The organism is Chloroflexus sp., from assembly GCF_034434295.1.
Lineage (GTDB): Bacteria > Chloroflexota > Chloroflexia > Chloroflexales > Chloroflexaceae > Chloroflexus.
Genome location: NZ_DAOTZQ010000046.1, coordinates 1 through 50,464 on the forward strand (window position 1 = coordinate 1; position 50,464 = coordinate 50,464).

The 50,464-nt window shown below is 54.7% G+C and carries 43 protein-coding genes and 2 pseudogenes; 15 read left to right on the forward strand and 30 right to left on the reverse strand.

Annotation, left to right across the window (positions count from 1 at the left end; all coding sequences use genetic code 11):
• Nucleotides 1-1,027, forward strand: a pseudogene (locus tag VAE57_RS06600) (hypothetical protein); the annotation flags it as partial.
• 14 nt (nucleotides 1,028-1,041) lie between these two features.
• Complete coding sequence (locus tag VAE57_RS06605; RefSeq protein ID WP_322821093.1) at nucleotides 1,042-4,245, forward strand: tetratricopeptide repeat protein; 3,204 nt, start codon at nucleotides 1,042-1,044, stop codon at nucleotides 4,243-4,245.
• A 25-nt stretch (nucleotides 4,246-4,270) separates the two neighbouring features.
• Here VAE57_RS06605 and VAE57_RS06610 read toward each other — a convergent pair whose 3' ends face one another.
• Nucleotides 4,271-5,782 (reverse strand): radical SAM/SPASM domain-containing protein, encoded by a 1,512-nt coding sequence (locus VAE57_RS06610; RefSeq protein ID WP_322821094.1) that lies wholly within the window; start codon nucleotides 5,780-5,782, stop codon nucleotides 4,271-4,273.
• Between the two features lie 340 nt (nucleotides 5,783-6,122).
• Here VAE57_RS06610 and VAE57_RS06615 point away from each other — a divergent pair, with 340 nt between their 5' ends.
• On the forward strand, nucleotides 6,123-6,299 hold the full coding sequence (locus VAE57_RS06615; RefSeq protein ID WP_322821095.1) for a hypothetical protein: 177 nt from the start codon (nucleotides 6,123-6,125) through the stop codon (nucleotides 6,297-6,299).
• A 269-nt stretch (nucleotides 6,300-6,568) separates the two neighbouring features.
• On the opposite strand, the gene VAE57_RS06620 is transcribed toward VAE57_RS06615, so the two are convergent.
• The 8 genes and pseudogenes from VAE57_RS06620 to phnD all read right to left on the reverse strand — a co-directional run bounded on the left by VAE57_RS06620 (nucleotide 6,569) and on the right by phnD (nucleotide 16,483).
• Entirely contained in the window at nucleotides 6,569-7,198 is a 630-nt protein-coding gene (locus VAE57_RS06620) for an FmdE family protein (protein WP_322821096.1), read from the reverse strand.
• Nucleotides 7,199-7,211: 13 nt separating this feature from the next.
• Nucleotides 7,212-7,541 carry a carboxymuconolactone decarboxylase family protein gene (locus tag VAE57_RS06625; RefSeq protein ID WP_322821097.1) on the reverse strand — a complete coding sequence of 110 codons (330 nt, stop codon included), beginning with the start codon at nucleotides 7,539-7,541 and terminating at the stop codon, nucleotides 7,212-7,214.
• A gap of 347 nt (nucleotides 7,542-7,888) precedes the next feature.
• Nucleotides 7,889-11,149, reverse strand: coding sequence for a molybdopterin-dependent oxidoreductase (locus VAE57_RS06630; RefSeq protein ID WP_322821098.1), 3,261 nt, complete (start codon nucleotides 11,147-11,149; stop codon nucleotides 7,889-7,891).
• Nucleotides 11,150-11,201: 52 nt separating this feature from the next.
• On the reverse strand, nucleotides 11,202-12,347 hold the full coding sequence (gene nrfD, locus VAE57_RS06635; protein WP_322821099.1) for an NrfD/PsrC family molybdoenzyme membrane anchor subunit: 1,146 nt from the start codon (nucleotides 12,345-12,347) through the stop codon (nucleotides 11,202-11,204).
• Nucleotides 12,348-12,358: 11 nt separating this feature from the next.
• Nucleotides 12,359-13,316 (reverse strand): annotated as a pseudogene (locus VAE57_RS18785) (4Fe-4S dicluster domain-containing protein).
• 158 nt (nucleotides 13,317-13,474) lie between these two features.
• On the reverse strand, nucleotides 13,475-14,116 hold the full coding sequence (locus VAE57_RS06650; RefSeq protein ID WP_322821101.1) for a response regulator transcription factor: 642 nt from the start codon (nucleotides 14,114-14,116) through the stop codon (nucleotides 13,475-13,477).
• A complete protein-coding gene (locus VAE57_RS06655) occupies nucleotides 14,094-15,569 on the reverse strand; it encodes an ATP-binding protein (protein ID WP_322821102.1) in 1,476 nt (491 codons plus the stop codon). Before VAE57_RS06655 ends, VAE57_RS06650 begins: the two co-directional genes overlap by 23 nt.
• Nucleotides 15,566-16,483 (reverse strand): phosphate/phosphite/phosphonate ABC transporter substrate-binding protein, encoded by a 918-nt coding sequence (gene phnD / locus VAE57_RS06660; protein ID WP_322821103.1) that lies wholly within the window; start codon nucleotides 16,481-16,483, stop codon nucleotides 15,566-15,568. The genes VAE57_RS06655 and phnD overlap by 4 nt, the downstream gene beginning before the upstream one ends.
• 569 nt (nucleotides 16,484-17,052) lie before the next feature.
• On the opposite strand from phnD, the gene VAE57_RS06665 reads away from it, so the two are divergent.
• The gene (locus VAE57_RS06665; RefSeq protein WP_322821104.1) at nucleotides 17,053-17,433 is read left to right on the forward strand and encodes a hypothetical protein; all 381 of its coding nucleotides are present in this window, start codon (nucleotides 17,053-17,055) and stop codon (nucleotides 17,431-17,433) included.
• 44 nt (nucleotides 17,434-17,477) lie between these two features.
• Here VAE57_RS06665 and VAE57_RS06670 read toward each other — a convergent pair whose 3' ends face one another.
• From VAE57_RS06670 to VAE57_RS06680, 3 genes are all read right to left on the reverse strand, one after another.
• Nucleotides 17,478-18,530 (reverse strand): permease, encoded by a 1,053-nt coding sequence (locus VAE57_RS06670; protein WP_322821105.1) that lies wholly within the window; start codon nucleotides 18,528-18,530, stop codon nucleotides 17,478-17,480.
• A gap of 92 nt (nucleotides 18,531-18,622) precedes the next feature.
• Entirely contained in the window at nucleotides 18,623-18,856 is a 234-nt protein-coding gene (locus VAE57_RS06675) for a thioredoxin family protein (RefSeq protein WP_322821106.1), read from the reverse strand.
• A gap of 22 nt (nucleotides 18,857-18,878) precedes the next feature.
• A complete protein-coding gene (locus VAE57_RS06680) occupies nucleotides 18,879-19,223 on the reverse strand; it encodes a metalloregulator ArsR/SmtB family transcription factor (RefSeq protein WP_322821107.1) in 345 nt (114 codons plus the stop codon).
• A gap of 1,058 nt (nucleotides 19,224-20,281) precedes the next feature.
• Here VAE57_RS06680 and VAE57_RS06685 point away from each other — a divergent pair.
• Nucleotides 20,282-20,683, forward strand: a complete 402-nt coding sequence (locus VAE57_RS06685; protein WP_322821108.1) for a heavy metal-responsive transcriptional regulator — start codon at nucleotides 20,282-20,284, stop codon at nucleotides 20,681-20,683.
• Between the two features lie 12 nt (nucleotides 20,684-20,695).
• On the opposite strand, the gene arsJ is transcribed toward VAE57_RS06685, so the two are convergent.
• Both arsJ and VAE57_RS06695 read right to left on the reverse strand, forming a co-directional pair.
• On the reverse strand, nucleotides 20,696-21,994 hold the full coding sequence (arsJ, locus tag VAE57_RS06690; RefSeq protein ID WP_322821109.1) for an organoarsenical effux MFS transporter ArsJ: 1,299 nt from the start codon (nucleotides 21,992-21,994) through the stop codon (nucleotides 20,696-20,698).
• Nucleotides 21,991-22,998 carry an ArsJ-associated glyceraldehyde-3-phosphate dehydrogenase gene (locus tag VAE57_RS06695; RefSeq protein WP_322821110.1) on the reverse strand — a complete coding sequence of 336 codons (1,008 nt, stop codon included), beginning with the start codon at nucleotides 22,996-22,998 and terminating at the stop codon, nucleotides 21,991-21,993. The genes arsJ and VAE57_RS06695 overlap by 4 nt, the downstream gene beginning before the upstream one ends.
• A 486-nt stretch (nucleotides 22,999-23,484) precedes the next feature.
• Here VAE57_RS06695 and minC point away from each other — a divergent pair, with 486 nt between their 5' ends.
• The 6 genes from minC (at nucleotide 23,485) to VAE57_RS06725 (ending at nucleotide 29,562) form a co-directional block, all read left to right on the forward strand.
• Nucleotides 23,485-24,147, forward strand: a complete 663-nt coding sequence (gene minC, locus VAE57_RS06700; RefSeq protein WP_322821111.1) for a septum site-determining protein MinC — start codon at nucleotides 23,485-23,487, stop codon at nucleotides 24,145-24,147.
• A gap of 9 nt (nucleotides 24,148-24,156) precedes the next feature.
• Nucleotides 24,157-24,957 carry a septum site-determining protein MinD gene (minD, locus tag VAE57_RS06705; RefSeq protein ID WP_322821112.1) on the forward strand — a complete coding sequence of 267 codons (801 nt, stop codon included), beginning with the start codon at nucleotides 24,157-24,159 and terminating at the stop codon, nucleotides 24,955-24,957.
• A gap of 15 nt (nucleotides 24,958-24,972) precedes the next feature.
• Nucleotides 24,973-25,248, forward strand: a complete 276-nt coding sequence (gene minE / locus VAE57_RS06710; RefSeq protein WP_322821113.1) for a cell division topological specificity factor MinE — start codon at nucleotides 24,973-24,975, stop codon at nucleotides 25,246-25,248.
• A 98-nt stretch (nucleotides 25,249-25,346) separates the two neighbouring features.
• Nucleotides 25,347-26,507, forward strand: a complete 1,161-nt coding sequence (locus VAE57_RS06715; RefSeq protein ID WP_322821114.1) for an AI-2E family transporter — start codon at nucleotides 25,347-25,349, stop codon at nucleotides 26,505-26,507.
• Between the two features lie 4 nt (nucleotides 26,508-26,511).
• Nucleotides 26,512-27,921: a GTPase Era gene (gene era, locus VAE57_RS06720; protein ID WP_322821115.1), complete on the forward strand. Its 1,410-nt coding sequence runs from the start codon at nucleotides 26,512-26,514 to the stop codon at nucleotides 27,919-27,921.
• A gap of 114 nt (nucleotides 27,922-28,035) precedes the next feature.
• Nucleotides 28,036-29,562 (forward strand): serine/threonine-protein kinase, encoded by a 1,527-nt coding sequence (locus tag VAE57_RS06725; protein ID WP_322821116.1) that lies wholly within the window; start codon nucleotides 28,036-28,038, stop codon nucleotides 29,560-29,562.
• 176 nt (nucleotides 29,563-29,738) lie between these two features.
• Here the strand turns inward: VAE57_RS06725 and acs (VAE57_RS06730) are convergent, their stop codons facing one another.
• The 4 genes from acs (VAE57_RS06730) to scpB form a co-directional block, all read right to left on the reverse strand.
• Complete coding sequence (acs, locus tag VAE57_RS06730; protein WP_322821117.1) at nucleotides 29,739-31,673, reverse strand: acetate--CoA ligase; 1,935 nt, start codon at nucleotides 31,671-31,673, stop codon at nucleotides 29,739-29,741.
• A 220-nt stretch (nucleotides 31,674-31,893) separates the two neighbouring features.
• The gene (prpE, locus tag VAE57_RS06735) at nucleotides 31,894-33,795 is read right to left on the reverse strand and encodes a propionate--CoA ligase (protein ID WP_322821118.1); all 1,902 of its coding nucleotides are present in this window, start codon (nucleotides 33,793-33,795) and stop codon (nucleotides 31,894-31,896) included.
• A gap of 165 nt (nucleotides 33,796-33,960) precedes the next feature.
• Nucleotides 33,961-35,394, reverse strand: coding sequence for a chromosomal replication initiator protein DnaA (gene dnaA / locus VAE57_RS06740; RefSeq protein WP_322821119.1), 1,434 nt, complete (start codon nucleotides 35,392-35,394; stop codon nucleotides 33,961-33,963).
• 889 nt (nucleotides 35,395-36,283) lie between these two features.
• Nucleotides 36,284-36,913 carry an SMC-Scp complex subunit ScpB gene (gene scpB, locus VAE57_RS06745; RefSeq protein WP_322821120.1) on the reverse strand — a complete coding sequence of 210 codons (630 nt, stop codon included), beginning with the start codon at nucleotides 36,911-36,913 and terminating at the stop codon, nucleotides 36,284-36,286.
• A gap of 121 nt (nucleotides 36,914-37,034) precedes the next feature.
• On the opposite strand from scpB, the gene VAE57_RS06750 reads away from it, so the two are divergent.
• Nucleotides 37,035-38,312, forward strand: a complete 1,278-nt coding sequence (locus VAE57_RS06750) for an ABC transporter permease (protein WP_322821121.1) — start codon at nucleotides 37,035-37,037, stop codon at nucleotides 38,310-38,312.
• A gap of 72 nt (nucleotides 38,313-38,384) precedes the next feature.
• Here VAE57_RS06750 and VAE57_RS06755 read toward each other — a convergent pair whose 3' ends face one another.
• Nucleotides 38,385-38,639, reverse strand: a complete 255-nt coding sequence (locus tag VAE57_RS06755) for a UPF0158 family protein (RefSeq protein ID WP_322821122.1) — start codon at nucleotides 38,637-38,639, stop codon at nucleotides 38,385-38,387.
• 274 nt (nucleotides 38,640-38,913) lie between these two features.
• Here VAE57_RS06755 and VAE57_RS06760 point away from each other — a divergent pair, with 274 nt between their 5' ends.
• From VAE57_RS06760 to VAE57_RS06770, 3 genes are read left to right on the forward strand one after another with little or no spacing between them, the layout of a single operon-like run.
• Complete coding sequence (locus tag VAE57_RS06760) at nucleotides 38,914-39,495, forward strand: RNA polymerase sigma factor (RefSeq protein WP_322821123.1); 582 nt, start codon at nucleotides 38,914-38,916, stop codon at nucleotides 39,493-39,495.
• Entirely contained in the window at nucleotides 39,468-39,911 is a 444-nt protein-coding gene (locus VAE57_RS06765) for a hypothetical protein (RefSeq protein ID WP_322821124.1), read from the forward strand. The genes VAE57_RS06760 and VAE57_RS06765 overlap by 28 nt, the downstream gene beginning before the upstream one ends.
• Nucleotides 39,912-40,838: a polymer-forming cytoskeletal protein gene (locus VAE57_RS06770; protein WP_322821125.1), complete on the forward strand. Its 927-nt coding sequence runs from the start codon at nucleotides 39,912-39,914 to the stop codon at nucleotides 40,836-40,838.
• A gap of 162 nt (nucleotides 40,839-41,000) precedes the next feature.
• Here the strand turns inward: VAE57_RS06770 and VAE57_RS06775 are convergent, their stop codons facing one another.
• From VAE57_RS06775 to VAE57_RS06825, 11 genes are all read right to left on the reverse strand, one after another.
• Nucleotides 41,001-41,747 (reverse strand): Yip1 family protein, encoded by a 747-nt coding sequence (locus tag VAE57_RS06775; RefSeq protein WP_322821126.1) that lies wholly within the window; start codon nucleotides 41,745-41,747, stop codon nucleotides 41,001-41,003.
• A gap of 1 nt (nucleotide 41,748) precedes the next feature.
• Nucleotides 41,749-42,447: a Yip1 family protein gene (locus VAE57_RS06780; protein WP_322821127.1), complete on the reverse strand. Its 699-nt coding sequence runs from the start codon at nucleotides 42,445-42,447 to the stop codon at nucleotides 41,749-41,751.
• Nucleotides 42,448-42,589: 142 nt separating this feature from the next.
• A complete protein-coding gene (locus VAE57_RS06785) occupies nucleotides 42,590-43,249 on the reverse strand; it encodes a phosphoribosyltransferase family protein (RefSeq protein WP_322821128.1) in 660 nt (219 codons plus the stop codon).
• Nucleotides 43,250-43,258: 9 nt separating this feature from the next.
• A complete protein-coding gene (gene pyrF / locus VAE57_RS06790; protein WP_322821129.1) occupies nucleotides 43,259-43,987 on the reverse strand; it encodes an orotidine-5'-phosphate decarboxylase in 729 nt (242 codons plus the stop codon).
• A gap of 40 nt (nucleotides 43,988-44,027) precedes the next feature.
• On the reverse strand, nucleotides 44,028-44,465 hold the full coding sequence (locus VAE57_RS06795; protein ID WP_322821130.1) for a hypothetical protein: 438 nt from the start codon (nucleotides 44,463-44,465) through the stop codon (nucleotides 44,028-44,030).
• Nucleotides 44,462-45,553 carry a quinone-dependent dihydroorotate dehydrogenase gene (locus tag VAE57_RS06800; protein ID WP_322821131.1) on the reverse strand — a complete coding sequence of 364 codons (1,092 nt, stop codon included), beginning with the start codon at nucleotides 45,551-45,553 and terminating at the stop codon, nucleotides 44,462-44,464. Before VAE57_RS06800 ends, VAE57_RS06795 begins: the two co-directional genes overlap by 4 nt.
• Nucleotides 45,540-45,890: a hypothetical protein gene (locus VAE57_RS06805; RefSeq protein ID WP_322821132.1), complete on the reverse strand. Its 351-nt coding sequence runs from the start codon at nucleotides 45,888-45,890 to the stop codon at nucleotides 45,540-45,542. The genes VAE57_RS06800 and VAE57_RS06805 overlap by 14 nt, the downstream gene beginning before the upstream one ends.
• A gap of 8 nt (nucleotides 45,891-45,898) precedes the next feature.
• Entirely contained in the window at nucleotides 45,899-46,969 is a 1,071-nt protein-coding gene (locus VAE57_RS06810; RefSeq protein ID WP_322821133.1) for a phosphotransacetylase family protein, read from the reverse strand.
• An 11-nt stretch (nucleotides 46,970-46,980) separates the two neighbouring features.
• Nucleotides 46,981-49,071: an acetate--CoA ligase alpha subunit gene (gene acs, locus VAE57_RS06815; RefSeq protein WP_322821134.1), complete on the reverse strand. Its 2,091-nt coding sequence runs from the start codon at nucleotides 49,069-49,071 to the stop codon at nucleotides 46,981-46,983.
• A gap of 146 nt (nucleotides 49,072-49,217) precedes the next feature.
• Nucleotides 49,218-49,982, reverse strand: a complete 765-nt coding sequence (puhE, locus tag VAE57_RS06820) for a putative photosynthetic complex assembly protein PuhE (RefSeq protein WP_322821135.1) — start codon at nucleotides 49,980-49,982, stop codon at nucleotides 49,218-49,220.
• Nucleotides 49,983-50,269: 287 nt separating this feature from the next.
• A partial coding sequence (locus VAE57_RS06825) for a hypothetical protein (protein WP_322821136.1) occupies nucleotides 50,270-50,464 on the reverse strand: 195 nt, incomplete at its 5' end.

Consider the following 50,464-nt stretch of genomic DNA (forward strand, 5'->3'; position numbering starts at 1 on the left):
CCATGCACCGATTCCCCGGGCGCGCAAAGATGCGGTTGCGCTTCGGTCGCGGCGAGTTCATCTTCTTCCCAAGACCATGGCTGATTTGGCAATCACAATCCCGCAGCACGTTGCGCAGCACCGCGCGCGCGAGACTGCCAACGGTATTCCTCCGACAGCGGCAACCCGGTTTCGGCTCCGGAATATTGCCCGGGAATACGTCGCAGAGTTCAAGCTTGTCGCTCCCGTCATGTCTAGTCGCGGGCGACCGTATCTTTGGAAGTCACCCTACCTGCGTGCTGAACGTGAAGAACAATCTCTCACTCCCTTTACTGATGAGCAGGTTGTAGCGCAAATCAGACAATCACTCACGGACACATTCGCTACCTCCTCTGCGGTTAATCTTCTATCTGACGAAGCATTTATCCGGCTGGCCCGTCGGGTGATCAGCTTAGGTGGGGGGTATCCGCTCACCAACGAACTACTGGCGAATGCGATTGTGTGTCAGGTGCTGGATAGATTATCATCAGATCAGCGCAGGTTAGTTGAATACATCGAACAGTCTCTGGATCAGGAGGTAGTCGATACTGCCGTTCTACAGGCAGTCATAGATCGTTTACTGGAAGTTATACCGGCAGATCAGCGTTCCTCTCTACGCAATGCATTTAATGCGTTGTGCGTGCTTAAGCATGGGTTTCGCGATAATGAGATGCCTGTTATGCTCGCAGCCTTACATAATACCCAGCCAGAAGGTGAAGGTGATCGTTACTCAATTGCAGCAATGCGGATGTTGCGAGACCGTCTGCAGGAGACGAACCTCATGCGCTGGCAGAACAGACGGTACATTCTCGACGAGGCAGTGCGCACGCTACTTGAGCAAAACTTAAAACGGAGTCGGCCTGCTGATTGGCAACGTTTGCACAAGGCTGCGGCAACAATGTACGAAGAATGGGCAAACAAATATCCACATAGCCGTGAGTATTCCGAACCACTCGCTGCGTACCATCGCCAGGTCTTGCAAGAAAACAATGGTCATGCTGACGCCTGAACAGGGAGGTTCCAATGAGAGAAGAAGAACGCTACACCGGTGCCTGGGCAACCCCCGATCTGATTGGGCGTACTGCTATTCTCGATCAGATTGACAGAGAACTATCCAATCGTTCACAACCGTCTATTATCGCATTGTATGGCCCTGGGGGTATCGGTAAAACTCGCATCCTAAATGATACACTCAAGCGAAGTAAAGCGGGAGTCGTCCTGGCGCGGCAGGCCGTTGATCTCTACGATATACAGTATCACAGTAGTCTTGCCCTTGCTACTGCAATATATGAGTCGCTACCTCTGACTGCTGATGATGCATTCCGCACGTTTAAGAGAGAACGTGAACGGCAATCAAAAGCGCAGAATTCAGGCGATGTGCGGCAAATTGCGGCGGCAACACAAGAGGCATTACAGTCATTCATCAGTGATTTCAATCGCTTTTCGCAGTCGCAGCATGTTGTGATTGCACTCGACACACTTGAACGAGTTGCCTATGGCGCGAGTGAGCAACGTCCACCGTTTCAGGTAGCTACATCGTGGCAGTGGCTGGTCGACACACTTCCTGCCTGGGGTAACGTTACCGTACTTGTCGCCGGGCGTAACCAGATTCGGCATCTCTTCAATGAACTTGTGCAGCATCAGCAGCTTCACCTGGCTAAAATAGAAGTTGGCCCATTCACCCGTGCGGAGACTGATGACTATCTGGATGCAGTCGCGAGAGTAGCCGAACAGGCAGGCGAGCAGGCCGTCGCGGACACGCTACGCAGTCTGACACCGCAGCGTAGAGAGCAGATATACCGTTGTTCTGGCGGAGCGCCGATCCTGTTAGCGTTACTGGCAGATTACATCAGCATTGCCGGGTTTGGGCAATTGCCCGGTATTCTCGATATTGAAACTGATCCTGAACAGGCTCGTGAACGGCTTGAGCAGCAAATTGTCGACCGTATGATGAATGCGGCGAGTATCCGTGATACGTTGCTAATGTTAGGGCGGGCACCGAAAGGGGTTAATGAATCATTGCTGGAGCATGTCCTCAAGATACAGCTTGATGAAGCGCACAGGCATCTTGACGCGATCAAGCGCCTGTCATTTATCAAGGTACGTGGTGATCGCTATTTTCTGCACGATGAGATGTATGCCATCCTCAACCGGCAGATCTACAACGCACCGGAGGATGCGCCTGAGGCAGATCGCGTCAGCAAAGCGATAATTGAATGGTACCAGAGTCAAATTAATAAATGTAGTGAACAACTGAAAGCGTTATATACCGTTTTTGAGCAGGAAGAGCGTTCTGCTTCGGGAGAACCAGAGTTCGATTATGTGCGTGTCGACGAAGTTCGCCGGGAAGTTCATCGTTTACAATCTGATCAGATGTTTTACAGGTTGTGCTCTAATCAACTAGAAGGAATTCGGCAATTCTTCCAACTTATGTTCAGCGATATTTTTGTTAAAAATACTGAGTTTATGGTCCATGCTCAGGCAGAACTGGTCTTGTTTTTCAATGAAAAAGAGGTTGCTGGTAAATTAAATGATGATTCACTCAGTGATACATCCGATGTTCTTGTTACAATTTTTGATAATGAAGAATTGTTACAGGGTATAATAACGATCTTCAGGTTAGTTAACCAACATGTAGATAAGAACACTGCTGAATTGTTGCAGGGTATGCTAGTTATTTATATGCTGATCAACTTATATACAAGAGATAAATATACCGAGGTTATTGAGTATGCCCAAAGACTTCGCCGGGAAGGACAAAACTTGCTACAAACCGGTTATGGTTCAACTGTGGCAGCACTTAATATTTGGGAGGCACTGGCACGCCTTGGACGTGCTAGTAAGGAAGAGAAGGATTTGGAATATGCAGATCAACTCCTGGATGCTGCTGAACGGTACCTTGATGCAATTATGAAATCAAATAACAGGTCAGAAGCATTATACTGGCGTGCTCAAAGTTTGCAGGCACCGGCATATCATGCACGTGGTTTCGGTTTACGGATACGCGGGCTATTTGTTCCCGCTATTACTGCATATCGCCGCGCTGTGAAAATTGAACGGCAGATTGATGTGCCGGTTTTACTGGCGTGGACTCTCAATAATCTTGGGTTTGTTGAGAGTGAAAATGGTAATTTTTCTAATGGCCGATCACTCGTTGAAGAAAGTCTTGAGATACGCAAGAGACTCGGAGTACCATCACATGTTGGCCTCAGTTATGCTACGCTGTCGCTCATTCTCGCTCAAGCTGGTGAGTATGAACAGGCTGAGCGTAACGCTAAACGGGCATTACGGTTGTGCAGTGCTGTTGGTTATCGTCTGGGGCAGGGTTTAGCGCTACGTAATCTCTCTACGACTCTGCGACGTTCAATTACGTATGATGATGATCCTTACAGACGTAAAGCGATCCTGGAGCGGGCTATCGAGCATGCTCGTGCAGCGCATCAAATCTTTGAAGAAATAGGTGATCGTCCACGTCAGATGGAGGCACTGGGAGAGATAGGACGTGCGTTACGCGATATGATCGCGGTGAAACAGGAACTCTCTTTTGAAAAAAGTGAACTCGATCGGGTCTTGCAAGAATGTTTGCAAACACAGAAACAGGTAGTAGACCTTGCACGTCAGACGAATAATGTCTTCTATCAGGTAGATGCCTGGGTCAATATCGCCTATGTTGGCTCTAGTGGAGACCAATCAGACCTTATTGAAGAAGGTCTGATTGCTGCGCGAAGAGAGATTCATGACGACTATCTGATTAAACGGCATAGTTTACCTGACCTTAATAATCCGAACATCCAGAATCGCCAGCTATTCACTCAAATTGCCCGTATTCACATGTTGATTGGTAACCGTCTATTCGCACATTACGTTCGTCTGACTCAGCAAGCCAATAAGAAAGCCAATAAGAACGCGAATGAGGTATTTCAGGAGTATAAAAGATTTGCTGTCTCGTTTGTTGATGAACCGTCTACAGGTTTTCGAGGGAGTGAGGATTGCTTGCATTATGCAGTCTATCACTATGCGCTGGCATTTGAGAATGATCGCCTGTACAATCGGAATCACCCCGCTGGTGCACGTGCCCAAAATAGCGTATATAATCGTCTTAAAACCCTAAACGCAAAAGAGCTAGAAACAGTTGCGCAGGCAATACGCTCCTTCGAGTCTGAATACTCAATAGGCGAATCGGCGATGCGCAACCTGCTTGAAAGCCGGGCGCTGTTGATTGAGTAGCGGGGTGCTGCTCGCTACTTACGTTCTATACGTAGGATGGTGTGACGCTCCTTTGTTCAAATGCGTATTTCAGTAAGCGTAACCCTTCCAGGCGAAGAACTTCGGGGAATAGTGTCTGGTAAATACGACAGTTCGGTGATTTAATATCGAAACGTCCTGTCATTCGGTAGGTTAACGCCGGACAGCCACCAGCACACCAGTAGCGCCACGTACATGTCCGGCATCCCTCTTTGGTGTCAACCGGAATGTACTGAATGCCGCTGGTGTGATTGCGTATCAGAGCTAGGGGATCGGGCGTGTCAATGTCGGCTACAACACGCTCGATCTCCATATGACACTTTGCGACTCTGCCATAATGGTCAATGACCATGTATGAATGACCAGCACCGCAGGTGTGGTCGTGTGGGGCGGTAAAGCGTACCAGGTCAAGCAACGAGTCAAGACGGTATGGCGGTAGACGCTGTTCGATAACTGCAAATGCTGCCTTCATCGCGGCAATGATCTCTGCTTCGCTGAATGCAAGGTCTATGTGACCGGTAGCATAGTCATTCTCACGATAAAAATTCAGCGAGAATGGTAATCCTCGTTCCAGTACGTATGCGACTGTTTCCGAAAGACCTTTCAGATTACGGTGAGACAGGGTAATGGAGAGTGATGGTGTTACGCCATGCTGTGCCAGGCGGTCGAGTGTGCGTGCCACGTGGCTAAATGAACCTTGACCGTTAGCAAAGCGTCGCTGTGCATCGTGCATCTCGCCGATCCCGTCAAGTGAGATCATAATACGCAGTCCATTATCGCGGATCTGGCAGATCTGGCGATTGCCGAGAGCCACGCCATTGCTGAGTACAACACCATCAAGCGTGAGACCATGTCGTGCTGTACAATCACGTGCATACTGATGGAGGGCAATGACGAGTGGCAGGTTGAGTGTAGCTTCGCCACCAGCATACTTTATTTTAACCCGCCGAAATTGATGGGCTACGGCAGAGCGGATGACCGCATCAATGGCTTTCCGGCCACGTACCTCATCGATTGCTTCAGGTGTCTTCCTCAGGTAGCAGTAATCGCAACGCAGATTGCACGCATTTGTCATGTGCAGCCAGGCAGTTAATGTCTGAGACGTCCTGGGTTGGGTGACTGCTGGCCGATCAATCCGCTGGAGCAACCCTAACCTCGCAAGCTGCATTGCTCCATGCTGAACCATCCAGACCTCATCACCCTCTTCGACAGCCTCATTCAACCGTCGCGGTTGGCAAAACCGGTTAAGGATTGTCCAGGCCGTCTGATCGAGCACCACGACGCCGGCATTGCCCTGTGGATTAAATGCCAGCATCCATCTTTCCGCCAGGCTATCGGTGTGAAGGTCTGGAAGCACATACGCAACTGCTAAGTCGATGTCAGTAATGGGGGTTACATCAGGGTAGTCATCCGGGCATGCACAGTCAGTCTCTGCTACCTTTGCCGTGTGCGCCTGCACATCCATCGCGCACAGGATTGTGGGTACGGATCGAATGGGTGCAGCGGCAGGGTCGTTCATCACCGGTCTCCTTCTTTCAAACCCGCTCCAAACCTGCTTTGTGGTTGCCAGATACCTGGCTAAACCGCAAAGGTGTTGATGAAGCGGTTTGCAGTCGCATATATGGCTACTATACACCATTTTTGGTGACTGTCTACATTTCTTGCAGCATTCAGAATGTGTAATTCAATGTGAGGATAATTGGTGAGTTTTGGGTGAGCTTTAGACAACCTTTACCTGAACAATGCGAAGTCAGGATGGGAGTGACCCCAAATCTATACAGTAGATAACGTGGCAGGCGCTTTGCTATCCTTCTATCAGGATAACAACTGCAAGGAGTGATACAGAGAGGAGCACACTAATGGACTCGAACACATTGATGAACATTATTCTGTTTATCGTCCTGATTGTAGTAGCGCGTCCGCTTATCACAGCCCTGATTCAGACTATCGTGAACCTGATTAATGCGCTTGTACGAGCTGTTGGTACGGTTGTGTTGATCTTCGCTCTGTTCTGGCTGTTGCAGAATTTGCGATGAGATTCAACACCCGACTTCCTGTGTACAATCAGGAATTGAAGCCAGTCCCAGTTCAGTAGCGTCAGATCCTCGTTTCCCACACGTTTGGGGCATCTGCGTGATGGTGAAAGTACCATAGCACAGGTCTGGGCCTGTGCTATGGTAGGAGGTAACTAACCATTATTGGTGGTCATTCTTTCCTTTGCGAACCGAACACCAGATCGTTGAGCTGTTGGTCACACGACACTGGTTCTGCATGTGAGCTGAAGATTGGCTCTCCTCCAATGGCTTCATTCCGTTGCAATATAATACCCTTCCCCTGTGCAAGTGCGACACAGGGTTTGACCATCGCGGATTACTTCGCGGGCGTTGATGATCTCTTCGCCGCAATGATCGCAGGAAGTCCGTAAACCGTTGCGGCTGATGATCGCCTTGAGATCGACAGTCAACCTTACCGGTTGGGCGATGAGGAGATCGGTTAATGGCATCAATTGATAGGCGATCAGATACGCATGCCAGCGGCTGCGAGCGTTGGGTGCGTACTGTCGGGCTAGCTCGCGCACATTGGATCGCGGCGCAATGCGGAATGCCTGCCCTGTTTGAGTATCTACAAAGGTTGCCGCGACTTTGCCTTCGTCCATCAGCCGCATCGTGCGGCGCCCCAACCAGCAACCCGTCGTTACGCTTACACCGTCGGCAAAACAGCCATCGGTTTCGACAAAGGTATAGAGGCGTTTGTTCTTTTGGGGCAGGGTTAGACCCAGTAGGTCACCGGCGTACATGCCCATGCGAGCGCCAAGCACCTGACGTGGGCAGAGATGACGGTGCATTGCCGATGACTGGCGAAGAAAGTCGGCTAACGGGGCGGGGGCAACGAGCAGTTCCAGCGATGTGGTATCGATCAGTTCATCAACCGACACGGTTGTTCCTCCTCTAGCTTTGCGGCGGTGTAGCCTGGTGTAGCGCAGCACGTACCCAACGCAGTGCCATCATCATTGTTGGGAAGCCAAGTGTGGTTACGCCCAGGATCAGGGTGTGTTCAATCTCTGCCGCGGTTGCGCCTGCTGCCAGCGCACGATGCACGTGGGAATGGACAGCACCCTCTGAGCCGAGTGCGGCTGCCATTGCCAGTTTGACCAGTTCGCGGGTTTTGGCGTCGAGTGGGCCGGCCTCGGCTGCTGCTGCACCCAGTTGTTCGTACACGCCGGCTACCGTTGGGTAGTCTTGCAAAAAGGTACGGTACGCTTCGGGCAGTTGACTCATGATAGCCTCCCAGGTGTATGTTTCAGTCTGAAGTTCTATGTCAGTTGCAAATACTAGTGATGCAGAACGGGCATAGATACTGCATTGCGCCGTCCGGTGTCGCGCATCCTTGTGATGGTATATGCAATGTCTTCTCGTTCCTCGCGCAGTACAATGCGCTTCACCTGTTGTCTGAATGAGCGAGCAGGCAACCTGTTCTGAGTTGTTGAATGTGGATGTATGATACCAGATTTACCTTGTAGTGAGTGCCCGTCTGCAAACTGATCGGGGTAGACGAAAGCAACACCTTCGCCTACCCCGCTGCCTGACCGACTGTTATCGCGCTCCAGGTATGCCTTATTTGGCTTTCAGCCAACTCGCTCCAGCTTCACCTTGGTGTCGTAGAAGACGGCACTGCCGCCAACCAGATCACTCAGGGTTACATTGCCCAGCACCGGATCAACGCGCATGGCAGCATTGGCGTGAATGCCGGCAGCCCGGCGGGGGTCGGCGGGGATGGTGACGCCGTCAATAACGATGGCGCTGGCACCGCTGGCGAAGTGGCCCCAACCGAGCGGGAAGGAGATGACACCGGGGCGGATGCCCTCGATCACTTTCACTTTGCCGATCATCGGTTTGCGCGTACCGTTTTGCAAATCCCAGACCCCATCGGGGTTACTGGCCGAGCTGATGCGTACCCGATCACCGTTGCGTAACCCGAGACGTTCGGCATCGAGGCGATTGATCAGGATGGTGTTTTCGGGCATCAGGGCGAGGAGCCAGTAGTCGGCGATGCCACGCGCCTTCGCCATCATTGCCTCTTTGTAGGTAACCAGGTGCAGGTCGTAACCTTCATCAACGATTGGTGTGCCGTCGGCAGCCAAACCAGCCGGGATGTAGGTCGGGTAGCCGATCAGGTGATCGCCGGTCATGGAGTTGATGGTGGTTGCCGTCTTCTCTTGATACAGGTTGATCTGTTTGGCGTATGGGTTGCCGGCCAGATCACCCTTCCAGCCCTTCTCATAAGCCTGATAGCGACCACCACGGTTGAGAACGTAGACCGTTTGTCGCCAGAGCTGTTCGTCGTTGCCGACAGCGGCACGCCATTTGGCTTCATCAAACACGCTCGGCGGCAGGAAGCGCCGTGCCCGGCGGAAGACCTCTAATTCGGCATCGTCGGCTGGAGGTACGCCATCACTGCCGTCTTCCTTCTCTCCAAAGGCGATGTTGGCTACCAGTTTCAGGTAGAGGTGTTCGGGTCGGGTGAAGGGGATGCCTTCGCCAAAACCGTTCGGGCCGAAGCCGGGTAGTTCGAGCCGCTCGGCAATCGCGAGCACCAGCGCCTCGAAGCTGAGCGGAATCTCTTCGCCAAAGACCCTGACGGTTGGCCAGTTCGGTAAGCTGATTGCAGGCTGGCGAATGTTTTCCACTTTCCACGGGACGCTGGGGTGTGAACCGTGGAATTCCCAGCGCTCAAGGAAGCTCAGGTCGGGAAAGATGTAGTCAGCGTAGGTACTGGTTTCGCCAACCATGACGTCGCTGGTGATGATCAGCGGGATTTTCTTCGGGTCGGCCAGTATCTCGATGGTCGTCTGCGCCGCCGGCAGGGCGTAATTGATAGCCGACATGTAGAACATAGCGACTTTGATCTGGTACGGATAGGCATCACCCATCGAAGGGATGTCTTCCTGATAGACATCGGTCGCCAGCGGGAACCATGGTCGGTGCGCCGGATAGCCGTTGAATAGCGTTGATTTTTCGTAGGCGGTATTGGTGCGCAGCAGGTCGATGCCAAACGGGACGTTGGCGCCGTTCGTCATCTTCTCAACCTCAAATGGTCCCTTTGCCTTGGTGCCCAGTCGGTCGTAGGTGGTGGCCTTGATCAACCCGCCGCGGTGGTCGAAGTTGCCGATCAGGGCATTAAGGGTGTAGAAGGCGAAATTGGTGTAGAAGCCGTTGGTGTGTTGCGATGGGCCACGGTGAATGTCGGCCACCGCACGCGTTCCATGGCTGGTAAATTCGTAGGCGATCTCGATGATGTCTTCCGCTTTCACATCGGCAATCGCCGCCCATTCCTCGATTGTATGCGTGCTGGCTGCCTCGTAGATCACCTGCAAGCCACTCTTCACCGTGATGCCATTCAGTTCGGTATCGACGAGGAGATCACCCATCACCGGTGCGGCTTCGGGATCGTTCGGATCGATGGGGGTCGGTACGCCGTTGACCAGTGCGACGAAAGGATCGAAGCTGAAGCGCGTGCCGTCAGACGTCACATATACTTTCGTCTTCTTCCCTTCGGCATCGGTCTCTTCAACGGCGGTCGTCAATCCAATCTCACTGGCGCGGAGGAACTTACCCGGTACGCCACCTTTGACCTTCACCAGCCAGGTAGCGTTTGTCCAGCTCGGTTCGCCGTTGGCGGCAGCGGCGGCTTTGTTGGCAGCGGCGAGGAAGCGGGTGTTGTAGCGCTGCTGCTCGATGATCCAGCGGATCATTGCCATCGCAAAGGCGGCGTCGGTGCCCGGTTTGATGGGTAGCCATTTCCAGGCTTTACTGGCCAGTTTGCTCAAACGTGGATCGAGCACGACATACCGCAGACGACTGTTGATCACGCCTTGCGTAATGCGTGGTGATTGTGGTGTGGGGCCGTAATTGGCTTCAAAGTGGTTGGTACCGACAAAGATGATGAATTCGGCGTTGCCCAAATCGGCCTGCCAGTAGAATTTCTGGCCGCCACTGAATTTGCCGGTCTTGGGATCGAACTGCTCGCTCATCGCTTTGCCGGTGAAATAGAGCGATCCCTGGCAAACGGTGGTGTGGCCGTTGGCATTTACCGAACCGAAGCCTTTCTTGACAAAGCGTTGTACGAGGTCGCCACGACCGTTCTTCAACCGTCCCCAGATGAAGGCGAATTGATTGTTCTTTGGCCCCAGATCGGGATGGTCAGGATCGATCAGCACATCGAGATGGTCGGCGAAGTCGCGTTTGAATTGCGCAACGAGGGCCGGTTTCTCTTCCGGTTTGGCGGCCAAAATCGCATTGACGGCGTTTGCCATCTCTTTGGCCAGGTTGGCGTCCTTGAGGGCATAAAGCGCACGCAGTCCTTCTACCGGTCCTTCGCCGAACAGATCGCCACCTTCCACAATCTCAGTAACTGCCTGGTCGAAGTCAATGGTGATCCATTGGCCGCCACCGCGCGGTGTGCCCGGTTTGCGTTTGAGCACCTGCATCAGCCGGTATGGGTCGTAGGCGGTCTGGATGCCGGCCTGGCCTTTCGGGCAGAGCGCGCCGTCAATAGGGCCGCTGGCGCTAATTGGGGTGCTGAAAGGTAATGGTGGTTCCATTGTCCACGGGCTGTACGGATTACCTTCCAGCTTGGCTGCGACGCCATCGATCAGCTTGACTTTGAGACCACAGCCGGTATTGCATTGTAGACAGACCGTCTGGATGGAGTTGGCCGCATCGACGAGCGGCAGTTCGAGTGCCGGTGCTTCGCCGCGAGCCAGGCCGGCCAGCGGGCCAAAGCCGAGGAGCGCAGCGCCGCCACCGAGCAGAGCCGAAGTCTTGAGAAAGTCGCGTCGACTCATGCTTTGGTCGGTGCGAGTGGATGTTTCAGGTTGCCGTTTCATATCAACACTCCTGTCGTTGGGGCAGGGGATAACGACCAATGATACGTGTCATCTAATCGGCAGCGCTACTGGCTTCCGTTGGCAGACGATTGAAGAGCGGTAATCGATCCGTGCCGATCAGGAACCCGATGGTTGCAGCACCGACGATACCCGCCGTAACCGCCCATTCCATCAAACTGGGGCTGTAGGTGAAGCTCAGATGTGGGCCGTGGAACGCTTCACCCAGACCTTGCAGTTCGGGCAGGCTGAGGGCCGGGAAGATGATGTTGGCACGCGCCACCGCCAGGCCGATCAGCACACATACCCCCATCAAACCGGCAGCAAAGCCGCTCTGTCCAACCGGCATGGTCAGCACGATGAGCGGGATCAGCATGCCGAGACCGAGCTGCAACAGCCAGAATGCCCAGCCGTAAGGGCCAAACAGGACAAGATTGATCGCTGCTGCGCCGTGGCTGCTATTCTGGTAAAGGGCTTGTGAAACATCGCTCCAGAGGTAGTAGCCTTTCACCAGCAAAAGTACGACCATCGCCAGGCTGAGAATGCGTAACTGTTGCGAGCGGCGCGGATCGCGGTGTGGGCCGAACCAGCCGATGGCAATCAGCATCAGCGCCACACCAGAGGTGAGGTTGAAGACGGGGAACTGCGCCGGTAAGTTGCTGACGTGCCAGCTAATCCGGTTTTGGTTGACACCGAGCAGGGCGCCGATCCCACCACTGAGGAAGATGGCAAGAATAAGCCCAATCGCCATCACCGGCTTCAACCAGCGTGAGGGTTGTGGTCGTAAACTGAGCCAGAGGCTGATCACGACGATACCTAGAAAGATGGTGTAGCCCCAAACCAGTTGTGCCATGACCGAACCGAAATTGGGCTGGAGATAGACTTTCCAGATGCGCGTCATGTGACCGAGGTCAAGGCCGATTGCCGCCAGTCCTGCCGGCATTGTTACCAGCGATCCCCAGAGTGCCAGGCGTCCGCTCCCACGGAAGATCGGCAGCTCGAAGAGCAGATCGAGGGTTGCCAGCATAAAGGCGCCGGTGGCTACCCCGGCAAAGAACATATACAGCGCTACCCACAGTCCCCAGACAACGTATGAGCCGTAATTGGCATGCATGTGACCGTAGACAAGGCGGTCGTACAATCCCCACAGGCCGACGAGCAGGCCAAGGGTGCCGGCGAGATAGAGGAGTCGCTTAAGCATAGGTCTGCTCCTCACTGCAAATAGTAGACACGCGGCTCAGTGCCGAGGTCTTCTTTCAATCGCATGACATTGGGTTTGGCAATCAGTTCGCTGACCAGACTATCGGGATCGTTGGCATCACCGAAGAAGGTGGCGCGTCCAATGCAGGTAGTGACGCAGGCCAGCAGTTGACCGTTGAGTACCCGGTGCATGCAGAAGTGGCATTTACGTACATTCCCAACCGGCGAGTCGTGGAGATTGCGCCGTGCATGTACTTTGCCGTACTCGAAGGTGGTAACAGTCTCGTAGGTTGCTGCCTGATCGGCGCCAAACATGACGCCAGGGCTGGTGGTGTCGGCGGTGTAGGTGTATCCGAAATCGAAGGTACGCGCACCATACGGACACGCAGCGATACAGGCACGGCAGCCAATGCACTGCTCGTAGTCTACTTCAACAACACCATGCTCGTTGGTGAATGTAGCCGAGACCGGGCAAACCCCGGTGCAGGGTGGATTGTCGCACTGCATACATGGCCGGGGAATGAAGCGGCGCGTGACATTGGGGTAGCGACCGATCTCTTCGTCGATTACCGGTCGGTAGACCACACCGGGAGGCAGTTTGTTTTCGGCTACACAGGCGATGGTACAAGGCCTGACAGCCAACGCATGCACGGAGATCGATCACCATCACCCAGCGACGTTCGGCGACCGGTTTGGCTAGTGCACGAAGTAGATCGGCCCGCATCCGCTCCAGATGATCGAGGGGCGTACCGCTCACTTTGGTTGCACGGAGGCGTGCAATCTCGGCTTCGTAAGCGGCCAGGGCTTCTTCGGGCGACAGCACATCGATAGTGTCGGCCGATTTCCCGATGCTGGCAGGGAGACCTGCCTGTACCGAAGCCGCAGCGAGGGCACCGGCGCCGGCTACCAGTGCACCGAGCAAACCTCTGCGGCTTACCGGGGTTAAGGGGATGGTTGGTTGCCGGGTCATAGTCCAGGCTCCTTGTACTAATGCGGATTGCTAATCTACGGCATTCCCGCTAATCTCACTTTACATCTGTGTCGGCACCGTCGGTAGCAGGAAAAGTCAGGTTGTTGATCGGCTGGTGTCAGGATTTTCCCGACAGCCATTGTCCGCTTGCAACCGGATCAGGTCGGTGTCAACAGGTTATGGTTGAGTGCGTACTGCACCAGCGCGGCGCACGAGCGCAGGCCAAGCTTCTCCATGCCACGGGTGCGATAGGTTTCGACCGTTTTAGGACTGAGGCTCAGTTGTTCGGCAATCTCGGCGGCGGTGTAGCCACGGGCGACCAGCAAGAGAACTTCGCGTTCGCGCTCGCTCAGACTTTCCCAGGGATTCAGAGCCGGTGTCTGCGGGAGCAAGTTCTCTAGCAACTGGCGGGTCAGCGCTGGATGGATGTAAAGTTCCCCGCGCAGAACTGCCCGAATCGCCGCAATCAGCTCGGCGTCAGCAGCCCGCTTCAGAACATAGCCATTTGCACCGGCCGCCAGAGCCTGTCGCACGTACCCTTCATCATCGTGCATGGTCAGCACCAGGATGCGACTGTGCGGGGCTACTGTGTGCAAGGCTGGAATGGCTGCCAGACCACTGCTCCCGGTCAGGCTGAGATCGAGCAGGATCAGGTCGGGCTGGAGAATAGTGGCCTGGGCTACGGCTGTGCGTACATCTTCCGCCTCACCGATAACGCGCAGATCGGGTTGTCCATCGAGCAGAAGCCGTAAACCGGCACGCAGCACAGCGTGATCATCAACTAAGAGAATGCTGCTCATAGTACTCCTCATGCCTGGTCGTTAAGGGAATTTCCACGTACAACGTGGTGCCACCACCGGGGGCCGACTCGATGATGAGCTGGCCGTTCAAAAGCGCTGCCCGTTCACGGATGCCGTTCAATCCCAGATGACCGTCACCGTGCAGGGCATTTGGATCAAAACCACATCCGTCATCCTCAATGATCGCACGCACCCGATCAGCACGACGTTCAATCACGACGCTGGCCGTGGTCGCATGCGCATGCCGGATGGCGTTCGTTAATCCCTCTTGTACAATCCGGTACAGAGCCGTCTCTACCACCGGATCGAGCCGGAAATCATCTAACCCCGGTAGTGCCAGATCAATGATCAAACCACTGCGAGTACGACACTCGGCTACATACCGTTGCAAGGCGGCTGCCAATCCCAGATCGTCAAGCACGCTTGGCCGTAGTTGTCGGGCCAGTGCATGGAGATCGTTGAGAATATGCCCGACGATGCTCCGCAGATCATCTACCTGTTGCGCAATCTCCGGCGAGCGTTGGCGGTCGGCGAGCGAGCGTAAGCCGACCAGCAGTGAGGTCAGGGCCTGACTGGTGCTATCGTGCAGTTCACGGGCGATCCGCTTGCGTTCCTCTTCCTGAGCGGTAATGATTTGCGTGACATACTGAGCACGTAGATGTTCACGTTCGACCCGTTCACGCTCAGCCTGGGCCAGCGCCTCACTCATCGCGTTAAACGCATCGGTGAGCTGCCCAATTTCATCGTTGGCCCAACGTTGGGCACGTTGACTGAAATCACCGAGCGCAACGGCCTTAGTAAGTGCTACCAGTTGTAGGATGGGTTTGGTCAGGAGCCAGGTCAGAAACGCTGCGGCAGTAATACCGATTGCGGCCACCATGATGGTGGTGATCAACAACTGGCCGGTGACGGCAGCGACCGTCTGTTCACGGGCAGCCAGTGAGAGGCCGACTCGGGCGATACCGGCACGACCGTCGAACATGGGTACCGCCGTATCCCAAATGTCACCCTCATTCGTTGCCAGCAGCACACTGCGATGATGTTCTTGCGCTGTTACCGTGTTGGCATCGCGCAAACCGACCGGAAAGCCGCTGCCAAAGGTGTGCGCGATAATCGTGCCCTCTGAGTCAATAATGAAAGCGTAGCGTACATCAGGGTTATTCTCCTGGGTGTCGCGTAACAGGCGGAATAACCCGTAATAATCGCGCATGAGCACCAGGTCGGTAGAACGGGCGGCAACGTCGCGGGCAATGGCAATCGACCGTTCGTGCGTTTGTTCAGTGAGAGTATGCTCTAGCAGTGTGCGTATCTCGATGGTAGCAGCCAACCCCATCAAGACCACCAGTCCTAGCACAATACCCAGGATTTTGGCGCGAATATTCACTGAGCCAACAACTTGCCATAGTGTTGTTGCCCAATGTGTAACCTGATGTTGCAAGAACCCTGCGTTCATGGCGATATCGATCCTACTTGTGAGCGTAGCAGCCGGGCACTGGCGTAGGCTGCATCGTCAATCATGACAAAGCGATCAATACCCAACGATGCCAATGCGGTTTGGGCCAGTGGTGAAGGATCATCGGCCATGCCTAGCAGAATATTTTGCAGTTCAGCACGCAACTGAGGCCGGACTCCCGGTCCAACCACAACCGGTGGAATGCCGAACGGTGGTGAGGTGTGGATCACTTTGACCTTCTCACGTAGTTCGGGATGCCGGGATAGGGCAAAGTGGAACACCAGACTATCAACGGCGGCACCATCGGCGAGGCCGTTGGCCACTGCTTCGATAGCCGCATCGTGACTGTAGGTGAAGAACGTATCCTGGAAAAAGCTCTCTGGCCTATCACCCAGCTCTTGCACCAGGGCCGTTGGGTAGACGCGCCCGCTAAACGACGTGGGATCGGTAAAGGCAAAGACCTTACCACGCAGATCGGCCATAGAACGGGCCGGGCTATCCGTCGGTACAATCAAGAGCGAATGGTATGTTGTTTCACCGTTGACCTGAGGGGCAACCAGCAGACTCATCCCGTAGCGGTCACGTCCATCAATGTAGGCACTGGTGCAGACAAACGCAACATCAACTTCATTGCGTCCGATCAATTCATTCGTTTCCGTGTAGGTGCGGCGCTGGATCAAGGTGACTTCGCGACCAAGCCTGGCACTCAGATAATTGAGCAATGGTTGGTAGCTCTGCACCGTCCCCTGGGCTGAAATGACCGATGCCACCGATACCCGCAGGGGTGGTGACGTTACCGGTGTGGGCATTGGCAGTGGTTGCAGATTGTCAAGCTGGATGAGAGAGGTTGTCGTGCGTTGGCAACCACCGATCCCAAGCAGTGTGATAAAAATGATGAACAGATAATATTTCATAACTTGTCACTATTCCATTCTTTGTGACAAAGCGATCATATCATCTGCCCCTTGCCTGATGTAGAAAGAGATCGTAACTGCTGGTGGATATTCGTCACATGCATGGTTAATAAACTTCGAGAAGACCTGTCTGAATGATAGTAGACGCGATGCTGAAACATGCCCTATCTGTGCCGTTCTGTCCGCCAGCGAGTGGGGGAATGCTAATACCACAGATGCTGTGTGATCGAACCTGGTGCTCGTGGGCGCGAGTGGCAATATCAAATCTGGAAGCGGTGGTAATGCGCACCGCCGGCTGGCTCATCTGGAAGCGCTGGGAACGCGAGCCGCCAGCTTGCTCTTACCTGCTACCGCCCGCCGTACCTGCTGCAAACGGAGTCGTGCAATCTTGAATCAACACCCGACAGCGGGTGTAGTCCGGCACTGGAGTCCTCGACCTCAGCGGGGGTGGGCAAGGGTGGGCGTGTCGCAAACCTCTGGGAATGCGAGCTGCATGGGTCTTGATATAGGGTATGCTGTGAATATAATAACAACCAAATGCTCGTAATCAAACTATACCAGGAGGGCGTATGTCGGGTAGCCAGTTTGGCCGACGGCAGATACTGTCAATTATTGCCGGTGGTTACGGTGGCCTGCTTTGCGCATTTGGTGCGTTACTCATCTTTTTTGGCTTAGTCAACTATTCGGCAGTTGGATTAGGTGGATTGGCGGCATTTCTGGCGATCATCTTTAGTCTGCCGATCATCCTGTTCGCGGTTGTGTTGATCATTGCGGCTATCGGCTTGTGGAACAACCGACCCTGGACACGGATTTTGCCGATGGTGTTAGCTGCTATCCATCTTGCGATAGCCGTGAGCATGATTTCGCTTGGCGATCTCTGGCCGATTTCACTGCTCGGTATTGCCCTGTCGGTAGGGATATTCTGGTTTGTACGAGGTCTTCAGGATTGAACAGAGGGGCGTGACGGCCACGCCTCTCTATTGCTATATCGCGATTACATTAGTAGATTAAACAGATAGCCGACCAGGATGATCCCGCTGGCCACGACACCGACAAATGTCGCGATCAGCGGTAGCTTGAGCACACGTCGCAAAATGATCATCTCCGGCAGGCTTAGCGCTACCACAGCCATCATAAAGGCCAGCACTGTGCCAAGCGCGGCCCCTTTCGCCATCAGGGCTTGGACGACCGGAATGACACCGGCGGCGTTCGAGTATAGCGGAACGCCAAGCAAAACTCCCATCGGCACCGACCACCACGCCTCACGGCCCAGGATGCCGGCCAGCGCATCTTCGGGAACATAACCGTGAATGCCGGCTCCAACCGCAATCCCAAGCACCACGAAGAGCCAGACCTTCCCGACAATCTCACGTGTGTTCTCCCAGGCCATGGCAAACCGCTCTGGCCATGTTGGCGTCGTCAGCGCAACCGTGCCGTTGCCCCCTTTAATGTTCCAGACAAAGTCTTCGACATACCGTTCGAGATGCAAACGCCCAATCACAATCCCGGCCAGAATAGCGATACTCATCCCGGCTACCAGATAGAGGAGAGCGACCTGCCAGCCAAACAAGCCGAAGAGCATGACCAGCGCAACCTCGTTCACCATTGGCGCGGCAATCAGAAAGGAAAAGGTGACACCGAGGGGAATACCAGCCTCCACAAAACCGATGAAGAGCGGTACTGCCGAACATGAACAAAATGGAGTCAGTACACCCAGACCGGCTGCTAGGATATTACCAACCCCTTCCCGTTTGCCCCCCAGTAACTCGCGGGTGCGTTCCGGGCTGAAGAATGAGCGGATCGTGCTGATCAGAAAGATCATACCGCTCAGGAGCAAAAGGATTTTCGGCACATCGTATAGAAAGAAGGCAACTGCCTCACCCAGATGGGAACCCTCTTGCAAACCAATGACCCGGAAGGTGAGCCAGTTTGCCAGCGGTTGTATCAGGTTGTACGCGATCAGCCAGGCTACAGCTCCTCCGACTACCAGCAGCCATATCTGCCAGGTAGGACGACGATCAGCAGTTGGTGAAATAGTTTGCTCCATGATGCTATTCTCCGTAAGATATGCAATTTTTTGCATATATCAGGTTGAAAGAGAGCGGGTTGTGGTATCACCCGCTCGTGCTTGATGAACGTTTATTTCAACCAGCCCGCAATCTCCTCTTCAGAGGGAATGCGTCCGGCGGCTACCAGAACATCATTTACCACCAGTCCCGGTGTACGCATTACGTTCCAGCGCATAATCTGTGCGTAATCAGTGACCTTTTCGATCTCGGCTTCCAGTTGATGCTGGCGAATGACATTCCGTACACGCTCTTCCAGCTTGCGACAATTGGCGCAGCCCGGTCCTAAAACTTTGACGTTGACCATAGATTGTGCTCCTGTAACAGTTCTACACGATTGATGTCGTGCAACGCGGACATGAACAACATACCGTCATCGGCGTCACCAATTCAGTCTCGCCTACCAGGGTGCGGGCCACATCGAGAATGGTGAATACATCGCGATGCCCGATGCGATAGTAGATGTTCGACCCTTCGCGCCGATCTCGGATCAGACCCGCTTTACGTAACACGGCCAGTTGCTGCGATACATACGCCTGTCGCAGCCCAAGCACGGCTTCAATGTGGCAGACACATGCCTCGCCCTCGCGCAGAATGTCGAGGATCTGAATACGAACCGGATGCATGAGAGCCTTGAACAGGCGTACCTGTTTGACGGTCGTTGTTGCTGTCATAGCTCTTATCATATTCAATTTCTTGAATGTTTAAGTTGCAAAACCGCAATCTTATTCACGCTTCAGACAACTATTGGCATGGCTTACGTGCATTCAGACACTCTTCGTAACAGTCAGTATGCGTTAGTGTTAGCCGTGTTCGGCGTTTTTGAACATATTTCACAAAAGCGGTGCGCTCGTGCCACCCGACCATCGCGCAGGATTATGAATGCTTGCCTATCACTAGAGACAGTATATCCTGTTCCCAGTCTGCCCGTATGGCAGCGAGGATGGCTGACGACCATCGCCAGTGCCATCACGCGCTAGATTGGTTACCTTTCCCGCTCGTTATGCGCGTGTCGTGGCGTTTGGAGTGCGGCAGTCATACTGCCGCATCAGCCGTACTCACGATCAGGCGCGTGTCATGCCGTTGCCCCTGCTGGTCATGAGGATGCGGTGTGTGTTCGTCACGATCACGGAGGCGGCCAGTCGTTAATGAGATAACCCAGGTTGCTACCTATGCTGTGAGCAGGCCATGGAGATTGACTGCCGGGATGAACAGCACGACATTGCGCGTAACGCCGTGCGGCGTACTTGCAGAACGATGTGGGGAGCATCCAGTTCCCATCGACGCGCTACGTTACGTCTCACGGCAGCATCTCAGATCATACCCATCCTCTGTGTCCTCCGTGCCTCTGTGGTGAAAAAGGTAGCAACTTGGGTTAATGAGATAACTTCTGTCATTCGGTTTCCTATTCCGACCTCGTAAGATGTGCTATAGTGTGCGTATTATTGCTCTCTTATGCGCTGGTAACGAGATGGCAAGGCTAACGTCGGATACCGTCTCCCGCACAGCGCACGTTGCGAACAGAGATGCTCACCGGTCGGCACAGCGTGGATGGCGTGATGTGAAGTGGGGAAGTCATGCTTCTACATCACCGTGCTTGATACCAGATGCGGGTCGCACCGGTCATCTGCCGGTCACTGGTACTACGTGTGGTCCCGTCACAATCATCCGGCTTATCAATGATGAATGAGATGACCACTCCTGACAAGTCAATGCTTTTTTGAGGTGCGTGATGATGCGTATCGGTGAACTTGCCCGTCAAACCGGTGTATCGGTCAAAACCATTCGTTTTTACGAACAGGTCGGGTTGCTACCACCTCCGCCGCGGATGGAAAACAATTATCGACTCTACTCATCAGACATAGTTGATCGCTTGCGCTTCATTACCCATGCGCGTAGTTTGGGCCTCTCTTTGCGCGAGATTACTGCTATTCTTGCGATAAGTGATCGCGGTGAACCGCCGTGCGGTGAGGTGCTCGCCACCCTGGATCGACAAATTGCGACTATCGATCAGCGCATTGCCAATCTTCAGGAGCTTCGTACTGCTCTCATCGATCTTCGTCAACGTGGCAATCAGGCTGCGACACCTTGGATCGATTGTATCTGTGCGCTGGTGCGTGATCACCAGCTATGATCGATCCCGCCTCTATTCCTCTACCTTCCACGTGCCGACGACTGTGTGAGTTGGCGTTGGTAAGCGGATCGACAACAAACCGGCGATTAAAATGAAACCAGCCGATGCCCACAGACATGCGATCAGGCCACCAAATGGATTGCTCTGCATTCCCCACTGGTAGAGTGCACCAGAGAGAACTGTACCGGTAAGGCGCCCCAGGGCGTTTGCCATATAGTAGAAACCAACGTTCATCGCTACTTTGGCATCGTCGGCGTAAGCCAGGATTAGATAGCTGTGTACAGCCGAATTCAGGGCAAAGATGATACCAAAGGCGAGCAGACCGCCAACTACACTCAGTGTTGGGGCCAGACCCGCATTTAGTGCGATGGCAATACCTGCCGGAAAGGCTGCCAGTGCGAAGGCCAGCCACATAGCGGTACGTCCGTCCGGAGCCTGCGCATTGGCGATACGCCGCCGGATGAGGGTCGGCGTGGAAGCCTGCACAAAGCCGTAGCCGATAGTCCAGGCTGCCATAAAGCCGCCTGCCAGCCAGAAATCCCAGCCCAGAACGGTGATGAAGAAGACCGGCAATCCGACCACGAACCAGACATCGCGTGCACCGAAGAGAAAAATGCGAGCCGCTGCCAGCAGATTGACCGCCCGGTTCGGCGAGAAGATCTGCTTGAATCTGGCTTTCTTGTTGGCAACACCCAGGTCGCCACTGATTGTACTAACCGCACCAACCAGGGCCGTCAGCACCAGTGCTGCCAGCATGATCAGAGCAGTCTGGAAGCCGAATAGACTGAGTAACAATGCACCGACGAAGAAGCCTAATCCCTTGATCGCATTCTTCGATCCGGTCAACACACTGACCCAGCGGTAAAGCTGACCTTCACCGGCGCCGGCCACCAGCTTCACTGCACTCTTCGACGACATCTTGGTCAGGTCTTTGGCGATCCCCGACAATGCCTGTGCCGCCATAACGTATGGCACCACCAGCAGTGAAGGTGGGGCAAAAGCCAGCATACTCAGTGCAACCAGTTGGGTTGCCAGGCCGAGAAACAGCGTCAGCTTGAGACCAAAGCGTGCACCGATATAGCCGCCAAAGAGATTGGTGATCACCCCAAAGATTTCGTAGAACAGAAAGAGCGAGGCTACTGCAAACGGCGAATAGCCGAGCTGAGCAAAGTAAAACAACACCAGCATCCGAATCGCGCCATCGGTGAGCGTATCGGCCCAGTAGGCAATTGTTACCAGCACATAGTTACGGCGGTCGGTGCGCTGTTGCGTCAGGGTCGCCGATGCATCAGTAGAAGGTGTTGTTTTCATAAGAGTAGGGCAACCTTTCGCGCTAATTCCACATACCGATTGGCGTATCCCCATTCATTGTCGTACCAGGCGTAAATCTTCACCTGTGTCTCGTTAGTAACCATCGTGCACAGCGAGTCGACAATCGCCGAATGTGGATTGCCGAGAAAGTCAATCGACACCAGTGGGCGCGTCTCATACGCGAGAATCCCCTTCAGCGCACCTTCTGCCGCTGCCTGTAACAATCCGTTCACCTCGGCAACAGTCGTCGAGCGGCGAACCTCGAAGACACAATCGGTGAGCGATGCGTTCAGCAACGGCACCCGCACCGCCTGCCCATCGAGTTTGCCCTGCAATTCAGGAAAGATCAGACCGATAGCGGTTGCGGAGCCGGTCGTAGTTGGGATGAGTGACAGACTAGCCGCTCGTGCCCGCCGCAAATCTTTGTGTGGACGGTCGTGGACGGTTTGGGTGTTGGTTGAGCTGTGAATGGTTGTGATCATGCCATGGCGAATACCAATCCCTTCGTGGATTACTTTCACAATCGGTGCCAGACAGTTGGTTGTACACGAGGCGGCCGTCAGCAGGTGATGGCGATCTGGCTCATACCAGTGATCGTTCACACCCATAACCACATTCAGCGCCTCACCCTTTACCGGTGCCGCCACAATCACCTTCTTCACCCCAGCGCTGAAATAGGCTGCCAGTTGCTCCGCAGTGCGGAACTTACCGGTTGCTTCAAGCACAATGTCAACGCCGGCATCCGCCCATGGCACAGCACCAGGATCGCGCATCTGACTGTAACCAATCGTTTTGCCATCGATCAGTAATTGATGAGCTTCGCCATGCACCTCGACCGACCACCGTCCCTGCGTCGAATCGAAGCTGAGGAGATGCGCTGCGGTAGTGGCATCACCGCCAATCTCGTTAATATGCACGATATCCAGTTCTGGCCATGCCCACGCCGCTCGCAGCGCGAGCCGTCCAATCCGCCCGAACCCGTTGATCCCTACACGCACCGTCATACTGTACTCCCGATTTATATCATTTTGAATTGATACAATTGTACGTGATGCCAGGTCATCTGACAAGGGGATATTTTGTGTGCTTTAAGTGTCTGGTAGAGATGCAATATTGAGCTGTTTTCGTAAATCTGTAAGGTGATCATGCTCTGGTGTGGAGTATGGCAGGAAAGCTTGCCACAGGCCCCCCCCGCCGTGCCCACCCCTGCCTCGCCGTTATGGCCGCGCAGACATCACTCGAAGCCACACAGTCACCCGCCGCGCCCACCCCTGCCTCGCCGTTATGGCCGCACAAACATCACCCGGAGGTACGCGGACACCAGTAACGCCAGCCCATGCCCGCATATGGCGTGCGGCAGCTCTTCATGCACCATCATCTCATAGCTACCCTCTGGCACTGTTGTCGTTTTCAGACAAAATAGAGCATACAAAAAGCGTTCACTATGCTATAATTGCAAACAATCATACGTTCTATCTGGTAGTATGACCATGAGTGATCTGATCAGTATAAAAGGTAGCCGCGACGGGCTACGACTTCGCTTAGATGCCAATGTTGCCTGGTCGGAACTGTTACACCGGCTCGATCTTCATCTGGGTGAACGTCAAAGCTTCTTTCACGGCGCCAGCCTGGTGATCGATCTGGGTGAACGCGAAGTGTCGTCAGCGCAATTGAATGAAATGTTAGCACTCATCAGGCAGCACGGCGTGCAGGCTACAGCAATTGACTCATCGGAGCGTTCAACGCGGGCGGCTGCACGTTCGGTTGGCTTGACAGCACGACCATTATCGCGTTCCCCTGAAACAACACCAATGCCAGAGGCCGAAGCCTTACTGGTTATGCGTACATTACGATCAGGCCAGGTATTACGTCATACCGGCCACATTACGCTGATCGGCGATGTCAATCCGGGTGGTGAGATTATTGCCGGTGGCAGCGTAGTAGTTTGGGGGCGGTTGCGTGGTCTGGTTCATGCCGGTGCGTTAGGTGATCGTAGCGCGATTATTTGTGCGCTTGAATTGCGCCCGACGCAATTGCGAATTGCCGATTTGATTGCACGCGCACCGGATCAACAGGTGCTAAGTCGACCAGAGTTTGCGCGTGTGGTTGCCGGCGAGATTATCGTTGATGGATGGGAAGCCTTCAAGCGCTAGTGGGGTACTATGGGGCGAGTTATAACCGTAACTTCGGGGAAAGGGGGCGTTGGCAAGACAACAACCACCGCCAATCTGGGTACGGCGCTGGCCATGCGTGGTGCCCGTGTTGCTGTGGTCGATGCCGACATCGGCCTGCGCAATCTTGATGTCGTCATGGGGCTGGAGAATCGCATCGTCTACGACCTGGTTGATGTTGTTGAGGGTCGTGCCCGTTTACGGCAGGCATTGATTAAAGATAAACGCCTGCCGGAATTGTGTTTGTTGCCTGCTGCACAGACACGCGATAAGGATGCGGTAAGTGCCCAACAAATGATCGATCTGACCCGTCAGTTACGGGCGGAATTTGATTTTGTCTTGATCGATAGCCCGGCTGGTATCGAGGCCGGTTTTCGCAATGCTATCGCCGGTGCTGATGAGGTGATTATTGTTACGACGCCGGAGGTGTCGGCAGTACGCGATGCAGACCGGATTGTGGGTTTGATTGAGGCTGCCGAGAAAGGGCCGGCTTCGCTGATCATCAACCGCATCAAACCGCGTCTGGTGAGCCGTGGCGAGATGCTCTCGGTTGATGATGTGCTGGAGCTACTGGCCATCTCGCTCCTGGGGATTGTTCCCGAAGATGAAACAATTGTGATTGCCACTAATCGTGGCGAGGCCGCAGTGTATGATCCAAACTCACTGGCCGGTCGCGCCTATATTAACATCGCGCAACGGTTGGCCGGTGAAGATGTGCCGGTAATGGCAATTCCCGATCAACAAGGCATGCTTGATCGCCTGCTTAGTTTGTTCGGGCGGCGACGAACATAGACGAAAGGAGTGCCTGTGTCGTTTCTCAACGGCCTCTTCGGTCGAAAACGCGACTCCAGCGCCGAATTGGCCAAGCAACGGCTGTTAACGGTGCTGATCGACGACCGTTACAAATTGACACCGGAGATGATGGCGCAGATGAAAGCTGATCTGGCGGAAGTGCTCAGGCGCTATCTGCCGGCAATTGATGCCGAGCAGATCGAAGTCACCTTGAGTCGGGGTGAGGCTCACGATTTGCTCAAGGCTGATGTGCCGCTGCGTCGCGCAACCGATCATCCGCCGAATCGGTAGCTGTATCGTTCGCTGTTGCCGCTATAATACAGGGCGACGAATCACGCAATGGGTGGTTCGTTCGCCCTTTCATGTCAGCGGAATCGAGGAAGAACACAATGGGACAGGAAGAGAGGCCTATTCGTTTTTCGTATCAGGCGAAATGGATTAGTAGTGGTCTGATCATCGTATTGACAATCTGGTTGTTGTTTGCAGTGACGCATATTTTGCCGCCATTTATTGGTGCGATAATCACTGCCTATTTGTTTAATCCATTGATTGGCTGGTTGCATCGTCGTACTCGTATCAGTCGTGCGATCTGGATTATTGTGCTTTACGTTGTAGCGTTTTTCGTCCTGTACAGCCTGTTTACGGCACTCTGGCCACGGATTGTGCAGCAAAGTCGTGATCTGGCTGCTAATGCACCATTGATCATTCGCGAACTGACGATCTTTTTTGAACAAAATCAGACTGTCGAAGTCGGTGATTTTGTGATTAGTCTGGCACCGCTGGAAGCACAGATTATCGGTCTAATTCGCGATGTGGCCGGTTGGTTGAGTGGAAATGTGCCCAAGATCGTTTTTTCTGCACTGGAAAGTGTGATTTATCTGTTGGTTTATCTGATTATTACGTTCTATCTGTTGTTACAGGCACCTCTGTTGAAAGCCTGGTCACGGAGTCTTATTCCTGCACCTTACCGACGCGAAATAGGGCACCTCGGCTATCAAATTGATCGTGTCTTTAGCGCCTATATTCGCGGTCAGTTGATTTTGATCGTGATTATGTCGGTGTTGCTCTATATTCCACTTTCTATTTTGCAGGTACCATACGCGCTGGTGATAGCAGTTGCGTCTGGGGTGTTGGAGATTTTGCCAATCATTGGGCCGTGGTCGGCTGCCGGCATCGCGATGACGGTGGCGCTCTTTCAGCCGGTGACGCCGTTTGGTCTTTCTAATGTCGCTCTAGCGGTGTTGATCGGTATCATCTATTTTGTGTTGCGCCAGATCGAGGATCATTTTATCATTCCCAACGTGATGGGGCCGCTCGTTCGCCTGCATCCGGGTGTGGTCATCTTTGCGATTCTGGCCGGCGGTGCTCTGGCTGGCGCCTTCGGCCTCTTTATCTCAATTCCTATTGCAGCCGTTATTCGTATTCTGCTTAGTTATATCTATCGAAAACTGACCGATCAGCCCGAACCGCCATCTGATACCGGTCAACCGCACACAGCGGCTCAGCAAGAAGCGGTGACCGGTGAAGTGGCGCTCGGTTCACAGGGATAATCGTATGAAATATTGTTCGCTTGATCCAGACGCCGGTACCCTGTATCTCTACTTCACCGACATTGAAGAGGGGCAGGCGACGGCAGTGATGGAATATCCGGTTAGCCTGTTGCTTGATGCGCAAGGAGTTATCTTCGGTTGCCGACTCGATCTCGACGATGAGGTGATTCTTAGCCAGCTCGAACTGGTGCTGGAGGGGCCGTATAACTGGCTCGACGGGGAATATGGCCATCTCTACGTTCGGATTGCTGATGAAGAGCCAGTCGAGACGATCACGTTGAGCGAGACGGCCATCCTCGATCTTGATGATGATGATCTGGTGTTGGGGATTGAGCTGGCGTTGCCGGAAGCGTGGCGTACTCCCGAACGATTGCAACGTCTGATGCCGTTGATGGTGGCCTTCGACGATGAACCGGTTGACGGCGAAGGGCCGGTTGTGTTCACGCCGCCGGCAATCTCTGCCGATGATCTGCCTGAGTCAGACGCAGGACCGGCAACGCCGGTTGCAGAAGAGCCGCTCCAGTGGCGGTCGGGTTTTGTCGCGCTGGTCGGGAAGCCGAATGTCGGGAAGAGTACCCTGCTCAATGCATTGTTGGGTGAAAAAGTTGCTATCGTCTCACCCCGCCCGCAGACGACGCGCGTCCCGGTACGCGGTATTCTTTCACGACCGGGGGAGCAGATTATTTTCATCGACACACCCGGTATTCACGAACCCAGCCATCGATTAGGAAAACTGATGGTCGAACTGGCCGAGCGCACGCTCCCCAACGCTGATGTGATCTGTTTTATGGTTGACATAAGTCAGCCGCCCACTCGCCTTGATCGGATGATTGCGCAGCAGGTACAGCGTGCTCGCGGGCATAAGTTGTTGGTATTGAATAAGGTTGATCAGAAGCCAAAACGTCCCGGTGAGAATTATCTACCCGCTTATCGTGAATTGGGGCAGTGGGAGATGGAGATTGCGATCTCGGCCCGGCGTCGGTTAGGGCTGGCAGCGTTGCTGAGTGAGATTAGCACCCGTTTACCCGAAGGGCCACCACTCTATCCGCTCGATCAGATGACCGATCAAACCGAACAGCAACTGGCTGCCGAGTTTGTGCGCGAGAAAGCTCTCTTCTACCTTCAGCAAGAGGTACCGCACGCTATTGCCATTGAAGTTGAAGAGTGGCAGGAGAAAGAGACGGCAACCTACATCCGTATGACAATCAATGTCGAGAAGGAGAGCCAGAAAGGTATCCTGATCGGTGCCGGTGGTGGTATGCTGAAGAAAATAGGCAGTGCTGCCCGTGCTTCGATTGAGCGCATGCTAGGGCGACCGGTGTACCTCGATTTGTGGGTCAAGGTGCGTCCCAACTGGCGTGATGATCCGAGCGCATTGGGCTGGTTAGGCTACCGGGCGAAGAATTTTCTGTGATTGCAACTCGATCATTGTTATTTGCGTATTATCTGGTAGGTTCAGGGCCACTGGTTTAGATACGCGGTAACGATGATGGTGCAACGCTCGCCTGCTACAACAGCATGGAGTCATATGGCTGAGGTGACCGAAATCCTCTGCCCAATCTGCCACAAGCCGAATTTACGGCGGGCGAAGTTTTGCCAGCATTGTGGTCACGATGTGGTATTAAACAATGATCGACCGACCGATCACCGGCGTTACGTGATCACGCGCATTGTGAAGCGTGGTGGCCAGGGTGCTGTGTACGAAGGGATCGATCAGGACGGGCAGGTCTACGCGATTAAAGAGATGCTCGACCGTTTCGCCGACCCAAACGAGCGGGCCGAAGCGGTTGAGCGCTTTAACACTGAAGCCGAATTACTACAACGACTGCGCCATCCGCGTATCCCGCGTGTCTATAGCCATTTTACCGATGAGGGGCGGCACTACCTGACGATGGATTTTATTCGTGGTGAGGATCTCGAACAGATCCTCGAACGCGAAGGGCGCATCGATGAGCAGCGGGTGCTGCGCTGGGCCGATGAAATCTGTGATGTGCTCGGTTATTTACACGGCAAAGGCTTTATCTACCGCGACATGAAGCCTTCTAATGTGATGATCGAGCCATCCGGTGATGTCAAACTGATCGATTTTGGGATTGCCAAGCTGTTCAAGCCAACCGAACGTGGCACACAGATTGGTACGCCGGGCTATGCGCCTCCGGAACAATACCAGGGGCTGGCAACACCACAGTCTGATGTCTACGCATTGGCTGCCACGCTCCATCACCTGTTAACCGGTCGCGATCCCACGCAAGAGATGCCCTTTTCCTTCCCGCCGGCGCGTACCCTGGTACCAACAATCTCGGAGCGTACCAGTGCTGCCCTGGAACGGGCATTGCAGAAAGTCCCGGCTGATCGCTTCGCAACCATGGACGAGTTTCGGGCGGCATTAATCCCTGCTCGTCAACCGCAACCGGTACAGGTACAGGTTCGCCGACCGGCATCACCACGCGCCCCTGCTGCACCGGCTGCTGCTCGTCCGGCAGGACAGGCGCCGTCGGCTGCACCGGTGTCGCCACCACGTCCGCGGCCACCAATCTTCGCTGATCCTCCCATCCCAATCCAGGGGAGTGGGGCCGCCTCTTCGGCTGGTACGCGAAGGTCAACACCCGCCCCCATTTCACCGGTACAACCGCCACCGTCGCCGGCAATATCGTCGCAGTCGCGATTGGGTGGGCAGATCGTTCTGTCACTCATCTTGCTGGGTCTCATTGCCTTGACGCTGTTCAGCGGCTACGTGATCATCACCCGACCCGCCTGGGCTGAGCCGGTCATTGAGCTGATTCTGGGTAATCCTGGCTCCTTGTCCGGCGAATTGCAAACCATTGAATATGAGCTTGAGGCTACTGTTCCAGTTGGAACATCGAACAGGGAGCTGCTTGAGGTTTTTCGCACGATGTATCAGGAACAGGTACAGCGCGAGCTTGGCAATCAGGCCCAAATCAACCCTAATGTACCTGTCAGTTATGTTGGTGCGCCAACCGAAATTGCTCGCGACGGTGACCAGATTACCTACCGGGCACGTTTGACCGGCGTAGTCTGGGTGACGGCACCGTAGCTATTGTCAGCGCGACTTGTTACCTCTACCAAAGGGCGTTGACGCCTTGTTGAGGTTGCGGGTCTTGAGCGAGAGCTTTTACCCACCTGCAAACCATCCATAACATGACATAAACAGACAGAAGCAGGATTGTGGCCTGCTCCTGTCTACCATACCACACGGCACGACTATCGCGACTACTCCTCAAGGGTTGAGACATCGCCTTCGGGTAGGCCGAGGGCACGGGCGCGCAAGACGCGGCGCATAATCTTACCGGAGCGCGTCTTGGGCAACGATGTCACAAACGTGATCGATTCGGGACGGGCAATTGGGCCGAGTTCGTGACCGACGTGTGCCCGCAGTTTCTCTTCGAGGTCGTGGCTCGGTTCGTAGCCAGCGCGCAGGATCACGAAGGCGTGAATGGCATTGCCCTTCACTTCGTGTGGCAGACCAATCGCAGCCGCTTCGGCTACTACCGGGTGGCTGACCAGCGCACTCTCGACTTCAGCGGTACCAAGACGATAGCCCGACACCTTAATCACGTCATCCAACCGGCCAATGACCCAGATGTAGCCATCCTTATCTTTGCGGGCACTATCGCCGGCGGCGTAGTAGGGGGGCACCTTCTGCCAGTAGCCTTCGACATAGCGCTGCGGATCATTCAAGACCGTGCGCATCATACCGGGCCACGGGTTCTTAATCACCAGCAACCCATCCTCATCGGGTGCGCATGGTGAACCATCCTCGTGGACGACATCAACTTCAACTCCGAGGAAGGGGCGGGTCGCCGAGCCGGGCTTGAGTGGCACGGCGGGTGTCGGCGTAATCATAAAGTGACCGGTCTCAGTCTGCCACCAGGTATCCATAATTGGGCAGCGGCCATGGCCGATCTTCTCGTAGAACCACTTCCATGCTTCGGGGTTAATCGGCTCACCGACCGAACCGAGCAGGCGCAACGTGCTCAGATCGTGGCGCGACGGCCAGAGGTCGCCGAACCGCATCAGACCGCGAATGGCGGTGGGGGCAGTATAGAGGATCGTAATCCCGTGTTTGGCGACCATGCTCCACCAGCGGTCGGGATAGGGATAATTGGGAGCACCCTCGTACATGAACGATGTTGCGCCAGTAATCAGCGGTGCGTACACGATAAACGAGTGGCCGGTGATCCAGCCTGGGTCGGCGGCGCACCAGTAGCGGTCTTCGTCTTTAATATCGAAGACAAACTTCAGGGTCGTGTACGTACCGACCATGTACCCACCATGGGTATGGACAACCCCCTTGGGCTTGCCGGTCGTTCCCGACGTATAGAGGATAAAGAGCATATCCTCCGCGTCCATCTCTTCGGTGGGGCAATGACCGTTCGCGATTGGCAGGCCGAGCAGATCGTGCATCCAGAGGTCACGGCCCTGCTCCATCGGTGCGCCATGGTTTGTGTGGCGGAAGACCAGACAGGTTTGGACAGTCGGCGTGCGCGACAGCGCCTCGTTGACAATCTTCTTCAGTTCGACCACTTTGCCGCGCATATAGCCACCATCAGCAGTGATCAGTACTTTGCTCTTCGCGTCGGCCAGGCGGTCGGCAAGGGCCGCTTCCGAGAAGCCACCGTACACAACGCTGTGCGCAGCACCGATTTTCGCACAAGCCAGCATGCTGAACATCAATTCGGGGATGCGGGGCATGTAAATGGTAACAATGTCCCCTTTCTTTACCCCCATGCTCTTCAGCACATTCGCAATACGTGATACTTCGTAGTTGAGCTGGTAGTACGAATAGGTGCGCTGGCTACCATCTTCACCTTCCCAAATCAGGGCAAGTTTATTCTTGCGCCAGGTTTTGAGATGGCGATCGATTGCGTTGTAAACGATGTTTGTTTTCCCGCCAACAAACCACTGATAGAAAGGCTTGTTGCTATCGTCGAGCACCTTGTCCCACGGCTTGAACCATTCGAGCTGGCTGGCCATATCGGCCCAGAACTCCTCATGATGGCTGATCGTCCACTGATACAGCTCATCGTAGGAATTTAAGCCTTTGCTGCGGGCATAAGCCATCACATTGGATTGCTCAACCAGCGCCGGATCGGGGTAGTACAATTCGCTGGTGTCAGGCAGCGCCACATCGCGAGTCTCGGTCATGTGTCGAACCTCCTTGTTACGAATCCATGCGGCGGGATGCTTCCATTGCAGATGCTTCGATTATAGGCTGCGCCGCGTATCTGTGTCAAACCATTGCGCTGTGGATATTTTCACAATAGCGAATAAATGTGATCAGAGATTAAAGATACGGTAAAGTTTTGCCAAATCGTTAGTGCAGAGCGCTCTACGGATGCCTGCCATAGAGCGCTCCAGTCAATTATTATGAGAGATCGCCGCGCAGCAACTCAATCGCTTCGCGCACCATATCGACGGTGGCATCGTCTTCGATAGTGCTCAGATCGCCGAGGTTGTCACCCTGATACACGGCCCGGATGACCCGTCGCATAATCTTGCCCGAACGGGTCTTGGGTAACATACTCACAAAGTGTACTGCTTTCGGGGTTGCAATCGGGCCAATCCGTTCGCGAACCAGTTGGCGAATTTCGTTAGCGATGTCATCTTGCATCTGAGGAGTGATGTGCTGCTTGAGGACGGCAACGACCAGCACATCTTCGCCCTTCAGTTCGTCGCGCACGCCGATCACACTTGCCTCAGCGACTGCCGGATGTGCCGAGACCACCTCTTCAATCTCGCGCGTGCCCAATCGGTGTCCGCTCACATTCAGCACCTCGTCGGCACGTCCGAGCATAAACAGGTAGCCATCGGCATCCTTAATCGCATAGTCGCCGGTCATGTAGAGGAGCTTATCCTTGAAGTAGCCCCAATACCCCTTCACGAAGCGCTCATCGTCATTCCAGAGAGTAAGCAGTGTTCCCGGCGGGAGTGGCCCGTGTTCAACGAGAAAGCCCTTTTCGCCGGGTGGTACCGGGTTGCCGTCGGCATCGACCACTTCGAGGCGATGACCGAAGGCCGGTTTGGTTGGAGAACCGGGTTTGATCGGCAACAACTCAACACCGACCGGATTGGTCACCATCGGCCAGCCACTCTCTGTTTGCCAGTAGTGGTCAATTACCGGGACACCGAGCGTTGTTGTCGCCCATTCGTAGGTTGGGGCATCGAGTGGTTCACCGGCGGCATACAACAGTTTGAGCGAGCTAATGTCAGCGTCACGCATCCAGTGTTCGGGGAATTTGCGCAGTGCTCGTAGCGCAGTTGGTGCCGTGAAGACGTGGGTCACACCGTACTTTTCAATCACCCGCCACCAGACGCCGGGATCAGGGTGGTCGGGCCGGCCTTCATACACGACTGTCGGTACACCTTTGAGCAGTGGTGCATAAACGATGTATGAATGGCCAACTACCCAGCCAATATCGCTGGTGCTCCAGAAGACATCGCCATCGCCGCAATTGTAGATGGTGCTCATGCTGGCGTAGAGGGCAACCATGTAGCCGCCGGTATCGCGGACAACCCCCTTGGGCTTGCCGGTGGTACCCGACGTGTACAGGATGTACGAGGGATCGGTGCTGGCAACCGGTACCGGTTCGACGTAGCGCTCACCGCGCTTGGCCAGTTGCTCGTACCAGTCGAGGTCGCGACCTTTCTTCAACTCTACCGGTACCAGTCCTCGATTTAACACCAGCACATCACGTACACTATCGGTATTGGCTTCGGCCAGGGCCTTATCAACAATCTCTTTCAGCGGTACTGGTTGGCCTTTGCGCATACCGGCATCAGCCGTCACAATGAGCACAGGTTCGGCATCATCAATTCGTGAGGCTAACGACGTGACCGAGAAGCCGCCGAAAACGACCGAGTGAATGGCGCCGATGCGCACGCAGGCCAGCATCGCGAAGATGGCTTCAGGTACCATCGGCATGTAGATAATGATCCGATCTCCCTTTCGCACACCCAGGTTGTGGAAGAGGCCGGCCAGTCGGTTCACTTCCCGGTACAGCTCGAAGTAGGTGAGGATTCGCGATTGGCCGGTTTCTGCACTCTCCCAAATCAGGGCAGCCTGCCCACGCCTGCCTCCCAGGGCGTGACGATCAACGGCGTTGTAGCAAAGATTTGTCTCACCACCAACGAACCAGCGCGTAAAAGGGGGATTGCTATTATCGAGTACCTTCTCCCAGGGTTTATACCAGTGTAGTTCAGCAGCAAACTCGGCCCAATACGCTTCGGGTTCCTCAATCGACCGGCGGTAAACGGCTTCGTAGCCCACGGCGATCCTCCTCTGCGAGTAACAAGGTATCTGTTTACAGGAGACAAGAAGTTGTTTTATTATAGCACTACCGAGTCACAGATGTGATGATTGGCCTGATAAAACAGACAGAGCACTGTCTAACAGTGCTCTGTTGGAGTCGCGTTCGTTGATGGTAAGGTTTTTCTACCCGCGCAGCATCTGAATGCGTTCGCGGATCGCCATTACTTCACTACGTAAACGACTATCACTGTTAATCTCTTCGGCAATCTTTTCGCAACCGTACATTACCGTGGTGTGGTCACGCCCACCGAGGAGATTGCCAATATCAACCAGCGAGCTTTCCGTCTCTTCGCGAAGCAGGTACATTGCTACCTGCCGTGGCACAACCACGTGGCGCGAGCGGTTTCGTGCCCGGAGTTGCTCTACTTCAATCCCGTAGTGCTCACTCACAATCTGGAGAATGGCTTCGGCGCTGATCTGCCGGCGACGCTGATTGCCGAGCAAATCGGCCAGGGCAGCAGTTGCCGTCTCGATGGTGATCGGCGCACGGTTGAGTTCGGCATAGGCCGCAACCCGATTGAGGCTACCTTCCAGCTCACGGATATTGCTCTGAATCTTATGGGCCAGAAAGTCGATCACCTCATCAGGAACGTGGACGCTCATCTGCTCGGCTTTGGCGCGGAGAATGGCGGTGCGTGTCTCCAGATCAGGGGGTTGCACATCAACAATCAGACCCCATTCAAAGCGAGAACGCAACCGCTCTTCGAGGGTTAAAATGGCCTTCGGTGGACGATCAGAGCTAATCACAATGTGCTTGGCTGCTGAATGAAGGGTATTAAAGGTGTGAAAAAACTCTTCCTGGGTCGCATCTTTGCCGGCAATAAATTGAATATCGTCAATCAGCAAGACATCGACGTTGCGGTAGCGCATCCGAAACTCTTCAGTCTGCTGCCGGCGAATGGCGTTAATCAAATCATTTGTGAATTTTTCTGACGACACGTACAGAACATTGATTTCCGGATCGCGGTCGAGAACGCGATTGCCAATAGCGTGTAGCAGGTGGGTTTTACCCAATCCTACACCGCCGTACAGGAAGAGCGGATTGTACGCCTGGCCGGGATTATCGGCAACAGCCAGGCAGGCAGCGTGAGCCAGCCGGTTGCTCGAACCGACGATGAAACTGGAAAATGTATAGCGAGGGTTCAGCATACCCGATCGCATTGCGCTGGCCAGGTCGAGCTGAACCGCACGCTCGCCGGTACCGTTACCCGGTGTAAACGATGGTGCTGGCGTCTCGGTAATAACCAACTCTGGTTCACTCGTCAGGCGTGAACCATTGAGCAGTGCGGGGGACGTATCGGTACGCGAATTCAGGTTGGCAATCAACACCTGCACCTGTACCGGATACCCTACGACACGGGCGAGAGCATTACGCAGTGGCATGAGCAAACGATTCTCCAGCCCTTCCTTCTGCCCTGGTGACGAAACCCCAATGAAGGCTGCACCATTATCGAGTGATAAGAGCGTAGCCGGTCGCAATAGCGCCTCGTAATCGTGACGCGAGGTCTGTGTTTGAAGGGCCGATAGTGTTGCTTTCCAGATTTGTGTTAGATTCACCCTGCGCCTCCTTGCGAGCCACGCTTCGCCTTCGCACACATAATGAATGACCCGCGCCGGGACGCGGGGAGGGCAACATCATCGTTGGTGTTTGCAGTGCGCTCGTGGTGAGAGCGGGCAGCAAGTCTTCTCTTGACGTGTTGTCATCATACTCGATCTGTTCTCATATTTCAAGCAACAAGATACAGGAAATCTATAACGGTTTCTTATAGTGATAGGCGGTGGTAGTGTCGTGTTTATTGCGATCATCGTCAACCCAGGTGTATGTTATGTTGAGATTAAGTTGTGGATAATTGTGGATAACTTAATGGAGAAAGGGTTTGTTGAAGAGTGGTTTTCCTCATTCCAATGCACTTCATAGCGATGAGAGCAGTCGTCGTGATAGAGCAGGGCGTATGTGGATAATGCGTGGAAAGTTGGGGAGAAGGAGGTGGATAGACGATCAGACCGCTGAAGCAAGACCGGATGATGGAGAAGGTGTTGTGTGTAATCACCACCTAAGGATATCGAGCATACACGCGAGTAGCCGGCAGGTATGGTGCTGTTTACCTATGCCCGGTAGGGAAGCTGTCCGTCCAGACAGCGTTCATCCCAGTGGGAACTTGCTCTTTCCGCGATCAGGGATAATGTGCTGCCGGTATAGTGTGCGGAAGCCGGATATCCGTACCGTCGCGTTCATTGTCCCAGCCGCTGGATACGCTGACCCACGGTTCATCAGCGGTATGACGGGCACCATTGTCTCTTCCCTTTCCGTTCGCTGTTGAATCGATCCGGTGGCTCTGGTGCAATCTCCTGCTGTCGCTACGACGCAGGGAAAAGCATATAGGGGGAGTGGGCCGCACCGCATTTACTGGCGCAACACGTAGTTCATTCTGGTACCGCGGGCTAGCTACTCTTTCCCGGCATCCCCTTTCTCTCCTTCCGGTATCTCAATCGGTGGTAATTCGTTTAAGCTGGTGAGACCAAACTGCTGCAAGAAGGTCGGGGTTGTCGCGTACAGAATCGGACGGCCAAGCACCTCAAGTCTTCCCGCTTCACAAATGAGATCGCGACTGATCAGTGCGCGGAGGGCAGCACTGCTGTCAACGCCACGTATCGCATCGATCTGGGCACGAGTAATTGGCTGCCGGTATGCGATGATGGCCAGGGTTTCGAGGGCAGCATGCGAGAGGCGCTGGTTTTGCTGTGCACCGAGAAAACGCCTGATAGTCGGTGCCGCTTCCGGTGCACTAACGAACATCACGTGATCGTTATGTCGTTGGAGCCGGATTCCGCGCTGAGCATAGATTGTACTAAGCTCATCGATAGCCTTCACGACCTCAGCCGCTTCTACGTCAAGAGTGCGCGTCAGTTGGTCGAGTGTCATTGGCTCGGCAGCGACGAAGAGTAACGCTTCAATCAGTTGGGTCAGACTGGGTTGCGGGCTGTCTGGCAAGAGTGTTGACTGCATTGGCAGGTCGTGATCGGTCGCCAAAGGAGCGGCGTCGTGATTGTCTTGCGATGGGAACTGGTTATCCATAGCGGTAATGCGTATCTGTGAAGAACATGTGCGATTCGCGACCAACATTATATGTTTACCCGACAATTGTCACTCATGGTATCATATCGAGTGCGATTGTGAGAAGGAAAGGACGTTGTCAATGGGAAAGCGCCGCCAGGGTATAACGCGCCGGCAAGTGATCGCTGGTTTCTTTGCCATTCTTGGTCTGTTCATGCTGATTAACTATGTTCCGCTGGCATTGTCTGGTGACAGCCAGGTCTCGCGGATTGCACTCGCTGTACCACAGCCGATCATTGCCTTTCCTACCGCCTGGAGCCTGACCATCACCGGAGTCATCATGCTTATCGCTGGCGGTTTGGGGCTGAGTAATCGTGCCCATCGTTGGGCAGATGGTCTTCTGTGGACAAGTGCAGTGTTGCTATTTCCAGCGATCTTGATCTGGGCAGCCGCCGGGAAGCAGACCAATGCTACGGTCATGCTGAGCGAGTCACTACGTCTGGGGACGCCACTGGCATTGGGGGCATTGGCTGGGATTTGGGCTGAGCGTTCCGGTGTTATCAACATCGCCATTGAAGGCATGATGTTGATGGGGGCAGCATTTGGCTTCGCCATCTTTGTCTTCACCGGCCAAATCTGGTTTGGCGTGATCGGTGCCGTCATTGTCGGTGGCATAATGGCGTTACTGCATGGTTTGCTCTCAATCTCATTCCGCACCGATCAGATCATTAGCGGTACAGTCGTCAATATTCTGGCAATCGGCATTACCGGCTACCTTCGCCGGCAGTATATCGTCACCGAGGGCGGTGGTCGCGTAACGCTGCCCTCCCTCTCAACCATGATCGCCGATGCCGGTTTCCCCGATCTGGCCCGCTCGCTTGATTCGATTCCCGTCCTGGGGACGATCATTTTCGGCGGGAAGCCAATCTTTTTTGCGATGCTGTTGTTGGTCGTCACCACGCATATCGTGTTGTTCATGACCCGCTGGGGGTTGCGCACCCGTGCCATCGGCGAGAATCCAAAGGCTGCCGATACCGTGGGTATTGCTGTCAATCGCATGCGCTACATTAATCTTTTCATCAGTGGATGTATTGCCGGTCTGGGTGGGGCGTGGTTTTCTATCGAGACGGTGGGCAATTTCGATGATGGCATGACCGCTGGTAAAGGGTTTATTGCGCTGGCAGCCATGATTTTCGGGAAGTGGATGCCGTTCGGTGCCTTTGGTGGTGCGATGCTGTTCGGATTTGCCGAGGCACTAGGTACGCGCTTCCAAATCCTGCAAGTGCAGGTGTTTGGTGGCCCGGTACCGGTGCAGTTCCTGCAAGTCATTCCCTACGTGGTCACTATGATTGTGTTGGCCGGTTTGATCGGTCGTGCCGTGGGGCCGGCAGCAGTAGGGAAACCCTACGAAAAGCAGTAAGAGTCACAACAAGCTCAGCAAGGCAGGAAGAATCTGCGGCTTCCTGCCTTGTATGGCTTGCGGGAAGCAAAACTATGCTAGCCCTTCAGCTTCAAGCCACGCCTGGACATCACTGTCGGTAGGGTTTGTCTTGCCACCGGGAATGTAGCGATACCGATCACCATACCCTTCCATTACCTGGTTGCGGAGTGCTTCAGCTTCAGCACTCGGATCGGTGTCTGGTACACGCAACACTTCTCCAGAGACCAGATCAAGGTAGAAGCTAACGGCAGGATCGGTTTCGCCAAGGGCGGTGCGAATTTGATCACGATTGATGTTAGCGGCCACGGCTTCCTCCAATTGACTGACGACGGAATGCGAACGACCGTCGCATCACGCAAGATGGTACACGAACCTGCCCGCTCTTGCAAGTTGAGAGCCTACGACTCATTGGTAGAGTACGCTAGCATTTGAGGGATTGCATGTTGATCGGCAATGTAATAGTATGACGACGGGATGCCTTTGTGAGCGCAGGTGACGTTGGATGGTTCGATTGCAGGAAGTTTTCGTGCATTGCAACGTTTAACTGAATAAAGCGTATAACATTATGTGAGGAATACCTGTGAGCGAATTACAGCCTGATGAAACAGAGCTTGTTGCTCGTGCCTGTGCAGGCGATCAATCGGCCTGTGCGACCATTGTCCAGCGCTATACCGGCGTTCTGTATAATCAGGCATATCGTATGCTGGGTGACGCATTCGAGGCGGAAGATGCCGTTCAAGAAGTATTTTTACGAGCGTTTCGTAACCTCCAGAGCTATGATCCGTCGCGCCGTCTGGTAACGTGGCTGCTGACGATTGGCTCGAACTATTGTATTGATCGTCTGCGTCGCCGGCGCTTCAATTGGTTAACTCTTGAAGATGTAGCATTTTGGCTGCCCAGTACGCAGCCAGGGCCGGAACGAAGTGCATTGCAACGTGCGCAACAGGAAGTAGTGCAACGTGCGCTTCAGCGCCTCCCTGCTACCTATCGTGGAGTCACCGTGTTGCGCTACTGGTATGATCTGTCGTATGAAGAGATCGGGCAGGTGTTGGGCTTGACCGAAGCTACGGTGAAGACCCGGCTACACCGGGCGCGCAAGATGTTGCAAGAGGCACTCGCCGCCGAGGAGGAGGTATGGAATATAGAAGGGATGATGAGTTGACCGACGCTGATCTGGCAGCAGCCGAAGCTGAATTGCGAATGTTGTTAGCAAGGTGGGGAGAGCCGCAGATGGCAGTCCCCCCGGCTGATTTGTCAGCGCGGATCGTTCGGCAATTGTCAGCTCCACCACCGGTTCGGCGATCCTGGTATCGATGGGTCTTGGTTCTGCCAATCCTCTGTATGCTTATCGGTGGTTGGGGATTACTGGTTGACAGTAGTGGCCCGGCAATGCTGTTGGGTAATCCAGAGACAGGATTGGGACGGTTGGTGTTGGCAATGATTCTGATCGCCAAACCGCTATGGAATCTCTGGCTGTCGGCAGCATGGTGGTTATTGCCTGGCCTGCTCGTGTTCCTTGGGGTGGGATGGCTTTGGTGGCGATTGATCGCCGATACTCCACTTGCAGAGGTTCACTAAATGTGGCAACGCTGGTTATTGCTCGGATTGCTGTTGTTTCTCGTGCCATTGGTGCCGCTATTTGCCGGCACGCACTCCTCGCCTGCACCAATGATCGTTGCTTCCGGCGAACGTTACCGCGGTGACCTGTCAACCTTCGATCAACCGGTAATTGTGCTGGGCGAGGTTGATGGTGATGTGACAAGTTGGGCCGGCTCGATTACCGTGTACGGGATCGTGCGCGGTGATGTGGTGAGTTATACCGGCGCAATCGAGCTAGACGCAGGCGCAGTCGTAGAAGGGAATGTCCTGGCAATTGCAGGTGGTATTACGATTGCTAACCCGGTTACCTTGCATGGATCAGTGATCGGCATTGAACCACTAGCCGGTGCCCCGCTGGTCACGTCGCTGGTCAATGCACTCAGTGGACAGGCTTCGGGTCGGCGCTGGTTACCGCCGGGTAGCAATGCACTTATTACCGGTTTTGTTGTCTTGTTGCTGAGTACTGCGGTGACGTTGATCTGGCCCCGCCGTACCGCCGGGATCGGTCGTACCCTCCGCGCAGCGCCCCTACGGAGTGCGCTGGTTGGCTTGCTCACTACCGTTCTGATCCTGCTGGCAATGCCCTTCCTGCTCGGCCTGCTGACCCTGAGTCTGGTGGGACTGGTGCTCTTTATTCCGCTAGTTGTGCTTTTGCATCTACCCTATGTTGTCGGTTTTACCGGTATTGCGCGGGCAATTGCTGCATCCTGGCCACCTGCAGTGGCCTTGCGCCCGCCGTTAGCAACGGTCTCAGGCGCATTGATCATGATCGTGCCCCTAGTGATCATAAGCCTCGTTAGCCCGTTGGCAGGAATGGTTGCAGGTTATGCGATTGCCAGTTGGGGACTTGGGGCTGCTCTGATCAGTCGCGGTGGCGCATTGCCAATCTGGCGTGATGCCTGGTAAGCGGGTAGGTGCCGATGACGAACATATCTCAGAGGTTTGCTAGTGACAGGGGAAGGTAGCGATCCGCTACGACTCGTGAGGGTGCTCACCGCCGATAGGCAGATCATGTCACAGTGGTGCGGCGTAGCAGCCCTGCGCCACACCACCAACTATGAGGCTAGATTATTGCCCTAACCCTGCCGATAGTGAGACAAGACCAACGAGCATAAGACAGCTCAGTAAGATACCTAACACAATCAGCAGACTCGGGTAGAGCAGCACGGCCAGTGTCGCTTTGCCGGTATCAAGCCGATGTACGACCGCCGTTCCGGTAATCAGGACAATTAACCCCCATCCCCAGGCGATGATACTGATCGGGAGGTTTAGCACCGGGATAAATGTCAGGGCATCGAGCGCGTGAGGCGCTACCGAGAGCGAGCCTACGGCGACCATAGCTCGGATACCGCCCTGCCCACCTAATTGACGGGCAGCGATGTGCGTCAGAATCACGGCCAGCAGCATATCGCTTAGATATTCGAGCGGTTTTGACACTGTCTGACCGAGTGCCTGCAAGAAGAGGCTTACCGGTCGCGGTAGGATCGTTGGCAGAGTGATCAGTTCGCGCACCATGTCGGCCAGTTCATCTGCGCTCTCTTCAAACAACTGCAACACTTCGCGTTGTTCAGGGGTAGTGGCCGTTTGACGCTGCTGTTCGATAGCCTCACGATAACCGACAATAAAGGCCTCAACGGTCTGATCAGGACTACCGGAACTGATCAATGCGCTGGCACTCTGAATCGCTCCGACCAGTACTCCAACCAGCAAGATGATCAGAAAACCTCGACGCACGCCGTCAGGGGCATCACGCATCTCACCAAAGACGCGCTGGTTCAATATTAATGCGCCATTGAAGGTGTCGATCACGGACATATCAGCTCCCTTGAGCACTGGCAATCAATATTGCGAGTACCCCACAACTGACCACGAGCAGGATAAGGATCAGCAATATCGGTCCAATCAGCGTTGCCCAAAACGCTCGCCATGCCGGCAGGTTATGGGCAGCACGTAGACCAAGGTAGCAGCCAATCAGGCCAAGCAGGGTTGTGCCGGCCACGGTAGCGAAAGGGATAATCTGTACCGCAGCCAGCAGGTTTGCGCCGCTGGCCAGAGCGGTGCAGCCGAGGGTTTGCGCAAACGTGCCATCGCCGCCCAACGAACGAGCCGCCAGATGCGCAACAGTGCCGTAAATCAGCCAGCCCAGAACATACACCAATGGGGTGGCGATGGCACCGATAAGACTACTCCATTGCAGAGTACTAAACACACCTGTCAACAGATCGAAGATCGGATCAAAGGAGAAGTCAGGGTTGACTTCTTGCAAACCGCTAAAGAGTGGTATGCGTTCAAAGTAACGTTGCAAGACTGCGAGCACCGCTGTCGGATCGGGCGTGGCTATTCGGCTAAGGATATTACCGATCAGAGTAGCAATCCCAACGATGACCCCCACGACGATCACGACCAGGAAGCCTTCGCGCAATGCATACGGATTGTCGCGTTGGGCGCGAAAGGTGTTGACATCGAGCAGGAGACCGGCTGTACTGAGTCGAACAAAGTGGGCAAGTGACTCCATAGTTCGTCCTGTTGCTTGTGCGTATACGAGCTTCTATTATTGTATACGTTGTACATGTTTGTGTGTCAGGCTGGTCTACTCCTATCTGTCATTCCCCACAATGTGGGCTATTCGTAACGCCTGCCGTTGTTCACACTTACTATTATGACGTTGGTAGTGATGAGTTTGTTGTCAGGTTACGAACATATGCTGCGCCTTTGCCCAGGCGGGTGTTGATAGGTACACCGGCAGCACAGAGAGGGCAGGTTTCCGCCGGATAGCTTTCCAGCGGTAATTCGGTCAGCGCAACCAGTTGCGGAATACCGAGATCGGCAGCGCTGATGCCGCCACGATTGCACAATGCGCCAACGCCGATGACAACCCCCCCGGCAGCGGTCACCGCTTCCACGACCAGGCGAACTGAACCGCCAGTCGTTATCACATCCTCAACGACCAGAACACGCTTTCCGGTAATATGGGCATCGTATCCGCGACGGAAGACCCGTCGCTTGCCGGTGTCATGCTGCTCTTCTTCGGCATACACAGCCAGCACTTCACGTCCGCAAATCTGCGACAGATGATGAGCCGTCCATTGTGCCATGATGACTCCACCGATGGTTGGCCCGGCAACAGTCTCGATCCCGGCGGTGGCGAAGTGGCCGGCCAGGGCAGCCCCTACCATGCTGGCCGCAGCCGTATGTGGATAGAGTGCATCTTTGTTGACATAACTACTGCCGTGGCGGCCAGACGTGTACACGATATGGTCGTTGGTGACAATTGCCCCTAATTCCTGAAGGATGGTCAAGAGATTCGCCTCGGTCATAAGCTCTTATCATTCCTGTTCCAATTCTGCAAGGATCCGTGCTACTGCGGTGACCGGATCGCCGATGATTGCCGGTGGAGCAGTAATTGGCCGTCCGATAACCAGATAATCGGCGCCGGCGCGCAGGGCGGCGGCTGGAGTCATCACGCGACGCTGGTCACCTTCCGTGGCCCACTGTGGACGAATACCAGGGGTGACGATCCGCACGTGAGGGCAGGCGGCGCGAATGGCACTCACTTCGTGCGGCGAAGCTACCACACCGTCAAGACCACAATCCTGCGCCATGCGAGCCAGATGGACTACGTAGTCGGTGATGTCTGACGTAACACATATTTCGCCGGTGAGTGCTGTAGCATCGAGGCTGGTGAGCACAGTAACGCCCAGTAGCAGTGGACGGTAGGGCATGCTTTGGGCCGCAGCGACTGCGGCGCGGAGCATTGCGCTACCCCCGCTACAGTGGAGTGTCAGCATCTGGACTGCCGGGCCGAGGTTGCAGACGGCGCGAACTGCACCGGCGACCGTGTTTGGAATGTCGTGCAATTTGAGATCAAGAAAGACACTCCCACCGACCGCAGTCATGGCGGATACAATCTGTGGTACGCCGACCGCAGAGCAGATTTCCAGTCCGACTTTATAACCGCCGACCTGTCCGCGCAACCGGGTTGCTAAAGCAACTGCCGCATCCAGATCGGGTGTATCGAGCGCAACCAGTATCCGTTCGCGTGGCGCGAGACTCATAACGATTACCTGCTCCAATCTATCTCACTGAAGAACGTTATCACGTGTGGATCAAAACATACACTGCAACTCCAATGATGGTTGCTGCCAGATACAGGCCAAAAGCAATGCGCATGAACAGCTTATAGTTGGTGAAGCGCCAGCGCTGCGGGAGCCATTCATTCCCAACCAGGACGACGTATATCCCAAAGACCATCGCAACCGTACCGATTACCTCATGGGCTGGCATTGCCACAAAGGCTGCTGTCGGCAGGGTGAGGTTTTCATCGGGCGACACATTCAGCAACGAGGGGATCATCACGCCGAACACGAGCGCGAGATTGACACCGGCAGCTCCCGTTTGTACCCAGCGGTGTGCGGTGTAGTACCCTTTCACGGCGAGATATGCGCCGATAGTGAAGGCAATCGCGACCAGAATACTCCCGATCAGCGAGATGTCTTGCGCGAACGTAGCTTTTGTGCCGAGGAAGCCATTCATTGCTTTACCTTGCTTTGCGTAAGGATAGCGCGGTTGATCCGTCTGGGTAACAGTGGCCCGTAGTAGACCAGTCCGGTGTAGAGCTGGATCAGACTGGCACCGGCTTCCAACATACGCAGCCCATCATCGGGCGTATGAATACCTCCGACCCCAATAATCGGTAGACGATTGCCTGTCAAACGGGCAATCAGGCGTACAACGTGAAGAGCACGTGCAGTCAGTGGTCTCCCACTCAAACCGCCGGCTTCGGCTGCCAACCGTGGATCAACCCCTGTCAATCCTTCGCGACTGATCGTTGTATTGGTGGCAATGATACCGGCAACACTGTGGTCGGCGCAGACGGTCAACACCTCTTCTATGGCTGTATCGCTCAAATCAGGTGCAATCTTAACGAGGAGTGGGCGGGGGCCGCGCCGGTCGGTGTGACCCAAACTGGTATTTTCGTGTTGCAGGGCTGCCAGCAGCGCACGCAACTGATCGGCATCTTGTAACTGGCGTAAGCCGGGAGTATTGGGGGAACTGACATTAATGGCGATGTACGCTGCATACGGAAAGAGCTGACGAAACGACGCCTGATAATCATCAATTACCTGGTCGAGAGGCGTGATCTTCGACTTCCCGATTGATACGCCAATCGGGATGGGTGCCGGCTGCAAGCGGGCCAGTCGTCTGGCGAGGCTGGCAGCGCCTTGATTGTTGAACCCCATCCGGTTGATCAGCGCTTCCTGCTCTGGTAGCCGAAACAGGCGTGGCCGGGGGTTGCCCGGCTGTGGGTGATGGGTGACGGTGCCAACCTCGACGAAGCCAAAGCCCAGTGCCGCCCAGGCCGGTATTGCCACGCCATCCTTGTCCATGCCAGCAGCTAGCCCAACCGGGTTGGGAAAAGGTATCCCAAGAATCGTGCGGTGGAGCCGTTGATCTTGAATTGTGGTCAGATGCCCAATGGTTTTGCACAACAGACGCGAGCGACTAATCAGTGTTAGCACATGCAAGGTACGTTCATGTGCCGTCTCAGCATCTCCCCGACCGAGCCGAAACAAGATCGGGCGTATGCCGTAGCGGTAGAACAGTGCCTCAGAACGGTTCAACTCCCACCTCAGATAATTCATCGGCAAATCGCTCAATATCGCGGGTGGTACGCAGACGGTCAATACGACTCAATAATCGCTTACGGTCTGCACTACCATCAACCACTGCACGTTCCAGATACTGTTTCAGATACAGCTTAATCAGCTCTAACTGATCGCTGGTCAGCGGTTCTCCCTGCATGTACTGCTCAATCGCCTCTGCCAACCGTCCGGTGATCTCTTCCATCCAGAAACGAGGAGGACGGGCAACCGGAAACGGATAGGGATAGTCAGGATTGGGCACGAAGATCAATGGGCCGATCACCTCGGCGTTTTCGGGCAACGGATCGGTCGTCATACCACTTCCTAATGGATTTGCAAACCCAACAGGCGATACAATCGATCAAAATCGAAGTGCGTATCAAGCAATTCGGTGAAGCGGCGCAGTTTTGCTTCCTGGTGGAAGCGAACTCTGCCGAACAACCGTTCAGCGCGATCAACAGTGCTGAGGGTGTCATCGGCAACCAGGATAATCGGCACTTCCAATTCGGCAGCCCGATCCATCACCTGCATCGTTGGCCGGATATTACCGGTCAGCACCAGGGCATTGGTACTGGTCTGTAAGGCGATCAACTGTAAATCGCTACGGTCGCCACCGGTAATCACCGCCTTATTTGCCCGGCGGCGGAAGAACGAGAGGCTTGCCTCGGCGCCCATTGCCCCAATCATCAGCGAATCGAGCATCTTTTCACCCCATTCGGGTCGCCCAATGATCTGACCGCCAAGATGTTGAGCCAGCTCGTTCACCGTGACCCCGGAGAGCAAGCGGTCACGCGGCAGAATACCCAGCACCGGAATCCCACGCCCCTCCAGGAATGGAGTGACCCGATTACGAACAAACTCGCGGTGTGGTTCTTCAACCTGATTGATCAACACCCCAAGCAGGCGATCCCCAACATAACGCTGCACGCTCAGAATGGTATCAACCGATAGGGTTGACGTGTAGCGACAGATGAGCAGACCAGGAGCCTGGAGCATATCAGTAACCTGATCGGCAGTCAGATCGACCAATGCTCCCTCGGCCCAGGTATTCGTCCCTTCGAGGACAACAATATCTTTCTGGCGCGATACGGCCAGGTAAGCATCGCGCAGCGTTTTGGCAAATGAATGCGGTTGTCCACGTAGAATGGACTCGATCACTCCCGGTGTAATCAATACTGGCGCCACCTGTTCCATCGGTGCATCCAGGCCAATCGTTTGCCGGATGAATGCAGCATCTTCATCAAGAACGGCGTCGGGGGTGTGTGTGACTGAAACACTCACCGGCTTCATATATCCGACGCGAAAGCCATCTTGCTGCATCCGCCGCAGCAATCCCACACACACCGCACTTTTGCCGACGTAGGTTTCGGTTGAGGCGACATACAGTGTTGCCATCATTGCCTCCACTAGTTGAGGATGATTCGGGCATCGAGGACGACTGCGCCCTCTCCTTCATAATGGACGACGAGTGGATTGATATCCATCTCAACAATTTCCGGAAAATCGGTCACCAATTGGCTTACCCGCAGCACTGTCTCTTCAATAGCTGCGATGTCAGCCGGTGCTTCACCACGCACCCCACGTAAGAGCGGGTATGCACGGATCGAACGTATCTGCTCCTGCACCTCTTCAACACTGAGTGGTGCGAGGCGGAAGGCAACATCTTTCAACACTTCGACATAAATGCCTCCCATTCCCACCGCAATAAGTGGCCCGAACTGCGGATCGCGACTTACGCCGACCAAAACTTCACGGCCTTTACGAACCATCTCCTGTACCAGCACGCCCCAGATGCGGGCAGAAGGCAGGTACTTGCGTGCCCGGTATTCGATCAGTTCAAATGCATCGCGTACCGCACTCGCGTCACTCAGACCAACTCGAACGCCGCCAATATCACTCTTATGCAGAATATCAGGGCTGGATATCTTCATCACTACCGGATACCCGAACTCGTTGGCAATCGCAACCGCTTCGTCGGGGGTTTGGGCCAGGCGGCTTTTCGGCAGACGCATGCCATACGCTTCAATCACTTCCCGCGCCTCAACTTCGCCTAGCTCGACTCGGCCGGCTGCTCGCACTGCGGCAAACAGGCGGGCAACCCGTTCGCGATCAACCGAAAAAGTTCGATAAGTTGGGGTGGGGCGGCGTTGCCAGAGCGATTGCCGGTACATTGCTGCCAGCGATTGGACGGCTCGTTCCGGGAAGAGATAGTTGGGGATACGAGCAGCATTAAGTACCTGTACAGCTTTTTCGATACTCGCTCCACCCATAAAACTGGTTACCACCGGCTTATCGGTGCCTTTGGTGAGATCGATGATCAGGTTGGCGGTCGTCAGGGGGGCCGAGACGGCCTGGGGTGTGAAGAGGATAATCAATCCATCAACATTGGGATCGTTCAGAGCAGCTTTGATAGCGACAGCGTAGCGATCCGGGGTTGCATCACCAATCACATCAATCGGGTTAAAGACATTCGCATTCGGTGGTAATGTTTCCTGCAAATGCCGAATGGTTTCAGGTGTAAATTCGGCCATTGCCAGCCCGCTACGTTCGACGGCGTCGGTGGCGATGATACCCGGCCCACCGGCATTGGTGACAATCGCAACCCGGTTCCCGCGGATCATCGGCTGGTAGGCAAAGACCAGCGCCAGATCGAACAGCTCGTTCATAGTGCGAGCGCGCAGAATGCCACTTTGCGCAAATGCAGTTTCATAAGCAGCTTCAGAACCGGCCAGCGAGCCGGTATGCGACGAAGCGGCGCGGGTTCCGGCAGCCGTCGTGCCACTTTTGATGGCGACAACCGGTGTCGTTTTAGTCACTTCGCGAGCCACGCGGATAAAACCGGGGCCATCGTCGATAGCTTCGAGATAGGCCAGTATCACTCTGGAATGCTCATCGCGGTTCCAGGCTTCTAGCAACGCTACTTCATCAACATCTGTCTTGTTGCCCAGACTGACAAAGCGTGAGAAGCCGATGCCCTGCTGGTGACTCCAATCAAGAATTGCGGTACAAATTGCACCCGACTGTGACATCAAGGCGATGTTGCCGGGGAGGGGCATGGCATTGGCGAATGAGGCGTTGAGCTTGCTGATAGTATCGATGATACCGAGCGAGTTGGGGCCGATCATGCGCATGCCGTACCGTCGTACAGTAGTCAGTAGCTCACGTTCAAGCTCGCGCCCGGCGCCGCCAACCTCTTTAAAGCCGGCAGTAATGACGACCAGTCCTTTGATCCCCTTTCGACCGCATTCATCAACCACTGCAATCACGTGTTGCGGTGGAATAACGACCACGGCCAGATCAATCGGATTAGGAACATCAAGCACTGAAGGATAGGCGCGCAACCCAAGCACTTCAGTTGCGCGGGGGTGAATAGGATAGATATTACCTTGATAACCGTGATCGAGAATATTTTTCAGAACACGGTGACCGAGACGCGTCGGGTCAGGTGACGCGCCAATCACAGCTACCGATTGTGGAGAGAAGATAGCTTCTAGCATGAGATTAGGTGCTCCTTTTCCGCACACCTTGCGCTTTCATCATAACCGATACAGCGTCAGGCGACAAGCGCAGGTTCAGGAAGTGTATGTACGCCTCCTGAGATGCATGGTGCTTAGTCTGGTTACAAGAGTGATGAGAACCAGCATTAATCGGTTGCCGGTGCTGGTACAGTGGCCGGCGCAGGGATCAAGAGGAGCCAGTGCTCAAGGGCACCCAGGGTGAGGAGGCTGGCTATCAGGGCCAGCCGAATGGCAGCCGGATCACCGGTATGGGCACCGATACTGAGCCACAGCATCAGCGCCAGCAGTGTGCTTACCGAGACGCTAGGGCGGAAAAAGGCACTTGGTGGGCCCGGTTGCCAGTAGCTGGCCAGGAAGGCAAGATGCGTCGGAAAAAGATCAACCTGGAGCGAGCGTACTCCGTACAGGACATTCAGTTTTGCGCTCTGTTGTAATGCCCAACTCAGGCCAAAGGTCAATGGTCCCAGCCAGTGGCTGGCGTCCTGGAGCAGCCAGATCAGTAGGCCCAGTTCGAGCAGACAGCTCAATTGATGGTAAAAGTGAGTGCCAAGCGCGTAGTAGAAGCGTTGGAATCCACGAGCGTCGGGTGGACAGGGCTTGCGGCGTGGGCCGGCCAGGATACCACTGTAGAACGCAAGCTCGTGCCAGGCCCAGATCAGCATACCGGCAGCAAAAGCCCGGTAGGCCCCGCCTGCGCTCAAATCGTGGCGTGTTGCGAGCAGTTCACTGTGGGCAAAGATCAAAACCGGCAGGCTAAGAAATACCGCCCATCCGGCAACCCATTGCCCACGTCGGTTCAGCCAGATCAAACCAAAGGTGAGACCTAACCATAATGCAACAACAGTGAGTAAGGGCAACAGGTAATAGAAGGCGATATCAGACCAGATCATAGCCTGCACTTTCTACACGTTTTTGCACTAATGTCATAATTGTACACGAAATGAAGAAAATAGTGAAGGGGGACAGTAGACGGCGGCGTGAAAACCATGTCTGGCAGTGCTGTGACTGGACTGGGAACGTGTATCTCTGGCGCACAACCGTATCTTTACGTGATCCTGATGACGGGGAAGGAGGAGTGCGGTCTGGACGTCTGTAGGGGCGACGCATGCGTCGCCCCTACCGGTACGACATGAACCGTAGGGGCACGGCATGCCGTACCCCTACACCCTTCCACCCGCTACTCATCCTCTCCTTCGCGCTCGGCCAGCTTCCGATCAAGTGTCAACGCTGCCGCACCAGCCGTGCACACCGGCAGACACAGGTCGCCGCAGTTTCTCGTACCGGTATGCGATCCTAGTGAACGAGGAAGGATTAAGGCGGCGAGGATACTGTTGTCAGACAGGATTGCCCGTGGTGCGTGGTATGGAGTGCG

What these genes read in the sequence shown, in the direction of transcription:
- pyrF (WP_322821129.1), bottom strand. Translation starts at nt 43,987, where the DNA reads ATGAGTCTCGCGCCACGCGAACGGATACTGGTTGCGCTCGATACACCC.
- minC (WP_322821111.1), top strand. Translation starts at nt 23,485, where the DNA reads ATGAGTGATCTGATCAGTATAAAAGGTAGCCGCGACGGGCTACGACTT.
- VAE57_RS06665 (WP_322821104.1), top strand. Translation starts at nt 17,053, where the DNA reads ATGTCGGGTAGCCAGTTTGGCCGACGGCAGATACTGTCAATTATTGCC.
- VAE57_RS06650 (WP_322821101.1), bottom strand. Translation starts at nt 14,116, where the DNA reads ATGAGCAGCATTCTCTTAGTTGATGATCACGCTGTGCTGCGTGCCGGT.
- phnD (WP_322821103.1), bottom strand. Translation starts at nt 16,483, where the DNA reads ATGAAATATTATCTGTTCATCATTTTTATCACACTGCTTGGGATCGGT.
- scpB (WP_322821120.1), bottom strand. Translation starts at nt 36,913, where the DNA reads ATGGATAACCAGTTCCCATCGCAAGACAATCACGACGCCGCTCCTTTG.
- VAE57_RS06725 (WP_322821116.1), top strand. Translation starts at nt 28,036, where the DNA reads ATGGCTGAGGTGACCGAAATCCTCTGCCCAATCTGCCACAAGCCGAAT.
- VAE57_RS06775 (WP_322821126.1), bottom strand. Translation starts at nt 41,747, where the DNA reads ATGTCCGTGATCGACACCTTCAATGGCGCATTAATATTGAACCAGCGC.
- VAE57_RS06770 (WP_322821125.1), top strand. Translation starts at nt 39,912, where the DNA reads ATGTGGCAACGCTGGTTATTGCTCGGATTGCTGTTGTTTCTCGTGCCA.
- VAE57_RS06675 (WP_322821106.1), bottom strand. Translation starts at nt 18,856, where the DNA reads ATGGTCAACGTCAAAGTTTTAGGACCGGGCTGCGCCAATTGTCGCAAG.
- VAE57_RS06685 (WP_322821108.1), top strand. Translation starts at nt 20,282, where the DNA reads ATGATGCGTATCGGTGAACTTGCCCGTCAAACCGGTGTATCGGTCAAA.
- VAE57_RS06785 (WP_322821128.1), bottom strand. Translation starts at nt 43,249, where the DNA reads ATGACCGAGGCGAATCTCTTGACCATCCTTCAGGAATTAGGGGCAATT.
- VAE57_RS06805 (WP_322821132.1), bottom strand. Translation starts at nt 45,890, where the DNA reads ATGACGACCGATCCGTTGCCCGAAAACGCCGAGGTGATCGGCCCATTG.
- VAE57_RS06715 (WP_322821114.1), top strand. Translation starts at nt 25,347, where the DNA reads ATGGGACAGGAAGAGAGGCCTATTCGTTTTTCGTATCAGGCGAAATGG.
- nrfD (WP_322821099.1), bottom strand. Translation starts at nt 12,347, where the DNA reads ATGCTTAAGCGACTCCTCTATCTCGCCGGCACCCTTGGCCTGCTCGTC.
- VAE57_RS06695 (WP_322821110.1), bottom strand. Translation starts at nt 22,998, where the DNA reads ATGACGGTGCGTGTAGGGATCAACGGGTTCGGGCGGATTGGACGGCTC.
- VAE57_RS06780 (WP_322821127.1), bottom strand. Translation starts at nt 42,447, where the DNA reads ATGGAGTCACTTGCCCACTTTGTTCGACTCAGTACAGCCGGTCTCCTG.
- acs (WP_322821134.1), bottom strand. Translation starts at nt 49,071, where the DNA reads ATGCTAGAAGCTATCTTCTCTCCACAATCGGTAGCTGTGATTGGCGCG.
- VAE57_RS06630 (WP_322821098.1), bottom strand. Translation starts at nt 11,149, where the DNA reads ATGAAACGGCAACCTGAAACATCCACTCGCACCGACCAAAGCATGAGT.
- minD (WP_322821112.1), top strand. Translation starts at nt 24,157, where the DNA reads ATGGGGCGAGTTATAACCGTAACTTCGGGGAAAGGGGGCGTTGGCAAG.
- VAE57_RS06605 (WP_322821093.1), top strand. Translation starts at nt 1,042, where the DNA reads ATGAGAGAAGAAGAACGCTACACCGGTGCCTGGGCAACCCCCGATCTG.
- VAE57_RS06750 (WP_322821121.1), top strand. Translation starts at nt 37,035, where the DNA reads ATGGGAAAGCGCCGCCAGGGTATAACGCGCCGGCAAGTGATCGCTGGT.
- arsJ (WP_322821109.1), bottom strand. Translation starts at nt 21,994, where the DNA reads ATGAAAACAACACCTTCTACTGATGCATCGGCGACCCTGACGCAACAG.
- VAE57_RS06625 (WP_322821097.1), bottom strand. Translation starts at nt 7,541, where the DNA reads ATGAGTCAACTGCCCGAAGCGTACCGTACCTTTTTGCAAGACTACCCA.
- VAE57_RS06765 (WP_322821124.1), top strand. Translation starts at nt 39,468, where the DNA reads ATGGAATATAGAAGGGATGATGAGTTGACCGACGCTGATCTGGCAGCA.
- VAE57_RS06670 (WP_322821105.1), bottom strand. Translation starts at nt 18,530, where the DNA reads ATGGAGCAAACTATTTCACCAACTGCTGATCGTCGTCCTACCTGGCAG.
- era (WP_322821115.1), top strand. Translation starts at nt 26,512, where the DNA reads ATGAAATATTGTTCGCTTGATCCAGACGCCGGTACCCTGTATCTCTAC.
- acs (WP_322821117.1), bottom strand. Translation starts at nt 31,673, where the DNA reads ATGACCGAGACTCGCGATGTGGCGCTGCCTGACACCAGCGAATTGTAC.
- VAE57_RS06810 (WP_322821133.1), bottom strand. Translation starts at nt 46,969, where the DNA reads ATGGCAACACTGTATGTCGCCTCAACCGAAACCTACGTCGGCAAAAGT.
- VAE57_RS06795 (WP_322821130.1), bottom strand. Translation starts at nt 44,465, where the DNA reads ATGAATGGCTTCCTCGGCACAAAAGCTACGTTCGCGCAAGACATCTCG.
- VAE57_RS06615 (WP_322821095.1), top strand. Translation starts at nt 6,123, where the DNA reads ATGGACTCGAACACATTGATGAACATTATTCTGTTTATCGTCCTGATT.
- VAE57_RS06680 (WP_322821107.1), bottom strand. Translation starts at nt 19,223, where the DNA reads ATGACAGCAACAACGACCGTCAAACAGGTACGCCTGTTCAAGGCTCTC.
- VAE57_RS06655 (WP_322821102.1), bottom strand. Translation starts at nt 15,569, where the DNA reads ATGAACGCAGGGTTCTTGCAACATCAGGTTACACATTGGGCAACAACA.
- puhE (WP_322821135.1), bottom strand. Translation starts at nt 49,982, where the DNA reads ATGATCTGGTCTGATATCGCCTTCTATTACCTGTTGCCCTTACTCACT.
- VAE57_RS06610 (WP_322821094.1), bottom strand. Translation starts at nt 5,782, where the DNA reads ATGAACGACCCTGCCGCTGCACCCATTCGATCCGTACCCACAATCCTG.